The organism is Mycobacterium sp. E3198, from assembly GCF_001667015.1.
In the GTDB taxonomy this organism is placed as follows: Bacteria; Actinomycetota; Actinomycetes; order Mycobacteriales; family Mycobacteriaceae; genus Mycobacterium.
This window is the reverse complement of the sequence record NZ_LZIS01000123.1, coordinates 1-57671: the sequence shown is the minus strand read 5'-3', so window position 1 is coordinate 57671 and position 57671 is coordinate 1. Positions and strand designations below refer to the sequence as shown.

At 69.3% G+C, this 57671-nt stretch carries 48 protein-coding genes and 1 riboswitch; of the genes, 28 read left to right on the top strand and 20 right to left on the bottom strand.

The window, feature by feature from the left end:
* The first annotated feature begins 65 nt into the window (after positions 1-65).
* From A5673_RS14055 to A5673_RS14040, 4 genes are all read left to right on the top strand, one after another.
* A complete protein-coding gene (locus A5673_RS14055; protein ID WP_068233054.1) occupies positions 66-1022 on the top strand; it encodes a LysR family transcriptional regulator in 957 nt (318 codons plus the stop codon).
* 92 nt (positions 1023-1114) lie between these two features.
* Positions 1115-2521: an MmgE/PrpD family protein gene (locus A5673_RS14050; RefSeq protein WP_068233051.1), complete on the top strand. Its 1407-nt coding sequence runs from the start codon at positions 1115-1117 to the stop codon at positions 2519-2521.
* A 56-nt stretch (positions 2522-2577) separates the two neighbouring features.
* Complete coding sequence (locus A5673_RS14045; RefSeq protein WP_068233049.1) at positions 2578-3342, top strand: DUF2127 domain-containing protein; 765 nt, start codon at positions 2578-2580, stop codon at positions 3340-3342.
* Positions 3343-3355: 13 nt separating this feature from the next.
* Entirely contained in the window at positions 3356-4201 is an 846-nt protein-coding gene (locus A5673_RS14040; RefSeq protein WP_068233046.1) for an SDR family oxidoreductase, read from the top strand.
* A gap of 329 nt (positions 4202-4530) precedes the next feature.
* Here A5673_RS14040 and A5673_RS14035 read toward each other — a convergent pair whose 3' ends face one another.
* The gene (locus A5673_RS14035) at positions 4531-5130 is read right to left on the bottom strand and encodes a CGNR zinc finger domain-containing protein (RefSeq protein WP_068233043.1); all 600 of its coding nucleotides are present in this window, start codon (positions 5128-5130) and stop codon (positions 4531-4533) included.
* A 91-nt stretch (positions 5131-5221) separates the two neighbouring features.
* Between A5673_RS14035 and A5673_RS14030 the strand changes: the two genes are divergently transcribed.
* Positions 5222-5914: an SDR family oxidoreductase gene (locus tag A5673_RS14030; RefSeq protein ID WP_068233040.1), complete on the top strand. Its 693-nt coding sequence runs from the start codon at positions 5222-5224 to the stop codon at positions 5912-5914.
* A gap of 242 nt (positions 5915-6156) precedes the next feature.
* Complete coding sequence (locus A5673_RS14025; protein ID WP_068233037.1) at positions 6157-6609, top strand: SRPBCC family protein; 453 nt, start codon at positions 6157-6159, stop codon at positions 6607-6609.
* 21 nt (positions 6610-6630) lie between these two features.
* Here A5673_RS14025 and A5673_RS14020 read toward each other — a convergent pair whose 3' ends face one another.
* The 3 genes from A5673_RS14020 to A5673_RS14005 all read right to left on the bottom strand — a co-directional run bounded on the left by A5673_RS14020 (position 6631) and on the right by A5673_RS14005 (position 9819).
* On the bottom strand, positions 6631-7377 hold the full coding sequence (locus A5673_RS14020) for a methyltransferase domain-containing protein (RefSeq protein WP_068233033.1): 747 nt from the start codon (positions 7375-7377) through the stop codon (positions 6631-6633).
* A 52-nt stretch (positions 7378-7429) separates the two neighbouring features.
* The gene (locus A5673_RS14015; RefSeq protein ID WP_068233029.1) at positions 7430-8815 is read right to left on the bottom strand and encodes an adenylate/guanylate cyclase domain-containing protein; all 1386 of its coding nucleotides are present in this window, start codon (positions 8813-8815) and stop codon (positions 7430-7432) included.
* A gap of 410 nt (positions 8816-9225) precedes the next feature.
* Complete coding sequence (locus A5673_RS14005) at positions 9226-9819, bottom strand: TetR/AcrR family transcriptional regulator (RefSeq protein WP_068233022.1); 594 nt, start codon at positions 9817-9819, stop codon at positions 9226-9228.
* A 109-nt stretch (positions 9820-9928) separates the two neighbouring features.
* Between A5673_RS14005 and A5673_RS14000 the strand changes: the two genes are divergently transcribed.
* Complete coding sequence (locus A5673_RS14000; protein ID WP_068233019.1) at positions 9929-10864, top strand: oxygenase MpaB family protein; 936 nt, start codon at positions 9929-9931, stop codon at positions 10862-10864.
* On the opposite strand, the gene A5673_RS30335 is transcribed toward A5673_RS14000, so the two are convergent.
* Positions 10861-10983, bottom strand: a complete 123-nt coding sequence (locus A5673_RS30335; RefSeq protein ID WP_255396646.1) for a hypothetical protein — start codon at positions 10981-10983, stop codon at positions 10861-10863. The two genes, A5673_RS14000 and A5673_RS30335, sit on opposite strands and share 4 nt — an antisense overlap.
* A gap of 180 nt (positions 10984-11163) precedes the next feature.
* On the opposite strand from A5673_RS30335, the gene A5673_RS13995 reads away from it, so the two are divergent.
* The 3 genes from A5673_RS13995 (at position 11164) to A5673_RS13985 (ending at position 14576) form a co-directional block, all read left to right on the top strand.
* Positions 11164-11949 (top strand): SDR family oxidoreductase, encoded by a 786-nt coding sequence (locus tag A5673_RS13995; RefSeq protein ID WP_068233016.1) that lies wholly within the window; start codon positions 11164-11166, stop codon positions 11947-11949.
* Between the two features lie 107 nt (positions 11950-12056).
* Entirely contained in the window at positions 12057-13151 is a 1095-nt protein-coding gene (locus A5673_RS13990; RefSeq protein ID WP_068233012.1) for an AMP-binding protein, read from the top strand.
* Positions 13152-13187: 36 nt separating this feature from the next.
* A complete protein-coding gene (locus tag A5673_RS13985) occupies positions 13188-14576 on the top strand; it encodes an aldehyde dehydrogenase family protein (RefSeq protein WP_068233009.1) in 1389 nt (462 codons plus the stop codon).
* Here the strand turns inward: A5673_RS13985 and A5673_RS13980 are convergent.
* The gene (locus A5673_RS13980; protein ID WP_068233006.1) at positions 14573-15304 is read right to left on the bottom strand and encodes a cutinase family protein; all 732 of its coding nucleotides are present in this window, start codon (positions 15302-15304) and stop codon (positions 14573-14575) included. The genes A5673_RS13985 and A5673_RS13980 overlap by 4 nt on opposite strands.
* A gap of 248 nt (positions 15305-15552) precedes the next feature.
* Here A5673_RS13980 and A5673_RS13975 point away from each other — a divergent pair, with 248 nt between their 5' ends.
* Positions 15553-16446, top strand: coding sequence for an SDR family NAD(P)-dependent oxidoreductase (locus A5673_RS13975; RefSeq protein WP_082958727.1), 894 nt, complete (start codon positions 15553-15555; stop codon positions 16444-16446).
* On the top strand, positions 16443-18020 hold the full coding sequence (locus tag A5673_RS13970) for an AMP-binding protein (RefSeq protein WP_068233001.1): 1578 nt from the start codon (positions 16443-16445) through the stop codon (positions 18018-18020). Before A5673_RS13975 ends, A5673_RS13970 begins: the two co-directional genes overlap by 4 nt.
* Here A5673_RS13970 and A5673_RS13965 read toward each other — a convergent pair.
* The 3 genes from A5673_RS13965 to A5673_RS13955 all read right to left on the bottom strand — a co-directional run bounded on the left by A5673_RS13965 (position 18009) and on the right by A5673_RS13955 (position 23946).
* Positions 18009-22856, bottom strand: a complete 4848-nt coding sequence (locus A5673_RS13965; RefSeq protein ID WP_068232998.1) for a cation-translocating P-type ATPase — start codon at positions 22854-22856, stop codon at positions 18009-18011. The genes A5673_RS13970 and A5673_RS13965 overlap by 12 nt on opposite strands.
* Before the next feature lie 372 nt (positions 22857-23228).
* Positions 23229-23453: a hypothetical protein gene (locus A5673_RS13960; RefSeq protein ID WP_066971295.1), complete on the bottom strand. Its 225-nt coding sequence runs from the start codon at positions 23451-23453 to the stop codon at positions 23229-23231.
* Between the two features lie 130 nt (positions 23454-23583).
* Positions 23584-23946, bottom strand: a complete 363-nt coding sequence (locus A5673_RS13955; RefSeq protein WP_068232995.1) for a nuclear transport factor 2 family protein — start codon at positions 23944-23946, stop codon at positions 23584-23586.
* Positions 23947-24023: 77 nt separating this feature from the next.
* Here A5673_RS13955 and A5673_RS13950 point away from each other — a divergent pair, with 77 nt between their 5' ends.
* The gene (locus tag A5673_RS13950; RefSeq protein ID WP_068232992.1) at positions 24024-24872 is read left to right on the top strand and encodes a rhomboid family intramembrane serine protease; all 849 of its coding nucleotides are present in this window, start codon (positions 24024-24026) and stop codon (positions 24870-24872) included.
* The gene (locus A5673_RS13945) at positions 24869-25330 is read left to right on the top strand and encodes an SRPBCC family protein (RefSeq protein ID WP_068232989.1); all 462 of its coding nucleotides are present in this window, start codon (positions 24869-24871) and stop codon (positions 25328-25330) included. Before A5673_RS13950 ends, A5673_RS13945 begins: the two co-directional genes overlap by 4 nt.
* 59 nt (positions 25331-25389) lie before the next feature.
* Here the strand turns inward: A5673_RS13945 and A5673_RS13940 are convergent, their stop codons facing one another.
* The 5 genes from A5673_RS13940 to A5673_RS13920 are packed head-to-tail and all read right to left on the bottom strand — an operon-like array spanning position 25390 to position 31328.
* Positions 25390-26532, bottom strand: coding sequence for an NDMA-dependent alcohol dehydrogenase (locus A5673_RS13940; protein WP_068232986.1), 1143 nt, complete (start codon positions 26530-26532; stop codon positions 25390-25392).
* 37 nt (positions 26533-26569) lie between these two features.
* Complete coding sequence (locus A5673_RS13935; RefSeq protein WP_082958721.1) at positions 26570-27352, bottom strand: SDR family NAD(P)-dependent oxidoreductase; 783 nt, start codon at positions 27350-27352, stop codon at positions 26570-26572.
* Positions 27353-27354: 2 nt separating this feature from the next.
* Complete coding sequence (locus tag A5673_RS13930; protein ID WP_369806484.1) at positions 27355-28950, bottom strand: AMP-binding protein; 1596 nt, start codon at positions 28948-28950, stop codon at positions 27355-27357.
* Positions 28951-28962: 12 nt separating this feature from the next.
* A complete protein-coding gene (locus tag A5673_RS13925) occupies positions 28963-29709 on the bottom strand; it encodes a GntR family transcriptional regulator (RefSeq protein WP_068232981.1) in 747 nt (248 codons plus the stop codon).
* A complete protein-coding gene (locus A5673_RS13920) occupies positions 29709-31328 on the bottom strand; it encodes an SMP-30/gluconolactonase/LRE family protein (RefSeq protein ID WP_068232978.1) in 1620 nt (539 codons plus the stop codon). The genes A5673_RS13925 and A5673_RS13920 overlap by 1 nt, the downstream gene beginning before the upstream one ends.
* A gap of 211 nt (positions 31329-31539) precedes the next feature.
* On the opposite strand from A5673_RS13920, the gene A5673_RS13915 reads away from it, so the two are divergent.
* The 8 genes from A5673_RS13915 to A5673_RS13880 all read left to right on the top strand — a co-directional run bounded on the left by A5673_RS13915 (position 31540) and on the right by A5673_RS13880 (position 43067).
* Positions 31540-32394 (top strand): SDR family NAD(P)-dependent oxidoreductase, encoded by an 855-nt coding sequence (locus A5673_RS13915; protein ID WP_068232975.1) that lies wholly within the window; start codon positions 31540-31542, stop codon positions 32392-32394.
* Positions 32395-32399: 5 nt separating this feature from the next.
* Complete coding sequence (locus A5673_RS13910) at positions 32400-33746, top strand: SRPBCC family protein (RefSeq protein ID WP_068233095.1); 1347 nt, start codon at positions 32400-32402, stop codon at positions 33744-33746.
* Complete coding sequence (locus tag A5673_RS13905; protein WP_068232972.1) at positions 33743-35590, top strand: NAD(P)/FAD-dependent oxidoreductase; 1848 nt, start codon at positions 33743-33745, stop codon at positions 35588-35590. The genes A5673_RS13910 and A5673_RS13905 overlap by 4 nt, the downstream gene beginning before the upstream one ends.
* The gene (locus A5673_RS13900; RefSeq protein ID WP_068232970.1) at positions 35591-36526 is read left to right on the top strand and encodes an SDR family NAD(P)-dependent oxidoreductase; all 936 of its coding nucleotides are present in this window, start codon (positions 35591-35593) and stop codon (positions 36524-36526) included.
* A gap of 19 nt (positions 36527-36545) precedes the next feature.
* A complete protein-coding gene (locus A5673_RS13895) occupies positions 36546-37703 on the top strand; it encodes a CaiB/BaiF CoA-transferase family protein (protein WP_068233092.1) in 1158 nt (385 codons plus the stop codon).
* Positions 37704-37705: 2 nt separating this feature from the next.
* A complete protein-coding gene (locus A5673_RS13890; protein ID WP_068232967.1) occupies positions 37706-39412 on the top strand; it encodes a thiamine pyrophosphate-binding protein in 1707 nt (568 codons plus the stop codon).
* Positions 39413-39426: 14 nt separating this feature from the next.
* Complete coding sequence (locus A5673_RS13885) at positions 39427-40848, top strand: aldehyde dehydrogenase family protein (protein WP_068232964.1); 1422 nt, start codon at positions 39427-39429, stop codon at positions 40846-40848.
* Between the two features lie 221 nt (positions 40849-41069).
* On the top strand, positions 41070-43067 hold the full coding sequence (locus A5673_RS13880) for an acyltransferase family protein (protein WP_068232961.1): 1998 nt from the start codon (positions 41070-41072) through the stop codon (positions 43065-43067).
* 3 nt (positions 43068-43070) lie between these two features.
* Here A5673_RS13880 and A5673_RS13875 read toward each other — a convergent pair whose 3' ends face one another.
* Entirely contained in the window at positions 43071-43730 is a 660-nt protein-coding gene (locus tag A5673_RS13875) for an O-methyltransferase (RefSeq protein ID WP_068232958.1), read from the bottom strand.
* Positions 43731-43857: 127 nt separating this feature from the next.
* Positions 43858-44044, top strand: a riboswitch (M-box (ykoK) riboswitch).
* Between the two features lie 264 nt (positions 44045-44308).
* Here A5673_RS13875 and A5673_RS13870 point away from each other — a divergent pair.
* Both A5673_RS13870 and A5673_RS13865 read left to right on the top strand, forming a co-directional pair.
* Positions 44309-44491, top strand: a complete 183-nt coding sequence (locus A5673_RS13870) for a hypothetical protein (protein WP_068233089.1) — start codon at positions 44309-44311, stop codon at positions 44489-44491.
* Positions 44488-46221: an NRAMP family divalent metal transporter gene (locus A5673_RS13865; protein WP_068232955.1), complete on the top strand. Its 1734-nt coding sequence runs from the start codon at positions 44488-44490 to the stop codon at positions 46219-46221. Before A5673_RS13870 ends, A5673_RS13865 begins: the two co-directional genes overlap by 4 nt.
* A 10-nt stretch (positions 46222-46231) precedes the next feature.
* Here A5673_RS13865 and A5673_RS13860 read toward each other — a convergent pair whose 3' ends face one another.
* Positions 46232-47176, bottom strand: a complete 945-nt coding sequence (locus A5673_RS13860) for an NADP-dependent oxidoreductase (RefSeq protein WP_068232952.1) — start codon at positions 47174-47176, stop codon at positions 46232-46234.
* 147 nt (positions 47177-47323) lie between these two features.
* Here A5673_RS13860 and A5673_RS13855 point away from each other — a divergent pair, with 147 nt between their 5' ends.
* A complete protein-coding gene (locus A5673_RS13855; RefSeq protein WP_068232949.1) occupies positions 47324-47944 on the top strand; it encodes a hypothetical protein in 621 nt (206 codons plus the stop codon).
* A gap of 9 nt (positions 47945-47953) precedes the next feature.
* Here A5673_RS13855 and A5673_RS13850 read toward each other — a convergent pair whose 3' ends face one another.
* Positions 47954-48709, bottom strand: a complete 756-nt coding sequence (locus A5673_RS13850) for a L,D-transpeptidase family protein (protein WP_068232947.1) — start codon at positions 48707-48709, stop codon at positions 47954-47956.
* 656 nt (positions 48710-49365) lie between these two features.
* On the opposite strand from A5673_RS13850, the gene A5673_RS13845 reads away from it, so the two are divergent.
* Entirely contained in the window at positions 49366-50307 is a 942-nt protein-coding gene (locus A5673_RS13845) for a LysR family transcriptional regulator (protein WP_068232944.1), read from the top strand.
* Here the strand turns inward: A5673_RS13845 and oxc are convergent.
* Positions 50291-52015 carry an oxalyl-CoA decarboxylase gene (oxc, locus tag A5673_RS13840; RefSeq protein WP_156748198.1) on the bottom strand — a complete coding sequence of 575 codons (1725 nt, stop codon included), beginning with the start codon at positions 52013-52015 and terminating at the stop codon, positions 50291-50293. The two genes, A5673_RS13845 and oxc, sit on opposite strands and share 17 nt — an antisense overlap.
* Positions 52016-52234: 219 nt before the next feature.
* Between oxc and A5673_RS13835 the strand changes: the two genes are divergently transcribed.
* Positions 52235-53794 (top strand): FadD7 family fatty acid--CoA ligase, encoded by a 1560-nt coding sequence (locus A5673_RS13835; RefSeq protein WP_068232939.1) that lies wholly within the window; start codon positions 52235-52237, stop codon positions 53792-53794.
* On the opposite strand, the gene A5673_RS13830 is transcribed toward A5673_RS13835, so the two are convergent.
* A complete protein-coding gene (locus tag A5673_RS13830; RefSeq protein ID WP_068232936.1) occupies positions 53791-55938 on the bottom strand; it encodes an elongation factor G-like protein EF-G2 in 2148 nt (715 codons plus the stop codon). The two genes, A5673_RS13835 and A5673_RS13830, sit on opposite strands and share 4 nt — an antisense overlap.
* A gap of 135 nt (positions 55939-56073) precedes the next feature.
* Positions 56074-56496 carry a TIGR03668 family PPOX class F420-dependent oxidoreductase gene (locus A5673_RS13825; RefSeq protein ID WP_068232933.1) on the bottom strand — a complete coding sequence of 141 codons (423 nt, stop codon included), beginning with the start codon at positions 56494-56496 and terminating at the stop codon, positions 56074-56076.
* A 220-nt stretch (positions 56497-56716) separates the two neighbouring features.
* Between A5673_RS13825 and A5673_RS13820 the strand changes: the two genes are divergently transcribed.
* Positions 56717-57671: S1C family serine protease (locus A5673_RS13820; protein WP_231971089.1), on the top strand; the 955-nt coding region annotated here is incomplete at its 3' end.

Below are 57671 nucleotides of genomic sequence, written 5' to 3'. Positions count from 1 at the left end.
GACGGGCTTTCGACCAGTGCTAAGTCACGCTTCCTACCGCAGGTAGAGCCACTTAAGCTCATCTCATGGAACTACGGCAGCTGGGCTACTTCGTGGCGGTTGCCGAGGAGTTGCACTTCGGTCGGGCCGCCAAGCGGAAGCATATTTCGGGACCGGCTCTCTCCCAACAGATCATCGCCCTCGAACGCGAGTTGGGGGCCGAGCTGTTCGCGCGCGACCGGCGCAGCGTCCGGCTGACGGAAGCCGGACGCACCCTGCTGCCGGACGCGCGGAGAATATTGGCCCTGGCCGACGACGCCAAGCGTCGACTGCAGCTGGCGGCGGCCGAGAGCGCACCGGTGCGGCTGGGTTATGTCAGCTGGCTGCCCGACGACATCACCAGCTTGCTTGGACCCGAGGTGGCGTTGCGAGTCGACGAATGGGTGCTGCCGTCGCACGCGCAGGCCGACCGCGTGGCGGAGGGCACGCTTGATATCGCGCTGGCGTGGGTGACCGCCGAGCAGGTCAAGCAACGCGGGTTGACGGCGCACCTGCTGCGTGCAGAACCCCTGCAGGCCGTGCTTCCCGGCGTCGGATCACCGGAACCGATTGCCGCGCAACGGGTCAAAGCCCTCGTCGACGCCGACGAGTCGGCATGGTCGTCGTGGAATCGGTTCGCTGAGGAGTTCGCGGCCCACACGGGTGCGCGGATAGTCAGGATCGACGACGGCGGCGTCACCGGTGACGCCTTCTACGCCCACGTGCGCAGGATCGGCGCCCCCGTGCTGGCTTCACCGAAGCGACATACCGCAGTCATTCCACCCAGCCTGGGCCAGCGGCCCGTCGCCGACCCGATACCCCTGTGGACATGGTCGTTGTTGCACCGCCATGACGATGATCGGGCCGGTGTGCGTGGGCTGGTGGACGCGCTGCTGACGACAGCGCGCGGCCGCGGATGGCTCGCCCCTCCCACCGACCGGTGGTGGGCTCCAGCCGACGACCCGCACCGCGACGCCCTCACCTCGGGCGCCGAACTGCGGTAGGAATTCCGGACGAGCACTGGTAAGAGATCGATCCTGGACTTCCATGTCGTTGCGGCGCTTCAGTGGAGGTAACGACGGGAGAACGAAACCCCATGGCACATAACTATGTTGTCGACGAGCTTGCCGGCTTCGTCGTCGGCGCCCGGCAGGACGACCTGAGCGGACAACCGCGAGCCTTGCTGAAACGCAACGTGCTGGACAGCGTCGCCTGCGCCGTCGGCTCGCTGGACGGTGAGCTGATCGCCACGATTCGCGAACACGCCGACCAGTTCAGCGGCGTCCCCACCGCGACGCTCGTCGGGGGTGGCCGGGCCTCAGTCGATCAGGCGGCGTTCTTCAACGCGGTCCTGGTGCGCTACCCAGATCTGCTCGACACCTATCTGACGGTTGGGGGACTGTGCCATCCCGCCGACAACTTCGGTGCGATCCTGGCGGTGGCCGAGCACGTCAACGCCGCCGGTGCGGATTTCCTGCTGGCGCTCGCGGTCGCCTACGAGATCCAGTGCCGGTTCAGCGCCCAGGTTCCCGTGATGGCGCGCGGGCTCAATCACGCACTGCAACTGTCGATGTCGGTCGCGGCGGGATCGGCCAGACTGTTGGGGCTCGACGCCGAGCAAACCGCCAACGCGATTGCCGCTGCCACCGCTGACAACGTGTCACTCGCGGCCGTGCATGCCGAACCGGTCTCGAACTGGAAGGGCATCTCGCCGGCGATCACCGGCATGCGAGCGGTGTACACGACGATGTTGGCCGGCCGGGGTGTCACCGGGCCCAGGGCGCTGTTCGAAGGCCCGCACGGCCTGGTGCAACTCTTCGATCAGCCGATTGACTTCCACACCGCAGACCGGACGCTCGCCTGCGTCGAGCAGACCTACCTCAAGCAGTATTGCTCACTTATCCACGGGCAGGCCATCATTGACGCGGTCTTGGCGATCCGCGGCGACAACGGGCTGCGCGGCGAAGACGTCGAGCGGGTGAGGCTCGAGGTGTTCCAGGGCGCCTATGACTTCGCCGGCGGGGGAGCGTACGGCGGGAAGGACCACCCGCTGACCAAGGAGCAGGCCGACTACAACCTGAAATACCTGAGCGCGGTGGCGCTGCTCGACGGGGGCGTCGGTCCCGGACAGATCGAGTCGGAACGCCTGTTGCGCGGCGACGTTCAGGACCTGCTGGCCCGGGTCGACGTCAAGGCCGCGCCCGACCTGACCGCGGCCTACCCCCAACGCACCGCGGCCCGCGTGCACGTGCTCACGCGCGATGGGCGGGAATTCAGCCGCGAGCAGAGCGATTACGAGGGATCGCCCACCCGGCCCATGTCCTGGGAGCGCGTCGTCGACAAGTTCCGATGGCTGGCCGAACCCTTCTGCACAGAAGCGCTGTGCGACGACATCGTCGCCGCGATCGACCACCTGGACGAGATACCCGCCGCCGAGTTGGCCGCCCTGCTCGGCGCGGTCAGCCCCACCGCCCGGCGGCCGCGCCGCACGCCGCGCTTTTGACGGCCCGCTTCGCGCGCCCCCTTGCATCGGTCGCTATCGGCATTCAATGATCTGCCATGGCCAAAGATCGCGACAAGAACCGATGGGAACTGGTCACCTGCGCCGTGGCGGGCCACGTGACCTACGCGCCGGACGAGGAAGCGCTCGCCGACCGGCTCAGCGGCACCACCGGGCTGGGCGAGGTCTGGCGCTGCCTGCGGTGCGCCGAATTCACCGTCGGTGAACCACACGGGCGGGGTCGCGCCGAGGACGCGCCGATGATCATGCGGGGCAAGGCCTTACGCCAGGCCATCATCATCCGCGCGCTCGCGGTGGAACGGCTGTTTCGCGCGGTGGTGATCGCGCTGGCGGCGTACGCCGTGTGGAAATTCCGCGGCGCGCGCGGAGCCATCCAGGCCACCCTGGACCGCGACCTGCCGATCTTTCGCGCGGCGGGCTTCAAGGTCGATCAGATGACGATCGTGCACGAGCTGGAGAAGGCGCTCGCCGCCAAGCCGTCCACGCTGGCCCTGCTGACCGCGATGCTGGTCGTCTACGCGCTGATCGAGGTCATCGAGGGCGTCGGCCTCTGGTTGCTGAAGCGCTGGGGTGAGTACTTTGCGGTGATCGCGACCTCGGTCTTTTTGCCATTGGAAATCCACGACCTGGCCAAGGGCATCACGATGACTCGTGTGGTCACCCTCACCATCAACGTGGCCGCCGTGATCTACCTGCTGGTATCCAAACGGCTGTTCGGCCTGCGGGGTGGCCGCAAGGCCTACGACGAGGAGCGCCACGGCGAGCAGCTCCTCGACGTCGAGCGCGCCGCGGCCGCTACGTAGAACGGAGAGCCGGATGGGTACGTACGCGATCAGCGGATCCGCGTCAGGGATGGGCCGCGAAACCGCGCAGCGGCTGCGGTCCGAGGGACACACCGTGATCGGCGTCGACGTCAAAGACGCCGACGTCGTCGCCGACCTGTCGACGCCGCAGGGCCGCACCGCGGCCGCCGACGGCGTGCTGGCGGCCTGCGGTGGCAGCATCGACGGCGCCGTGCTGGCCGCCGGGCTGGGCCCGAGCCCAGGGCGGGATCGCCCCCGCCTGATCGCTCAGGTCAACTATTTCGGCGTGGTCGAACTGCTGACCGCCCTGCGCCCCGCACTGGCGGCGGCCGACGGCGCCAAAGTCGTCGTCGTCTCCAGCAATTCCACGACGACGGTGCCGGCGGTGCCCCGGCGGACCGTGCGAGCGCTGCTGGCGCACGACGCCGACAAGGCGCTGCGGTCCGTGCGGCCCTTCGGCCCGGCCGCGCCGACGATGATGTACGCGGCCTCGAAGATCGCCGTCGCCCGCTGGGTGCGGCGGCGCGCGGTGCTGCCCGAGTGGGCCGGTTGCGGGGTGCGGCTCAACGCCATCGCCCCGGGCGCCATCATGACCCCGTTGCTCGAGGAGCAGCTGGCCGACCCGAGACAGGCCAAGGCCGTCAGGTCCTTCCCGGTCCCGGTTGGCGGCTTCGGCGACGCCCGGCAGCTGGCCGACTGGATGTGCTTCATGCTGTCGGACTCCGCCGATTTTCTTTGCGGCAGCGTCATATTCGTCGATGGCGGGACCGACGCATACTTTCGCGCCGACGACTGGCCGAAGCCGGTTCCGGTGCGCCGGCTGGTCGGCTATCTTCGCCGGTTCAAGCGCAAGGTGTGACGCGCCAGACACCGCAGCACCGATGTGGGTGACGCCACAAGATGCCGTTTCGTGACGTTTACCGCGGCGCGGCGCGCCCGTAAAACGGCCGGGGTGCAATTCAATGAGTCGGCGAACTGGCCGAACGGACAAGGGATTTTCAACCGTGTCAACACTGCAGGACCGAACCGGTCCGCGCCCAACCAACCGCGACGTGGTCGCCCCGATCGCGGCACGTGCGTGCGACGCCCTACAGGCCGTGCTCAAAGGCGCTCGACGCCAAGGCGCTTCGGCGCCCCGGATCATGCCCAGGGGCGTCGAGCGCTGCTGACGGCCCGCGCGGCCGGACGCTACCCGCGCGCCGGGCGCCGGGCCGTGCCGTCGCGTTCGCGCCGCCGGGCCCGGGAAGCCCGCAGGTTGGCGGCGTTACCGCACGTCTTCACGTCATGCCACACCCCGCTGTTGTTCTTCGAGCGGTCGTAGAACGTCGACGCGCAGTGTGGGTTGTGGCATCGCTTGATCCGCCGCCAGGTGCCGTCCTGCTGGCTGAGCAAAACCTCTCCCCACAGCGCCGACGCCAGCCAGCGCCACCCCGCGCCGGCGGGCTCGAGCCGCACCTCGCCCGTAGCCGACAGCCGTAGGGACGCCGCGATCGGAACCGAGCCGCGCCCCGTCGGCGGTTCCCCGGCGACCAGCCGGGCGATCGTCTCGCGCAGCGCCCGAAGCTTGGACAGGTCCGCGTCATTCAGCGGCGGTGGCTGCGCTTCCAGCCCGCGCGCGGCTGACCACGCCCGCACCGCGCCGGCCACCCAGCCGTCCGCGAGCGCGCCGTCGGACAACAGGTCCGGCCCGTATCCCTCGATGCCCGCCGTGTTGAGGAAGTCCTGCACGAGGGCGAGGCCGCCGGGGGCGGGGGCGAGCTGGTACCGCTGTGACGCAGACCGTGGCATAGACATAATCAAAATCTACTTGATTATGTCGCTACCGTCAACTACGGTGACAGATGCAAAGCAGTTTCACTTACGTCAAGGAGTCATCATCATGGTCAACATCAAGGGGTCGACGGTCGTCGTCACCGGCGGACAGCGCGGGCTCGGCAAGGCCATCGTGGCCGAGTTGCTGCGCCGGGGCGCGACCAAGGTCTACGCCACGGCGCGGTCGCCCAAGCCCAGCGAGGACCCGCGGGTGGTCAGCATAGCGCTGGACGTCACGAACCCGGATTCGGTTGCCGCGCTGGCCGTTACGGCGACCGACGCGGACATTGTGATCAACAATGCCGGCATCATCGGTGCGCACAGTCTGCTCGGCAGCGACATCGAGGAGGTGCGGGCGGTGTTCGAGACGAACTACTTCGGCGCGCTGCGGATCGCCAAGGCGTTCGCGCCGATCCTGGCCGACAACGGCGGCGGGGCGCTGGTCGACATCGCGTCGATCCTGTCCTGGGTGGCCGGCTTCGGCGGCTACGGCGATTCGAAGGCGGCGTTGTGGGCGGCGACCAACTCGTTGCGCATCGAGCTGGAAAAGCAGGGCACCCAGGTCACCGGCGTTCACCTGAGCTTCACCGAGACCGAGATGACCTCCGGTTTCGACGTGCCCAAGAACGACCCGCGTGAGGTGGCGCGGCAGATCGCCGACGGCATCGAGCGGGGCGACGCCGAGGTGCTGGCCGATGACGACACCCGATACATGAAGGCGGCGTTGTCCGGACCGGTCGAGGCGCTCCGGGCGGGGTAACGGGACCGGCTGACGTCAAATGGCCTGTCCGAAGGCAGATCCCCGTCTTCTGACGGTGGGTCAAGCAGGCCGTGGGGGCCTCACCCAAAAATGGGCTTGCTGCACTTCGGACAGGCCACCGGGTGAACCCGGCACCACCACCATCGCAGCCGGCCTGGCGGGGCTTCGACGGTCGAAGGTCCCCAACGGGCTCGCCGAAAGTCACATCCGCACCGCCCCGGCGCGCGTGTTTGGATAGCGGCATGGAACCGGAACGCATCGTGAGCGCCACCCGTGTGATCTCGGCTAGCGCCGAGCGGATTTTCGAACTGATCGCCGATCCCGCACAGCAGCCGAGCTGGGACGGCAACAACAACCTCGCCTCGTCGGCTCCGGGGCAGCGCGTCCGGCAGGTGGGTGACGTCTTCAAGACGACGCTGACCAACGGCGCCGTGCGGGAGAACCACGTGGTGGAGTTCATCGAGGGCAGCACGATCGCGTGGCGACCGGCGGAACCGAAAAAGCTGCCGCCAGGCCACCTCTGGCGCTGGGAACTCCACCCGATCAACGCCACCCTCACCAGCGTGACGCACACCTACGACTGGACGGCGCTGACCGACAGCACCCGCTTCGAGAGGGCCGGCTCGACGACACCCGAGATGCTGCGCGAGTCGATCGACCGGCTCGCCACGCTCGCCCAGGCGAGCGCGGGCTGATTTGGCCCCGCCCGAGCGGACTCAGCCGTTCTTGCCGCGCACCCACTGAAAGGTGCCGTAGTTCTTGACGCGCACGCTGGCGAACCCGTTGCTTTCCAGGATGTCGCCGATTTCGTCGTCGTCGAACACATGCGCCCCGACGTTCGGCAGTTTTTCCCACAACCGGGCGGCCCGCCCGACGGTGGGAACCATGATGGCCAGCCGCCCGCCCGGGCGCAGCACCCGCGCCATCTCGGCGAGGGCGGCCGCGGGATCCGGAACCAGCTGCAGCACGGCGGTTGAGATCACAGCGTCAACGGTGTTGTCGCGCAGCGGAAGTCGTTGCGCGTCGGCCCTGATGAAGCCAACCTGCGGGCCCGCCTCGTTGCGCACCGCGCGGGCGAGCATGGGCTCGGAGATGTCGACACCCAGGGCCAGCCCCTCGGGGCCGGCGGCGCGTGCCAGCGACGCGGTGACGTTGCCCGGACCCGAGCCGACGTCCAGCGCGACGCCGCCCTGCGGGATGTTCAGCCACTCGAGGGGCAACGCCCACGCGCTGATCAGCCGGCGCGACAGGGCCTGGGCGTTGTCATACAACATCGACCCGATCGGTGAGGCCCATGCCGCCTGGATCGGGCCGGTGTTCTTGGGGACGGTGTCCGCCTCGGCTGATGCCGCGCCGAGCAGATCCAGGTAGCCCTTGCTGACGTCCGGATCCGCCGGCGGGTCGGCAAGCAGCTCGAGCGCTCGACGCAGCGCGGGCGGCAGCGAGACGTGCACGTCGGTCACGCGTACTCCTTCGGTCAAATAGCTTGCGGCGAGCCGGGACCCAGCCTAGCCGCTACCGCCTGACGGCGGCGCGCTCGCGCAGCAGGGCGTGCAGGCGCCAGTGACCCGGAACGCCCTTGAGCGCGCTGTCGCCGCGGTCGGCGAACCGGTGGTGCGAGCCGGTGACGATGTCGCGCACGGTCGAGGAGACCAGCACCTCGCTGGCTTCGGCGAGCGCCGCCACCCGCGCACCGATGTGCACGGCCATGCCCGCAATGTCGTTCTTCAAGGCGCCGCGCACCTCGACTTCGCCGGCGTGAATGCCCACCCGCACCTCGATGCCCAGCACCCGCACCGCATCGACGATGTCGTCGGCGCAGGCGAGCGCGGCGCTCGGGCTGGAGAACGTGGCGACGAATCCGTCGCCCGCGGTGTTGACTTCCTTCCCACCGAACCGCTGCAGCTCGTGGCGAATGATGGTGTCGTGGTTGTCCAGCAGGTCGCGCCACCGGCCGTCGCCGAGTTCCGCCGCCCGCTCGGTCGAGCCGACGATGTCTGTGAACACGATTGTGGTCAGCAGGCGTTCGGCATCGGAACCACCCCGCATGCCGGTGATGAACTCTTCGATCTCGTCGAGCATCGGCCCGGTGTTGCCCACCCAGTACAGGGTGTCTGCGCCCGGTAGCTCCACGAAGCGCGACCCGGTGATGTTCTCGGCGAGGTACCGGCCGTTCGCGATCGGCGTGAAGTCGGACTCGGCGCGGTGCAGGATCAGCGTCGGTGCGGCGATCCTCGGCAGCGTGTCGCGGACGTCGGCGTGCCGGATGCTGAGGATCATGGCGCGCGCCATGCTGGGCGAGGCGGCGCGGTTGCCCGCGGCGTCCCACCAGGCGCGGAAGGCATCGTCGCGGGCGACGCTGGGAGCGATCATGCCGAGCATGTCGAAGCCCTGGTCGACCGCGTCCGGGTCGATCGCGACGGTCGTGTACGGGTCGAGGTCCTCGACCTTGGCGCCCATCGGATAGTCGGGGGCGTACAGGGTGCGGGCCGCGCCGTTGATGATGACCAGGCTGCTCACCCGTTCGGGGTACTCGGCCGCGAGCGTGAGCCCGGTCATCGAGGTGAAGCTCGGGGCCACGACCGTGGCCCGCTCGCATCCGACGGCGTTCATGACCGAGACGACGTCCTTCGCCCAGAACGTCGGCCCGATCACGTCGGTCGAGGGGACGCGGGAGGACAGCCCGATGCCGCGCTGATCCAGCCGGATCACCCGGGCGAACGACGCCAGTCGCCGGTGAAAGCGGTACATCGACGGCTCGGCGTCGACGGAGTCGATCGGAATCGACGGCCCGGGCAGCAGCACCAGGTCGATCGGTCCATCGCCGAACACCTGGTAGGCGATGTCCGTCTCACCGCAACTGGCGTATCGGGTGCGTGGTGTGCCAGAAAACCCAGCCACGGCTATCAGGCTAATTCAGGGCACCGACAAGTCGAACCCGCATCGACGGCGGCCGTGTCACCTTTTGACGCATGTTGAGTAGCGGCCCAAGAACTAGTGTCGTAGCCTCCACTAATGAAAAACGTGATCGCGGGACTTGCGGCATCGGCAATGGTCGGTGGACTCGTGAGCGTGGGCGTCGGGCTCGCGCCTTCGGCATCCGCGGGATGCCAGACCACGGCCCCTTTCGAGTCGTACTGTGACTTTCCGATCCAGCCCAACGGGACCTGGCAGCGCTGTCACGAGGCACCCGGAGACACGATCGATGACGGCCGTGTCGTGACCCAAGGGCCGCCGCGGGAGGAATGTTACAACGTGAACCCCAGCCTGCCCTGGCCTGCTCAGGACGTCGGGCCGCACTTCCACCTCGACTAAGCGCCGATGATCGGGATGAGGTACCGGGCCGCGTAGTCCCGCACCGCCGCTTCGTTTGAGGTGTCGAGTCGGTCGGTGGGAAAGACGATGATGCCGAGGGCGACGCGCAGCAGGATGTCGGCGATATTGGCCAGGTCGGGTTCTGCCACGTCGGCCCCGCACCGCCGCAGGGTGTGGGCGATCCCGTCGGCGAACTGGCCGATCGGAAAGGCCCGCGATCGGGAAAACATCCCCAAGAGTTCGGGCTCGCTTTCGGCGATCCGGGAGTACAGGGGCGAGTCCTGGACCAGGCGCACGCCGAGCGTGAAGGCCTCGATCACGGCCTGTCGCGGGTCACAGCCCGCGGTCGCCTGGTCGAGCGTTCTGAAGAAGAGTTCCGCTTCGCGGCGCACCACCTGCTCGAACAGGTCGTCCTTGGTCGGGAAACGCCGGTAGATGGTGCTGCGGCTGACGCCGGCCCGGGCGGCCACGTCCTCGATGTTCGCCCGACGCACGCCGTAGGTCTCGAAGACCGCCCGCGCGGTATCCAGGATCGTGCGCTCGAGATCGGTCATCTCGCCGAGGTCGCCGGCAAGGCTGTGGTTCGGCATGGTTCACGACCTTCGCGGCAGGTTCGGCACGACGATTTGACACAAAGATACGCGTTTGTTTCTCTGGTTCACAACGTGTGGATGCGCGCGGCGGCGGCGAGGGGACCAGATGACAGCGCAATGGGCTGAACGGGATTTCGACACGGGCGTTCGCGAGGCTGTCCCCATGCCGGTCGACGACGCGATGGCCCAGGCGGTGCCCCGCCTGGGGCCCGAGTCGTTGATCTGGAAGTTCTACGGCGACCACCGCACCCAATTCTTCGGATTCCAGCGCACGGCCGGTGTGGAGAACTGCATCGAGCAGCTCGCCCAGGGCGTGCTGGACCACTCGGTGATCTTCAGCGACACGTTGGGCCGGGCCAAGCGAACCGCGCCGCCGCTGATGAAGACCGTCTACTCCGACGACCCGCACGAGTGGGGGCGCAAGGTCCGGGATTTCCACAAGCCGATCAAGGGCACCGTCAGCGACGGCTCGCGGTATCACGCGCTCAACCCGGAGCTGTTCTATTGGGCGCACGCCACGTTCGTCGACCAGGTCATCTACACGACCGACACGTTCATCCGCCGGCTGTCGCGGGCGGAAAAGGAACGAATCTTCAACGAGGGCAAGGTCTGGTACGGCCTCTACGGCGTCAGCGACCGGGGGCAGCCGCAGACCTACGACGAGTTCGTCGCCTACTGGGACGAGATGCTCGAGCGGTTCGTCCCGCACAAGACCGTCCTGTACGGCACCGGCTACATCCGCAAAGGCATACCGGGCCCGCGCTGGATTCCCAAGCCGCTGTGGAACATCCTCTCGGCGCCGCTCAACGCCTACACCCGCCTGGTGCTGGTCGGGACGCTCCCGCAGCAGATGCGCGAGGTGTGCGAGCTGGAATGGGATGCGAAGAAAGAGAAGCGATTCCAGCGGTTCACCGCCGTGGTGCGTGCGCTCAATCCGCTCATCAACCGGCTGCCGGTGGCGTTCATTTACCTGCCCTGGGCGGCCACGGCGTGGCGCCGCGCGGGCGTCGACCCGCGCCGCCTGCACAACCACGCGGCTTAGCCGAGGCGCAGCAGCCGTTCGGCGTTGCCGTCGTCGTGGCGTACCCACGTCGTGGGCGCCGCCGTGCTGCCCGGCACGCAGCTGGAGCTGACCGTTCCGGCTCGACAGGTCGAGCGCATTGCCGGGTCCGCCCCACGAGCGCGGTGACGTGCAGTTCTACGCGGTGTGGCCCACGCGCGTCGACGAAGATCCGGCGCACCGCTAGCTTCGCCGGGTCGTCCGCACCGACGTCGGCTCTACCCAGCGGTCCGCGAAAGGACGAAGGTGAGACAGTACTGATTGGACGGAGGGGAGCGGCAATGCGGATGACGGGCAATACGGTGCTGGTGACCGGGGGCGGCAGCGGAATCGGCCGCGGCCTCGCCGAGGCGCTCCACCGGCTCGGCAACACGGTGGTCATCGCGGGCCGGCGGCGGGAGCCGCTGCGGGACGTCGCCGACGCCAACCCGGGCATCCGGACGCTGTCGCTGGATCAGGGCGATCCCGCCGACATCCGCCGGTTCGCCACCGAGGTGACCGACCACTATCCGGACCTCAACGTCCTCATCAACAACGCCGGCGTCCAGCGCTTCGAGGACCTCACCACGACCGGCCCCAGCGTGGCGGAGCTGACCGTCGCGATCAACCTGCTGGGCCCGATCCGGCTCACGGCGGCGCTGCTGCCGTCGCTGCTGAAGAAGCCGCGGGCGGCGATCCTCAACGTCACGTCGGGCCTGGCGTTCGTGCCCAGCGCCGTCACGCCGACGTATTGCGCGACCAAGGCGGCGCTGCATTCCTACACCGAGTCGCTGCGCTTCCAGCTGCGCGGGACCGCGGTGCAGGTGATCGAAATCGTGCCCCCGCACGTGCAGACGGGGCTGCAGCGCGGGCGGGGCTTCGACGCCAGCGACCCCAGGGCGATGCCGTTGGACGAGTACATCGCGGAGACGATCGGTCTGTTGGAGGCGCAACCGGAGGCCGACGAGATCATCGTGGAGCGGGTCAAGCCCCTGCGGTTCGCCGAACGCGACGGCCGCTACGGCGAGGTCTACCACGCCTTCAACGACGCCGTCGCCGAGGCGGTCAGGCAGGCGCGCGGCGGCTGAAACCGGTTGGCCACGAAGCGTTTCCCGCGGTGTGGGGCAACGTTCACCGCGCGTGCGCCCGGCGCCCCGCGCGCGGCCCTGCCGAGCCGGCTCCTGTGACAGGATCGGTGGCTATGGGCGATTTTTCGCTGCTCGAGGTTCCCCGGTCGGTTCCGATCCAAGACCCCGAGGCCTATCTGGCCGCCGCGATGGCCTGGCACTTCGGCGAGCACACCGGTTCGCCGTTCTGGCTGCGGACCGCCCGGACGCTGGACTTCGACCCGCTGACCGATGTCAAGAGCTTCGCGGATCTGCGCTTGTTCCCCAACCTCGTCAACGAATTGCGCGAGGTGCCGGTGGAGGATCTCGTGCCGCGCGGCTACGGGTCACCCCCGCCGGTGCCCCAGATATTCGAATCCGGCGGCACCACCGGGGCTCCGAAACGGACCGCGCAGCTGCCGGACTGGATCGCGCAGGTGGTGCAGTGGCAGACCGAGGACTTCGCCACGGGCGGCTTTGTCCGCGGCCACGGCTTTTTGTGCCTGATGCCCGGCGGCCCGCACGGGGTCGGTTACTTCTCCCGCTTGGTGTCCGGGCGGCTGGGCGCCGTCTTCCACGCGATCGACCTCGACCCCCGCTGGGTGAAGAAACTCGCCGCGCGCAACGCGGCCGCCGAAGTGGCCGCCTATGTCGACCACGTCATCGAGCAGGCCGTGTTCGTGCTGGCGACGCAGAACGTCGCCAACCTCCATACGACCCCCCCGCTGCTCGAGGCCATCGCCCGCAACGATCGCGTGGTGGACCTGGTGAACGACAAGATCCGCTACCTGCTGCTCAGCGGTGCGCATGTGGACGCCGACACGCTCGACCTGCTTCGCGACATCTTCCCGAACACGACGATCACCATGGCCTTCGGCAGCACCATGGTGCTCTCGCAAGCGGTCACCCGAACCGCCGACGACGGCTCGTTCGTGTTCGACCCGCGCACACCGTACGTCGTGTTCTGGGTCGTCGATCCCGACACCGGAGAACGCGTGCCCTACGGGCAGCCGGGCCAGGTGGTGATGAACCACATCAGCAGGGGCATGTTCATCCCGAACAACCTGGAACGGGATCTGGCCATCCGAATGCCCGGCCCGGCGGGTCAGCTCAGCGACTCCGTCAGCGCGGTGCGGCCGGTCACCACCTTCGAGGGCGAGGCCGTCATCGAGGGCGTGTACTGACCGATGGGGCCCGAACCAGCCTTCCCCGCAGCGGATTTGGTGCGCATCGACGCCCTCGGTCCGGGCGGCGACTATCGCACCCGCAACCGCGAAATCATCACCAGCACCGCCGGCGTTGCCGTTGCCGAGCTGAGCATCGTTCCCCCGCTGTATGTTTCGCGCACCATCACCGCTCAGCGCAGGATCCGGCCGCTGCCCGTCGGGGAGCGCGAAGCGGCGCTGGGCAAAGCGGCCGAGCTCTTCGCCACCGCCGCCATCGGCGGGCTCGATTTCGAGGACTATGTTCGGCTGGCCAGCGGCATCTCCGGCCTGCCGATCGCGGTGACCCGCGCCGGGGCCCGCGGCGTGGCCGACGCCGTCGCCACCGCCTTCGATGCCGTGCGAGCGGCCCGACCGGTGGGCGCCGCGCTCGACTGGCGCGAGGTGCCCACAGGTGGCGGCGCGGTGTGGGCCCGCCGCGGAGAGGTGTTCGCCGTGCACGCGGCCGGGAATGGCCCCGGCGTACACGGCCTGTGGCCCCAGGCGCTGGCGCTGGGGTACCGCGTGGCGGTCCGCCCCTCGCGCCGCGAGCCCCTGACCGCGCACCGACTGGTGAACGCCCTGCGGCAGTCGGGGTTTCGGCCCGAAGACGCCGCCTATCTGCCCACCGACCACGGCGGAGCCGACGAAATCGTCCGGTCGGCCGACGTCGCCATGGTCTACGGCGGCCAGGACGTGGTGGACAAGTACGCCGGCGAGCCCGCGGTGGTGGTGAACGGACCCGGGCGCACCAAGATCCTGATCACCGCCGATCGGGATTGGCGCGACCACCTCGACCTGGTCGTCGACTCGATCGCCAACCTGGGCGGCATGGCCTGCGTGAACGCCACCGCGGTGCTCTACGAGGGCGACCCCGCCCCGTTGGCCCGGGCGATCGCCGAGCGGCTCGCGACGATCCCGCCGCTGCCCAGCGACGACGAGCGCGCGATCCTGCCCACCCAACCTCTGGAGCAGGCGCGGGCGGTGGCGAACTACCTGGCGGCCAAGGCCGCCGGAACGACGCCGCTGCTCGGCGCCGATCAGGTGGTCGCGGAGGTCGGGGACGGGTACGCCGCGCTGCGCCCGGCCGTGCACCTACTGGCCGAACCCGGCTCCGGCCGGCCCACCGACAAGCTCAACGCCGAGTTGCCGTTTCCGTGCGTGTGGGTGTCGCCCTGGTCCCGGGCCGCCGGCGTCGAGCCGCTGCGGCACTCCCTGGTCGTCACGGCCATCACCGGCGACGACCGCCTACTCGACGACCTGGTCGACGAACCGACGATCGCCAACGTCTACCGTGACCCGTCCCCGACCTTCTACGCGGCCCCCGAAATCCCGCACCACGGCTTCCTGGCGGATCACCTGATGCGCAACAAGGGCTCCGCCGGGATTAGCGGCTGGGCGACCTAGCTGCCAAAGCCTCCGCCGGGGGCCCCGACCGTCGTGGCGCCGCCGGCGCCCAGGCGGCCGGCCGCGAACGCCGCACCTTTGTCGATCATCGACCCGTCGGACGCGTAGGTGTTATGCGCGGCGAAGTCCATGCCGTCCGAGCACACCGGGTCCTGGGGCGCGCACACCTTGATGGTCTTGGGCTGATACAGCGGACCAATGGCGACCGGGGGCTCATTGAGGAAGTTCATCGCGCGTACGTTGGGCATGCCGAAGAGGACGACGGACGAAACGTGGTCGGCCACCGCGGGATCCAGCGGCTTGGGCACCGTGGCGGGGTCGACCCCGTCCGGCACGGCGGCCGAGGTGACGAAGCCCATCACGGCCGCGCCCTGCGAGTAGCCGCCGAGCACCATCTTGGTGTTCGGGCAGTCGTGCGCCATCGACACGACGTGCGCGCCGGCGTCCCTGATGCCGTCGAGGCCGGTGTCCCACTCATTGCTGGCGGGGTAGTTGACCGGATACACGTCGAGCGACTTTCCGCCAACGCGCGAGCGCAGGTCATCGACGAACGCCTGCCCGGTCGGCCCGACGCCCGGGGGCTCACCCGTGCCCCGGGCGAACACCACCTGGACGTCCGGGCATTGGGCGGAGGCGAAGGGGATGGCAGGCGCGAGGACCGAGGCGCTGAGCCCGGCCGCCGCGACCGCCGCGGAACCAAGGAAACGAGGGAGTTGACGTGCGATCATGCCGCAATTGTGCCCATGGAAACCGTTGCCTAAACAGTGTTTTTTCTGGCAATTGTTTCAGAGTCGTAAATTGGCTCGTCGGTTCGCTCGGAGACGGCCGGCACCGGACGATAAACGCGGGCCCAGGGGGCGGTCCGGTAGCCCGGTGTGGTCTGCTAGCTGTAGCCCGAGTCGGGGCGCGCGGTCAAGCCAGAGCCGCACCCTCGGCGCGCAATTCTCAAGTGAATGCGGCAGCGAACGTGAACGTGATGGCACAGCCCTTCCAGCGAGCCCTGGCAGCGGTCACCGACCGAGTGGCCAATCCGGCGCGGGTCTCGGACCCCGACAAGCTGCGCGAGACCGTCTCCGGCAAGACGGTATTGGTGACGGGCGCGTCCTACGGAATCGGCGAAGCGACGGCCCGTGCGATGGCCGCGGCCGGGGCGACGGTGCTCGGCGTCGCCCGGTCGGCGGAAAAATTGGAGGATCTTGCGGCGGCGATCAACGCGGGCGGCGGCCGGGCCGTCGCCTATCCGACCGACCTCACCGACGAGGCGGCCGTCAGCGCGCTGACGAAGCAGATCACCGAGGACCACGGCCCGGTCGACATCGTGGTGAGCAACGCCGGCAAGTCGTTGCGCCGGTCGCTGCACGACCAGTACGACCGCCCGCACGACTTTCAGCGCACCATCGACATCAACTACCTGGGACCGATCCGGCTGCTGCTGGGCGTGCTACCGGCGATGCGGGAGCGCGGCGCCGGACACATCGTGAACGTCTCGAGCGTCGGGGTGCGCCTCGTCCCCGGGCCGCAGTGGGGCGCTTACCAGGCGTCCAAGGGCGCGTTCGACCGCTGGCTGCGCAGCGTGGCGCCGGAATTACACGTCGACGGTGTGGACGTCACGTCGGTTTACTTCGCGCTGGTCCGCACCCGGATGATCGCACCCACTCCGATCCTGGGCCGGCTGCCCGGCATGTCCCCGGATGAGGCCGCCGATGCCATCGCCAAGGCGGTCATCGAGCGGCCCCGCACCAACGAACCGCCCTGGGTGTGGCCCGCCGAGCTGGCGTCGGTGCTGCTGGCCGGGCCCGCCGAACGCGCGGCCCGGTTGTGGCACCGTCGCTTCTTCGCCGATTCCGATGCGCGGGAGGGCCGCTCGTGACGGCGTCCCAGGACGGCGTGATCGCGACGGCGGCGCGGGCGTTGCTGCGGTCCGGACTGCTGGGCCCGCCCTCCCCGGCCGCGGTGGTGCGGGTGATCCGCGAGGCGCGGCGGGGCGGCACGAATCCCTACACGCTGCTGGGCGTCACGGCGGCGCGGTGGCCGGACCGGGCGGCCATCGTCGACGACGACGGCGCCCTCACCTACCGGGACCTGCACCGGGAGGCCGAAGCGCTCGCCCGCGTGCTGTCCGACGGCGGCGAGGGACCCGGTAGCGCGGTCGGCGTCATGTGCCGCAACGGGCGGGGGTTCGTCAAGGCGTTCTTCGCGATTGCGCTCGTCGGCGCCGACGTCGTGCTCGTGAACACGGACTTCCGCACCGACGCGCTGGCCGCCGCGCTGAGCACACACCGGATCACCACGATCGTCGCCGACGACGAGTTCGCCGAGCGGGCGCACGCCGCCCAGGCAGATGTCACCCTCGTCGATCCCGCCACGGTCGATGCGCCCGACGAGGGTCCGCGGCCGCCAGTGGCCGCGCCCGGGCGGATCGTTCTGCTGACGTCGGGCACGACCGGCAAGCCCAAGGGAGTGCCCCGCACCCCGCAGCTGCGTTCGGCGGTGGGTGTCTGGGTGACGATCCTCGATCGCACCGGGCTGCGCACCGGTTCGCGAATCTCGGTGGCGATGCCGATGTTTCACGGGCTGGGCCTCGGCATGCTGATGCTGACGGTGGCCCTGGGCGGAACCGTGCTGACGCATCGCGACTTCGACGCCGAGGCTGCGCTGGCGCAGGCGTCGCTACACCGCGCCGACGCGTTCACCGCGGTGCCGGTGGTGCTCGCGCGCATCCTTGACCTGCCGCAGCGGGTGCGGGCCCGAAACCCGTTGCCCTACCTGCGCGTCGCGCTGTCCAGCGGAGACCGGTTGGACCCCACCCTGGGGCAGCGGTTCATGGACGCCTACGGCGAGATCCTCTACAACGGCTACGGCTCCACCGAAGTCGGCATCGGCGCCCTGGCAACGCCGGCCGACCTGCGGGAGGCGCCCGAGACCGTCGGAAAACCGGTCGCCGGCTGCCCGGTGCGCATCTTCGACAAGAACGACCGACCCGTCGGGCCGCGCGTCACCGGACGCATCTTCGTCGGCGGCGAGCTGGCGAGCGAGGGCTACACGGAGGGCTCGGGGGAGGCCAAGGCCGTCGTCGAGAACATGACGAGCACCGGGGACATGGGCTATTTCGACAACGCCGGACGACTTTTCATCGTCGGCCGCGAGGACGACATGATCATCTCGGGGGGCGAGAACGTCTACCCGCGCGCGGTGGAGAACGCGCTCGCCGAGCACCCCGACGTCGCCGACAACGCGGTTATCGGCGTTCCCGACGAGCGGTTCGGTCATCGACTGGCCGCCTTCGTCGTCGCGCGGCCCGGACGCGGCATCGACCCGTCGGCGTTGCGGGACTACCTGAAGGGCAGGGTGTCCCGCTTCGAACAGCCCCGGGACATCAACATCGTCGACAGCATTCCGCGCAACCCGGCCGGCAAGGTGGTGCGCAAGGAGTTATCCACCTGAGCCGGCCCAGGCCTCGAGCTGCTTGGGTTCGAGCGCGGCGACCCTCTTGGCCAGCCAATTGGGCGCCAGCACCGACACGGCGGTGGTGCCGGCCGTCGCACCGATCACGCCGGACCAGGCGACGGGCCCCAGCGGCGTGCAGCCGAAGAACTGGCTGACGCCGGGGGTCTGGACGATGGCCACCAGGACGCCGGCGCTGCCCAGCGCCGTGGCGATGACCAGCGGGCTGTGGCGGCGCGTCAGCAGCGTCTGCGCGAGCTGCGTGGTGACCAGTGCGGTCAGACCCATGGTCGCCGTGCGGCGTTCGGTGCCCGGGGTCCAGCGGCCGATGGCCCATGCTGCCGTCGCGCCGGCGGCGGTGACGGCGCCGCGGGTGACGATCTGGCGCATGAGCGGAGCGTCGAGCGACGGCGAGGGCTCGGACAGCGCCGCGAGCTGGAAGGCGCGCTGCAATTCCTCGGCGTCGCGGTCGACGCCGTCCTCGTCCTCTTCGGGCTGCGGGTACTGCGGGGTGACGGCTACCGCGAGCGCGGGAAACATGTCGGTCAGCAGGTTCACCAACAGCAGCTGACGCGTGCCCACCGGCGCGCGACCGGTCCCCAGCGCGGTGCCGATGATGGTGAAGAGCACCTCACCCACGTTGCCGCCGACCAGAATGCTGACCGCGTCTTTCACGCCGCCCCACATCCCGCGGCCTTCGACCAGCGCGTCGATCAGCACGCCAAGGTCGTTGTCGGTCAAGACGATATCGGCGGCGCCCCGCGCGGCCGACGAACCGCGGCCGCTCACCCCGATGCCCACGTCGGCTATCCGGATCGCGGCGGCATCGTTGGCCCCGTCGCCGACCATCGCGACCGCCTGCCCGCTGTGCTGCAACGCCGCGACGATCTGCACCTTCTGCTCCGGGCTGACGCGCGCGAAGACTCCGACGTCGGCGGCGAGCTTGGCCCGGGCGTCCTCGTCGAGGGCGGTGAGCTCGGCGCCGTTGACCTCTCGCGCGTCCGACGGCAGGCCGAGCTGGCGGGCGATCGCGCGGGCCGTCACCGGGTGGTCGCCGGTGATCAGCACCACCCTGCGACCGGCCTCGACCAGCGTCTCGATCAGGGGCCGCGCCGACGCCCGCGCGGTGTCCGCCAATCCGACGTAGCCGACCAATTCCAACTCGTGCGCGGCGGCGTCGACGTTATCGGCGTCGGTGTCCTCCTCGGTGGTCCCGCCGTCCCAGCGGCGCTGTGCCACGGCCAGCACCCGCAGGCCTTGCTCGGCCAGGCGCATCACCAGCGACTCCGCGTGGTCGGAATCGGCGTCCGCATCGGCGAACCGGCAACGCGGCAGGATCTGCTCGGGCGCCCCCTTGACCATCAGCATCGGCCCGGCCGAGTTAGCGCTGCCGATCGAGGCGGAGTAGCCGCGACTGGATTCGAACGGCACCTCCGCGATCACTGTCCATTCCGAATCGACTTGGCTGTCAAGAGAATTGGCGGCCGTGAGGATGGCCTCGTCGGTGGCGTGGGCGTGGCCCTGCCCGTTGTGGGGCTGGGTGCACGCCCGCGCGGCGATGCGCAGCACCTCGGCGCCCTGCGGGTCGCCGGCTTCGGGGAGCGGGCCCTGCGCGCTGGTCTCGCGTGGCACAGCGGAAACGACGCGCAGGCGGTTCTCGGTGAGCGTGCCGGTCTTGTCGAAACACACCGTCTGGACCCGGCCGAGCGCTTCGATGGCGCGCGGCGTGCGGACCAGCGCCCCCCGCCGTGACAACCGCTGGGCGGCGGCGAGCTGGGCCAGGGTGGCCACCAACGGCAGGCCCTCGGGAACGGCGGCCACGGCGATGGCGACGCCGTCGGCGACCGCTTGCCGCAGCGAACCACGGTGCGCCAGCGCCAAACCCGTCACGGCGGCGCCGCCGGCCAGGGTCAACGGAAGCACCTTGCTGGTCAGCTCCCGCAACCGGGCCTGCACGCCCGCGGCCGATTCGACATCGGCGATCGCCGTCAGCGCGCGCTGAGCGGCGGTGGCGGCGTCGGTCGCGACGACGATCGCCCGCGCGCGCCCGGCCACGATGGTGCTGCCCTCGAACAGCATGCTTGCCCGGTCGGACTCGGCGGCGGCGACGGGCTCGACCTGCTTGTCGACCGGCAGCGATTCGCCGGTGAGGAAGGACTCGTCGACCTCCAGGTCCTCGGCCACCAGCAGTCGCGCGTCCGCCGGTACCACTTCCGGCGCGGCGAGGTCGATGATTTCGCCCGGGCGCAGCGATTTCGCGCTCACCGTGACGGTGCGTTCGGTCGTGCGAGCCGCCTCGAGCCGGCGGTGCGCCGTCGCCACGGTCGGGAGCACGACGCGGCGCGCGTGCTTTTCCTGCTCGGCGAACAGTTCGGCGACGGCCGCCTCGGCGCGCAACCGTTGCACCCCGCCGGCGATCGCGTTGGCGGTCATCACGCCGGCCACCAGCAGCGCGTCGACGTTGCTGCCGACGATGGCCGACGCCGCCGCCCCCACGGCCAGGATCGGCGTCAACGGATCGGCGAGCTCGGCCCGCGTCGCCGACAGCAGCCGGCCCACCCGGGTCGCCGGACCCCGCAGCGGGGCGACGACCGGGTTGTAGGACAAATCGTCGAGAACCTGTCGCCAGGGCGCGATTCCGGGCTCGACGGCAAGCGGTCGCGTGCGGCTGGTCAGGCGGGAGTAGACGATCTCGGGATCCAGGGCGTGCCACGCCGTCAGCGGCTGCGGCGTGGGGTCGGCCAGGCGCAACACCCTGCCGGCCGAGAAGGTGCCCTGCACCAACGCGGCCGCGGCCGCCGCGTTGACCGGGTTGAGCCAGCGCTGCAGCGCGAGCGGGTTGGCCGAGGCGGGATCACCGGTGACCAGCAGCAGGCCGGCCAGGGTGCTGCCGCCCTTGGCAAGGCGCACCGCGGATTCCGTCGCCTCCCGGGCCACCGGCAGCGCCGACAAGATCCGGACCGCGGCCGCCAGATCGGTGCCGGTGATGATGTCCGCGGTCCACGGCGTCGCCGCCTGCGGATCGTCGAGGGCCACCCCGACGTCGGCGATGGCCAGCGCCGCCAGCGTGTCCGTCGACGCGAAGTCCCGGTGCAGCGCGGTGATGAGCAATACCGGCCCGCGATCCGTCCGCAAGTCGCGCACCAGCTGCAGCAGCGGGGTGCCCGGCGGGTGAGTCACCGCGACGCTGGCGGTCAGGTCTTCGGTCCCGGCGACGTGGCGCAACACCACCCGGGCCCCGGTCCGGGCGGCGGTCTGCAGCAGCGGGATGGCGAACGGGTCGACCTCCCAGCCCACGTCGACGCTGCCGACGCGTTCGCCATCGACCACCAGGTCGGCGTGCTCGAGCCCCTGGGCGGGCGTCGCCGAGGGGCCCTGGGCGCGGATCCAGTGCAACCGTGCGCCGGTGGCCGGCAGCTCGTCCGGGTCCGGTTCGGGCGCCTCCTCCCCGTGCAGCAGCGCGTCGGCGACCTCGTAGACCCGGTCCTCGTCCCAACCCGGGATGTCGCCCTGGGCCTGCAACACAGCGCGGTTGTCGCCCCGCAGCGCCGCTCCGTCGATGACGACCACCTTCACGCGATCCATCCGGCGCAACGCGCCGGGGTCGAGGACCAGTTGTCCGGCGTTGGCCAGCCCGCGGCCCAACACGGCGGCGAACGCCTGCCGGCCGGCGTGCGCCGCTCGCGGCACGCCGGCCAGCAGCGCGCCTGCCGCGTCCTCGGTGCCGCCGCCGGCCAGCAGCGCGCCGGCCGCGGCGATCAGCGAGGCGTTCGCCGCCTGGTCGACGTACTCCTCCACGGGGCCGGCCATCGAGCCCTTCGCGGTGTCGATGGCCGCGTCGATGGCCCCGCCGACCACCACGTGGGAAACCTCGCCCGCCGCGGCCGCGGCCCAATTGTGCCGGGGCGCCTGCGTTTTGGGGCCCGCCGAGGAGATGACCGGAACCACCGGGGCCTGCGGCCGCTTGGGGGAGGCCAGCTCGGGCTCCCGCTCCCGCCATCGCTGCCGGTGAGCCGACGCTTCGGAGATCTGCAGGCTGCGTTGGGCCAGATCGATCAGGGGCGTGCCCACGGCATGGGTCAGCCCGTTGGCCAGGGCGGTCGAGGCGCTGAGCGCGATGTCGGTGCCGACGCGACCGAGCCGCGACTCCAGCACGGCGACCACGCGTGGCTGGTGATTGAGCAGGGCGGCCGCGGCGCGGGCGCTGCGCGGCGCGACGGGCAGCCGACCCAGCCAGCCGGTGACCGCCGCACCGATCGCCGCGACGTCCATCGCCGCCGCGGTCAACGGGACCAGGATCGCCAACGGGTTACCCGGGTCGGCGAACGGCGCGGTCCGTGGTGCCCCCGACCTCGGGCCCGTCAAGTTCAGGTCGGCGGCGACGTGGCACACCGCGTCGCGCACCTCGTCGAGCACCGCGTCGCTGTCGGCCTCGCTCTCGAGTTCGACCACGAGCCGGCCGAGTGCGCCCTCGACGTGGGCGGCGGCCACGCCGGGAATGCGGCGAACCGGTTCCTCGACCACCGCCGCATGCTCGTGCCAGCGCGGAAAGGGCAGCAACGGATCGAGGTCGAAATGCACCCGGCGCCCGCTCTGCCAGCGCACCGGCGGGCTGACGTCGCCGCGGGAGCCGTCGGATTCGGAGCCCACGCCGATCGCCCGGCCCGTGGTGTGAACCATCGACTGGACCACCGGGCCGGCCAGTTCCACCACCGGGCTGGCGAGCATCTGCACCGCCCCCGCCGCGCCGGCCGCGGAGGAGACGCCGGCCCGCACCACCTGCGCGGCCCCGCCGGTCACGCCAGCGACGACGCTGGCCACGCCCGGAATCTTCATTCCGTCACCCTCCACATACGTCTACCGCGCCTAATGATCCTGGCGCGTCACGGGCCTGTCCACAGCTGGGCTGCGCGGACGGCACACGGTGACGCCGACGAGCGCGGCGCGCCGGGATTCGCTCGGTTACCAGGGGGTGCAAATCGCTTCCTTGCGGAAAGGTTACCGGCTTGGGGCACCGCCAAACCTGGGCGAAAACTCGCGCGTCGAGAGGCAGGCTACTGACAGGCGTCACGGTGGGTACGTCGTGGCCGCCGAACTGGGTTGGCGGAACGACGATTTCGAATACCGCCAGTTATTCGGGCGCCCAGAAACACGAATGCGCGGTAGCCGTCGACCGGCTACGCGCGCAGAAGCGGTGCGGGAATTCCGCTACAAGATCCGGTGGTTCGCCCGGCCCACCTGGTAGCCCGCCGGGAAAGACTTCTCGATGACCTGCAGCTGGTGGTCCACCCTGGACTCGAGTTCGAGAACCACGCAGCTGTCGCCGATGGTTTTCGATTCGAGGACGATGTACCGCTGGCCACAATCGGTGATCGGGTCGCCCGAGTGCAATTTCTCGACCGGCACCGACTCCGGTGTTCCGTCCGCCTCCATCCATGACACGTTAGGTCAATTCCGGGACCGAGGGAAGGAACACTTCGCGCGTCGAACGTCGAGTTGTTTGAAGAATCGACCGCTTGAAACCGCCGCCGAAATCCCCGACAACAAGTCGACGCTCGACCGCCTAACTCGGGGCGGCCCCGGGCTGCTTGAAGAACACGCTGACGTGAGAGATCAGGCCGTCGCCGCCCTGCTCGAAAAGGATGCATTCGGGCCACGTCGCGGCCACGCCGTCGATCTCGAACGCCTCGGTCAGCTCCGCGTAGGACACCCGGGAGTCGACGTGCGAGACCCGCTGCACCTGCAGCCGGTGGCCCTGCAGCGTGGTGCACACCTTGCGCAAGTAGGCGACGTAGTGTTGCTTGCCCTCGACGACGTCGCAGAACGGGCCCTCACGGACCAAGCCCTCGTCGGCGATCGTTGCGGCCAGGCCGTCCCAATCGTGTGCGGCCAGGCAGTCCAGGTAGCGCTCGACAACTCCAGTCACGTCGGTGACTCCACGAAAAACACAGTAAGGCACCGTCGGGGCCCGCGAAATACGGTGAACCGGGTGAGAATGATCCGATGAGCGGACCCAGCGCGCCGGAGTCGCCGGCCGAGGCCCCGAGTTGCTACCGGCATCCCGGACGCCGCACCTACCTCCGCTGCAACCGCTGCGAACGCTACATCTGCGCGGACTGCATGCGCAGCGCCGCGGTCGGTCACCAGTGTGTGGAATGCGTGCAGGAGGGGGCCCGAACCATCCGGCAACCGCGGACGCGTTTCGGCGGGCGGCAGCGATCGGGCGCGCCGGTGGTCACCTACGCACTCATCGCCGTGAACGTGGCGGTGTTCATCGCGCAGCTGGCGGTGGGGAATTTGGAGAAGCAGCTCTCCCTGTGGTCGCCGGCCGTCGCGGACGGCCAGCTGTACCGCCTGGTGACCTCGGCGTTCCTGCACTACGGCGCGATGCATCTGCTGCTGAACATGTGGGCGCTGTACGTCGTGGGACCGGCGCTCGAAAGCTGGCTGGGCCGACTGCGATTCGGGGCGCTGTACGCGCTGAGCGGGCTGGGCGGCTCGGTCCTGGTCTACCTGCTGACGACGAACTCCGCGACGGCGGGCGCGTCGGGCGCGATCTTCGGCCTTTTCGGCGCCACGTTCGTGGTCGGGAAGCGGCTGGCCCTCGACGTCCGCTGGGTCGTCGTGGTCATCGCGATCAACCTGGTCTTCACGTTCGTCGCCCCCGCGATCAGCTGGCAGGGGCACCTGGGCGGGCTCGTTACCGGTGTCGTGGTCGCCGCGGCCTATGTCTACCCGCCGAAGCAAGTGCGCAGCCTGGTCCAGGCCGCGGCGAGCGTGCTGGTGCTGGGCGTGCTGGTCGCGTTGGTCTGGTGGCGCACAGGCGTTCTCGTCGCGGAGTTGTACCAATGAGCTGGTGGGTCAGCCACACCGAAAAGACGCTGAGCGAACTCGTGCCCGCGCCGCCGGACGACGTCCGCGATTTCTACGTCGACCTGGACAACATCAAGCTCGTGCACCCGCTGATCGTGTCCGTGCAGGCCACCTCGCGCACCGAAACGCCGGATGGTTACCTGCAGGGCTACCGGGTGGTGGACCGGATCCCGTTGGGGCCGTTCACCATGCGGATCACCTACCGGGCGCGGCTGCACGTCCGCGCCGACGGCGACGTGACCACGGAGGCCGACCAGTCACCGGGGGTGCGCTTGCGCGGGACGGTGAGCTTCGCGCCGAGCGACGGTGGCACCCGGGTCACCGAGCGGATACGGATCGCCGCACCGCGGCCGCTGGCCGGGGTCACCGCGCGCGAGGCGGTCAAGGCGCACGTCGAGATGCTGGCGGGCATCCGCCGCCACTTCGAAACCCGCTGATAGCGGGTCCTGATGGTGGCGACCCGTTTCACCCGGCGACGCCGCGCTCACGATCGCCACTACGCGCCGCCGAACTCGATGATGCCGCGAATGTTGCGGCCGTCCCGCAGGTCCGTGAACGCCTCGTTGATGTCGTCGAGCCGGTAGTGGCGGGTGACCAGCTCATCGAGCTTCAACGCGCCGGCCTGATACAACGACAGCAGCATAGGCACGCTGGTGCGGGGATTCATCCCGCCGTACAGCGCCCCCCTGAGTTGTTTGGCCGACAGCGTCATCTCCTGCAGCACCAACGGAACCGGCGGCTCGGTGAACGGGGTGATGCCGGTGAGCACGCAGATCCCGCCCTTGCGCAGCAGCGACATCGCCAACGGGATCAGCTCCGCGCGCACGACGCCGGGGCAGACGACCACCCGGTCGGCCATGACGCCCGCGGTGATCTCGTTGACCAACGGCATCGCCTCCTCGGCGGAGGCGACGGTATGCGTGGCACCGAAGAACTTCGCCGAATCCCGCTTGGATTCAACGGGATCGACGGCCACGACATATTTCGCGCCGACGGCGCGCGCACCCTGCAGGGCGTTCATCCCAACGCCACCGGTGCCGATCACGACGACGGTGTCGCCGGGCTCGGTGCCCGCCGATATCGTCGCCGATCCCCAGCCGGTGCTGACACCGCACGACACGAGGGAGGCGGCGTGGAACGGAGTCGCGTCGTCGATCTTGATGACCGACCGCTCAGACAGCACCGCATATTCGGCGAACGTGCCGAGTTGCCCATAAGCCAACAGGTTTTCGTCACCCAGGTGCCGGCGGCACGTGCCGTCGGTCGGCATCTCCTTGGTGAACAGGCTCGCACCGATATCGCAGATGTAGCTCTGACCGTTCACGCAAAACCGGCAATTGCCGCACGCGGGAATGAACGACAGCGCCACGCGGTCCCCGGGCCGCACCGTCGTCACGCCAGGCCCGACCTCTTCGACGACGCCCGCACCCTCGTGGCCCCCGAGGAGCGGAAACCAGTCCGGTGCCGGCTGACCGCTCGCGGCCAGCGCCTCCGGCGTCGGCACCACATCACCGGTGAACAGGTGATCGTCGGAGTGACAGACTCCGGCGACGGCCATCCGCACCAGGACCTCGCCGCCCCGGGGCGGGTCGAGCTCGATGTCGTGAATCTCCCACTCCCTGCCGACCCCGCGGATCACAGCGGCGCGACACTTCATTGCGACCTCCTCGACGGGTTCATGGCGCGATCCACTGCGACGCCAGCGCGAACTCCGACAGATACTTCGTCGAGCTCCAGCCGCCGTCGACGACGATCGTTTGCCCATTGATGAAACTTCCGCCCGGCGAGCACAAGAACGCGACGGTGCTGGCGATGTCGTCGATCGTGCCCAACCGCTGATGCGGGGTCATCTCGGTGTTGATCTTGCGGAATCGCTCGTCCGCCAGGCGCTTCTCGACCATGGGCGTCATCGTCACACCGGGAGCGACGGCGTTGCAGCGGATGCCCGACGCCCCGTACTGGCAGGCGATGTGCGTGGTCAAGGCGGTCAGGCCGCCCTTGGCGGCGGAATAGGCGCCGCCGCGCAGCCCGCCGATGACGGCGAAGGTGGACGTGATGTTGACAATTCCCGAGCCGGGCCGCAGATGGGGCAGCACGTCACGCGCGAGTCGAAACGGCGCCCGCAGCATCAAACCCAGGAAGTAGTCCAGGGTTTCGTCATCGGTTTCGTGCAGCGGCTTGGGGCTGCCGACGCCGGCGTTGTTGATCAAGAAGTCGATGTGGCCCCACCGAGAGACCGCGAGATCCACGATGCGTTGCGGCGCGTCGTCGTGGGTCAGGTCGACCGCGAGCGTCGCGACGCGATCCGGATCGCCGACGGCCGCTTCCAGTTCGGCCAGGCGGCCCTCGTCGCGGCCCGCGCCGACGATCGCCATGCCCTGCTCGGCAAGCCTTTTGGCGCAGCCCAGGCCGATGCCGCTGCTGGCCCCCGTGACGATTGCAACCTGCATCTCACCCATCCTTAGTCGGCGGCGCTCAGCGCGGCTCGGATCTGATGCTTGAGTATCTTCCCGGCGTCGTTTTTCGGGAGCGCCTCCCAGATGACGACCTGTTCCGGCGCTTTGAATTTCGCGACGCCCCTGCTCTCGAGGTGCGAAAGCAGGCTCGCGACGTCCGGTCTCGCCGCGCCCGCGGGCACGATCACCGCGCAGGCCCTTTCCCCGGTGCGTTCGTCGGGCAGCCCGACGACGGCGATCTCCGCGATGCCCGGGTGCGCGGCGAGCAGGTCCTCGACTTCCTTGGCGGAGATGTTCTCGCCGTTGCGGATGATGACGTCCTTGGCCCGCCCGGTCACCACGAGGTACTGGTCATCGACCCAGCGTCCGAGGTCTCCGGTGCGGAAGAACCCCGCCGCATCGAACGCGTCGGCGTCGTCCTCGGAATGCCGGTAGCCCAGCAGCATCTGCGGGCCCCGCACGCAGATTTCCCCGTCGCCGGGCGGCGCGGCTTCATGCGCGGTGAGCCTGATCTCGGCGATGCCGGGCCTCCCGTCGGTCGCTGCGGCCTGCTGGGCTTCGTCGCGTCGGGGTGCGCCGACCGTCGCCACGGGCACCTCCGTGCAGCCGTACACCCGGGTGACCACCGCTTGGGTGAAATACTCGGTGGCGCGGCGGATCAGCGAGGGCGATACGGCGGCGCCGCCGCAGATGAACACCCTCAGGTCGGGCAGTCGCGTGCCGGCGTGCTCGGCGGCCGACAACAGCTGCTGCAGGAACGGCGTGGCCCCGGCCATGTGGGTGCACCGCTCGGCATTCATCAGCGCCACGGCCGCGGCGGGATCCCAGCGGTCCATCAGCACCGCGGTGGCGCCCAGCAGCAGCGGGCATTCGAAGGCATAGATCGAGCCGCCGATGTGGGCGATCGGCGATCCGACCAGGAACGCGTCGCCCGAACCGATGTCCCAGCTGTCACGGATCTGACAGATCAGCGCGTGCATCGAATTATGGCTGTGCAGCACGCCTTTGGGGCGGCCGGTGGTGCCGGAGGTGTAGAGGACCATCCGCACGGCGTCCGGGTTCAGGGACGGCAACGCCGCGGGGCCCCGCTGATGCCTTACCAGGGCCGGGTAGGGCGTGTGGGGACCGGGTTCGCCGCGCAGCACCACCACTTCGGGGGCCGGGCGCATCGCGGCGGTGACGCGCTGCAGCATCGCCGCGTAGTCGTGCCCGCCGAACCGGTGCGGGATGAAGACCATTGCGGTTTCGGCGTCTTCGAGGATCACACGCAGGTCATGGTCGCGCAGCGACGGCAGGATCGGGTTCACCACCATCCCGGCCAGCGTCGCGGCCAGGTAGATCACGGCGGTCTCGTGCCAGTTCGGCAGCATGAACGACACGACACTGCCGACGGGCATCCGCGCCAGCAGGGCGGCCGCGAGCCCGGTGGCCTCGCGATAGAGCGTGGCGCAGTCCAGCCGAGTGTCCCGGTCCACCAACACCGTTCGCCGTGGTGCGGCCTCCGCCGCCGCGCGCAACGAATCGGCCAGCGTGGTGTGCACCCACAACCCCCGCCGGTAGGCATCGGCCGCGAGCACTGCGTCGCGGTGCGCCGGGGCGATCACCGCTTCACCTCAGTCCGCATCGTTCACGCGGCGCATGGTCATCGCATACCGAAAGCTCGACGAGAGGTGAGTGTTGATCGTCACCTGAGCGACCTCCCCGTCGGAGGTCTTGTACGTGCGGCGCATCTGCAGCGCCGCCGTGCCCGCCTCGACTCCGAGACCGTCGGCCAGCTCGCGCGGGAGCAGCACCGCGGCGATTTCCTGGCGCAACTCGGCGATGCTCACGCCGAACAGGTCCTCGATCAGCGGAAAAATCGGCCCGGTGTGGCGTTGTAGCAGCCTGCCGACCGCGGCGAACGTGCGGTTGATGTAGTACTCCGTTCGGCACAGGGGCACCGGCGCCCCGTCGGCCCGCCGGTAGCCCCGCACCGTCAGCCACTGAGTGCCGACCTGCAGCCCGGTCCGCGCGGCCAGTTCGTCATCGGTCGTCACCATCTCGTTGGACTCGATGGTCAACTGCGCACCGGAGGCGAACGCGAGCAGGTCGTCGATCGACATCGTCTCCTGCGCATAGGAACTGGACGCCGGCCGGGGCACCACGCGGGTGCCCGCGCGGGGCCGCGACGCGACGAGGTTGTCCTCGCGCAGCCGGCGCAGCGCTTCGCGGACCGTGTACCGGCTGACCGCGAATCGCTCGCACAGTTGGTGTTCGGTCGGTAGCTGCGAGCCCACCGGATACACGCCGTCGACGATCTCCTTGCGCAGCGTGCGCGCGATCTGTAAGTAGCGATGCTCGCTGGAGAGGGCTTGCGACATCAGCGGCCGTCCCGGGACCGGCGCACTGCCAGGACGCTGCCGTCACCATCGGCCGAGACATAGAGAGTCCCATCGGCGGCGGCGACGCCGGCGAACGGGCCCTGCGGACCGGAAAACGGCGGCATGCCTTTCAGCGGTTTGGGCACCACGCCCGGCGGCGGGCCGACCGGTAGGCCCGATGCGACGGTCTGCCGGATCCCGCCGTCCATATCGAACGCGATCAACTCCTTCGCGCCGGCATCGACGACGTAGAGGACGCCGTCGCGCACGCAAATGCCCTGGGGGCGTTGCAGGTCGGCGACCGCGGTGTCGACCCGCGACCCGGCCACCCTGACCACCCGTCCGGCGGCGGCCTCCGCCACCAGGCAGGCCCCATCCGGGCCCACCGCGACACCGACGGGATCGCGCAGACCGGTCGCCAGCACTTCGATGCCCCCCGCGCGCAGCGACAGCAGCCGGCCCGTACCCAACTCAGCGAAGACCACGCCGCTCGGACTCAGGGCGACGCCATAGAGCTGGTCGAAACCGTCGGCCAGCACGTCGGTTTCGCTCGCCTCCGGCCGGTAACGGGCGACCTGGCCGCCGGACGTCGTGACGACGAACTCGCCGGGTCCGCTCGATACGACTCCCCGCAGGAAGCCGGGATAGCCGGGGCTGAACAGCATTCCCACCGTGTGCAGGGAGCCATCGGGCAGGACGGTGTAGAAGTAGGTGCCGTCGGCGATGTACAGCCGGCCGTCGTGGCCCACCGCCAGGTCCAGCGGCCAGTTGAGGCCGCCCGGAAGCACGGATCGCGTTGTGCCGTTTGGCGTTACCTCGGTGATCTCGCCGGTGAAGTTGGATACGAACAGCCGGTCGCCGACGAAGGTGCAGTTGTCCAGCCCGGGATTGAGTTGGGCGAGCAGACGCTGTTCGCCGTTGCGGGGATCGATGCGCAGCACCTGCCCGCTGGCCACCTGCGTCGAGACGATGTGGCCGTGTGCGTCGAACTTGACCGAGTCGGGGACGCCGAGATCGCTTGCGACACACTGCGGCTCGCCGCCGTCGGGGTCCACGCGCCAGATTTCGTTGGCCCCCATCACCGGGAAGTAGAGCAGCCCATCCGGCCCGACCTCCATCGCGTTCGGCGACGGCACGCTTTCCAGGAGCACCCGCGGCGGTCCACCCGCCAAGTCGAACTCCAGCAGCCGCCCGCCCTCGCGGCATTCCCCGACGAACAACCGGCCCCGATGGAAGGTGATGCCGTTGGCCGACGGCACGTCGTTGCGCAGCACTCGCGTTCGACCGCCGGTGTCACGCACGCTGACCCGGCCGTCCATCACCTCGGTGGCATAGAGGTTGCCGCCGGGGTCGAACGCGACGTCGTCCGGCGCGACGATGTCGCCGCCCTTGGGGCTGGCGGTTGTCAACTCCCCGGTGCGGTGATCGAGCGCGCTGATCTGGCTGCCGGTCACCTGGGCGATGTAAATGCGACCGTCCGGGCCGGTGCGCAGGCCATTGGCGCCGAACAACCGGCTGGGCGCGGTGATCCGGTCGATCTCCCACCCTTCGGCCGCCTCGAGTGGCTGCGCCACCGGATAGCGCGAGGGCTGCGTGGAGTTGGCCCGTGCAATGGACATGCGCTGCCGAGGTCCTTCCGTCCGCCGATTGAGCTGGACGTTATCAATTCCTTCTAGTCCAGACAATAGGCATTAACCGGCCTCACCTCGGCCTTGACAGCCGGCTCCACCGATGGGAATAGTGTTCTCCAAAGGACAGAACGCGATATTTTGTCCAGACAAACTAGCGGGTCGCGGCGGCCGGCAGTGTCTGGGGCAGGGAAAGCAGGGCATGGACGATCGCGAGGACTTCCTGGGGCTCCGCGGTCGCATCGTGGTGGTTTCCGGCGCCGGCGGCGGCGGCATCGGCACGACCGTCACCGCCATGACGGCCCGCGCGGGCGCCACCGTGATCGCGGTGAGCCGGTCGAAGGAAAACCTCGACGAGCACGTCGCCCCGCTGGCACAACAGGGCCTGGCAATCGTGCCCGTCGCGGCGGACGCGTCGACGGAGGAAGGCATCGCCGCGGTCATCGACCAGGCGCGGCGCGCCGACGGCAGCCTGTACGGGTTGGTCAACGTCGCGGGCGGCGCGGAGCCGTCGACGTGGATGCCGTCGACCCGGGTGGCGCGCAGCGATTGGCGCAAGATCTTCACCGACAACCTCGAGACGGCGTTTTTCATGAGCCAGGCCGTCGCCGCCGAACTGGTCGAGCAACAGCTGCCGGGATCGATCGTGTCGATCTCCTCGATCAGCGGCATGAACACCGCGCCGTTTCACATCGCCTACGGCACCGCGAAGGCGGCCATCGCCGCGATGACGCGCACCATGGCGCTCGAGCTGGCGCTGGCGGGTATTCGGGTGAATGCCGTGGCGCCGGGCGTCACCGAGACCGCGGCGTCGCGCACCTACGTCGACGACGACCCGGATCGGGACAGGCGGGCGATCGCGATGGGCCGCCGCGGGCGGCCCGAGGAGCAGGCCGGCGCCATCCTGTTCCTGCTCTCGGAGTTGTCCAGCTACGTGACCGGCCAGACGCTGCTGGTCGACGGCGGACTCGACCTGAGATGGAGCCACCTCGCCGGCGACAACACCTCCCTGTTCCTCAAAGACGAATCCTTCCGCGCGGCCATGAGGAGGATGTGAAATCCATGACGGCCGAGGAACTCTCGAGGCCGATGACGATCGGCGTCGAGGCCTACATCAGCGAGGATTACGCGCGCGCCGAGCGCGACAGGCTGTGGCGAAAAGTCTGGCAACAGGTCGGCCGCGTCGAAGAGCTGCCCGAGGTGGGCAGTTACCTGACCTACGACATTCTCGACGACTCGATCATCGTCGTGCGCAGCGCCGACAACGAATTTCGTGCCCACCACAACGTCTGCATGCATCGCGGCCGGCGGCTGATCGACACACCCGAGGGCGCGAAGAACGCCCGCGGGCGCGCCCGCAAGTCGTTCGTCTGCGGTTTCCACGGCTGGACCTACGGGCTGGACGGGGCGTGCACACACATCCGCGAACAGCAGGACTGGCAGGAAGCGCTGACTCCCGCCAACACCCACCTGCGACCGGTGAAGGTCGACACGTGGGGCGGGTGGTTGTGGATCAACATGGATCCCGACTGCGAGCCGCTGGCCGACTACCTGTTTCCCGCCGCGAAGATCCTCGACCCGTTCGGGCTGGAAAACATGCGCTGCAAATGGCGCAAATGGCTGTCCTTCGACTGCAACTGGAAGGTCGCGCTGGAGGCGTTCAACGAGACCTACCACGTCTATACGACCCATCCGGAGTTCAACAAGTTCGGCGAATTCAAGGGCTGGGCCAAGGCGCAGGGCAAGCACAGCAACATCGGCTACGACGCGCCAGATGACATGGAGGCCACCAAGTCCAAGATCCGACTGGGCACCGGCGACCCGCGTATCTCGACGGCGGAGATGCAGGTCTACACCATGGAGGAGACCAACACCTCCACCACCGAAACGCTGGTGAACGCCGCCAAGCGGCTGGTCGACGAGCTGCCCGAGGGGACCCCGGCAGACAAGGTCCTCGAGCACTGGCTGGCGTCCGCGCGCCGCGACGACGAGGCCCGCGGCGTGATCTGGCCGACGATCCCGCCCGACATCCTCGGGCAGGCGGGCACCGCGTGGCAGATCTTCCCGAACTTTCAGATCGGTCAGGGTCTGACGGTTGCGTTGTGCTACGGCGCGCGACCCCATCCCAGCTACCACCCCGACAAGTGCATCTTCGAGGTATCGGTGTTCGAGCTCTACCCCAAAGGCGAAGAGCCGCAGACGGAGTGGGAGTACACGCCGGTCGGCGACCCGCGGTGGCGCTCGGTCTTGCCGCAGGACTTCTCCAACATGGCGGCGGTCCAGCAGGGCATGAAATCGCTTGGCTTCCCCGGCACCAAGCCCAACCCGTACCGGGAGCGCAGCACCGTCAACCTGCACTACCAACTGTCGAAGTACATGGGCACCGGTGAGCCGAAAGAGATTTCATGACGAGCTTCGACGGCTGTGGGCCAACCGACGTCCCACAAGACATCGACATCGACGCGCTCCGCGAGAAGTATCTGCACGAGCGCGACAAGCGGTTGCGGCCCGAAGGATCCACGCAGTATCTGGAACTCACCGGTGATTTCGCCGAGTTCTCGGAGGTCGACCCGCACACGCCGGTGACTCCGCGCACGCCGATCACCGAGGACATCCAGGTGGCGGTCCTCGGCGGCGGCATCGCCGGCCTGCTGGCGGGCGCCTACCTGAAGAAGGCCGGCGTCGACGACGTGCACTTCATCGAGATGGGCGGGGACTTCGGCGGCGTCTGGTATTGGAACCGCTTCCCCGGAATCCAGTGCGACAACGACGCGTACTGCTACATCCCGATGCTCGAAGAGCTCGACTTCATGCCGAGCAAGAAGTTCGCCGACGGCGCGGAGATCTACGAGCACTGCCGCCGCATCGCCAAGCATTTCGGACTGTACGACGGCGCGATCTTCTCCACCCAGGTGCGCACGGTGCGCTGGGACGACTCGATCAAACGCTGGCGGCTGCGGACGAATCGCGGCGACGACATCCGCGCCCGCTTCGTGGTGATGACGCAGGGCTCCTACAACCGGCCGAAGTTGCCCGGCGTCCCCGGCCTCAAGGACTTCAAGGGCCACGTCTTCCACTCGGCGCGCTGGGACTACGACTACACCGGCGGGGACGCCGGCGGCGGGCTGCACAAGCTGCACGACAAGCGGGTTGCGCTGGTCGGTACGGGTGCGACGGGCGTGCAACTGGTTCCGCACCTGGGCCGAGACGCCCAGCACCTCTTCGTGTTTCAGCGGACGCCGTCATCGGTGGACGAGCGGGGCAACGAGCCCACGGATCCGGAATGGGCGGAGTCGCTGCGGCCCGGATGGCAGTCGGAGCGCAAGCGCAACTTCCATCGGTGGTCGCCGTTCGAGGGCGTGGTGTTCGATGCGGCGGACCAGGTTTGCGACTTCTGGACCGAGCTGGGACGTAACATGACCGCGCGGATCGCCGCCAGCGACGACCCCGCCTCGCTGGGCATCGAGCAGATCATGGCGATCCGCGAGGAGGAAGACTACAAAATCATGGAGCGGCTGCGCCGCCGCATCGCCGAGATCGTCGAGGACCCCGCCACCGCCGAAGCGCTCAAGCCGTATTACCGCTTCCTCTGCAAGCGGCCGTGCTCGAGCGACGAGTACCTGCCGACCTTCAACAATCCCAACGTCACGCTGATCGACGTGTCGGAGTCCAAGGGCGTGGAAAGGCTCACGGAGAACGGCATCGTCGCGGGCGGCGTCGAGTACGAGGTCGATTGCGTGATCTTCGCCAGCGGCTTCGAGATCTCCACCGAGATCAGCCGCCGCTACGCGATGGAAGCGATCGAGGGCCGCGAGGGGCTGTCGCTCTTCGATCACTGGCGCGACAGCTACCAGACGCTGCACGGCATGACCACGCGCGGCTTTCCCAACCAGTTTCACACCGGCTTCCTCCAGGGAGGCGTTTCCGCCAACACCACGGCGATGTTCGAGCAGCAGGCCGAACACATCGCCTACATCATTTCCGAAGCGATCAAGCGCGGCGCGACGACGGTCGAACCAAGCCAGCAGGGTCAGGACAAGTGGGTCGCAACCATCCGGGATCTCGCGATCGACAATTCCGCGTTCGAAGTGACCTGCACGCCGGGCTATTACAACAACGAAGGCGGTGGCGGGGGAGAGGGCATCCGCTCGTTCCTCGGGGAGCCCTACTCGCCCGGCTTCTACGCGTTCGACGACCTGCTGAGGCAATGGCGCGACAAGGGTGATCTGGATGGCCTGGTCCTGGGAACCTAGATGTCGGACCTGAGATTCGACGGACGCGTCGCCGTCATCACCGGAAGCGGCAGGGGACTGGGCCGCTCCTACGCCATGCTGCTGGCGTCGCGCGGCGCGAAGGTCGTCGTCAACGATCCCGGGGGCGGCCTGTCCGGGGACAGCACCGATGCCGGCCCGGCCGACGAGGTGGTGCGCGAGATCGTCGCCGCCGGTGGGCAAGCCGTCGCGAACACGGACTCGGTGGCCACCGCGGACGGCGGCAAGGCGATCATCGACGCGGCCCTCGATACCTACGGTCGCGTCGACGTCCTCATCCACAACGCCGGCAACGTCCGCCGCGGCTCGCTGAAAGAGCTGAGCTACGAGGATTTCGACGCCGTGCTCGACGTCCACCTGCGCGGCGCGTTCCACGTGGTGCGGCCCGCGTTCCCGGCGATGTGCGACGCGGGCTACGGGCGCATCGTGCTGACGTCGTCCATCGGCGGCCTGTACGGAAACCAGGACGTGGCCAACTACGCCGCCGCGAAGGCCGGCGTGATCGGCCTGTCCCACGTCGCGGCCCTCGAAGGCGCGGCCGACGGCGTGCGGTGCAACGTGATCGTGCCGGCGGCGGTGACCAGGATGGCCGCCGGCATCGACACGTCGGCCTACCCGCCGATGGGCCCGGAACTCGTTGCGCCCGTGGTGGGTTGGCTCGCGCACGAGAGCTGCTCGGTGACCGGGGAGGTGTTCGTCGCCCTGGCGGGCCGGGTGGCGCGGGCGGTCGTCGCCGAGAGTCCCGGCGTGCATCGGCCGGCCTGGACGGTCGAGGACGTCGGCGAGCACCTCGATGCGATCCGAAACATCGAGGCGCCGTTGGTGTTTCCCGCCGTTCCCGACGGCCACCAGCAACACATCCGCTACAGTTTCGAGCTCGCGCGGCGCTCCAGCGACCGGGGCGTGCTGCATGGGTAGCCGGGCGGGCGCGGGACCGCTGGCGGGTGTGCGGGTCGTCGACCTCACCGCAATGGTGATGGGGCCGTATTGCACGCAGATCATGGCCGACATGGGCGCCGACGTGATCAAGGTCGAACCGCCCCAGGGCGACAACACCCGGTACATCTCGGTCGGCCCCGCACCGGGCATGAGCGGGGTGTTCGTCAACGTCAACCGCGGCAAGCGCAGCGTCGTGCTGGACCTGCACACCGACGCCGGAACGCAAGCGCTACGCGCGCTCATCGAGACCGCGGACGTGTTCATCCACTCGATGCGGGCCAAGGCGATCGCCAAGCTCGGCTTCGCCTACGACGACGTCGTCGCGATCAACCCGGCGATCGTCTACACCAATTGCTACGGGTACTCCCGGCGCGGACCCGAACGGGACCGGCCCGCATACGACGACACCATCCAGGCCGAATGTGGGCTGCCCGCGGTGCAACAGCAATTGACCGGCGAGGCCGACTACGTCGGAACGATCATGGCCGACAAGGTCGCCGGGTTGACGGCGCTGTATGCCACCACCATGGCCTTGTATCACCGCGAGCGCACCGGCGAGGGGCAAGAGGTCGAGGTCGCCATGTTCGAAACCATGGCCTCGTTCATCCTCGTCGAACACGCCAACGGCGCCCTGTTCGACCCGCCCCTGGGGCCGGCCGTCTATCCGCGAACAGTGGCGCCCAACCGGCGTCCGTATCGCACCAGTGACGGCTACATCGCCGCGCTGATCTACAACGACAAGCACTGGGACGCCTTCATCAACGCCGTGCGACCACCGTGGGCCAGCGAACTGTATTCGACCCTGGAACAGCGGGCGCGGGAGATCGACACGATCTATGGATTGGTCGCGGAGACGATGAAGCAACGCTCGACGAGCGAGTGGCTGGAGCTGTTCGGCGAACTCGAGATACCGGCCGCGCCGCTGAACACGCCCGGCGCACTGTTCGACGACCCCCATCTGAACGCGGTCGGCATGTTCCAGACCGTGGACACCCCGCACGGGCCGGTCCGCTTCCCGGGCGTACCCACCTGGTTCTCCCGGACACCCGGTCGCGTCGCCGGACCGGCGCCGGAACTCGGCGCCGACACCGCACAAGTGCTCGAAGAGCTCGGCGCGAGCCTGGTGCCCCCGGCTCGCGACGGAAAGGAATTGTGACCATGGCCGTGCCCGTCTACCAGCGCATCCTCGACCTGTTCGAGGCCGAGGGTGTCAACACGTTGTTCGGCATCCCGGACCCGAACTTCGTGCACATGTTCGCCGCGGCCGACGCTCGCGGGTGGTCGGTGGTCGCACCGCACCACGAACTGAGCGCGGGATTCATGGCCGAGGCGGCGTCGCGAATGACGGGTAGGCCCGGCCTCTGCATCGGCACGCTCGGCCCCGGCATGGCGAACATGGCCGGTGCGATCCAATGCGCGCTCGTGGAGAACTCGCCGGTGATCTTCCTGGGTGGCCAGCGCGCCCGCATCACCGAGCGCCGGGTCCGGCGCGGGCGCATCCAATTCGTCCAGCAGGAGCCCCTTGTCGCGCCGTCGGTCAAGTACAGCGCCTCCATCGAGTACGCCGACCAGACCGACGAGATCATCCACGAGGCGATCCGCCGGGCCTTGTCCGGCACTCCGGGCCCGGCCTACATCGAGTACCCGTCGCACGTCATCCTCTCCGAGCTGGACGTGCCGGATCCGTTGCCGCCCAACCGGTACCGGCTCGTCAACCAGACCGCGGGCGAACGCGAGGTCGCCGAAGCGGCGAAGCTGATCCGGGCGGCGGAGAGCCCGATCCTGCTGGTCGGACACGGGGTCCACACCTCGCGCACCGGTGCGGCGGTGCGGGAGCTGGCCGACCTCATGGCCTGCCCGGTGATCCAGACCTCCGGCGGCACATCGTTCATCGAGGGTCTCGAGGACCGCACCTTCGCCTACGGGTTCTCGCCGGCGGCCGTGGAGGCGGTGGTGCAGTCCGATCTGTGCGTCGCGCTCGGCACGGAGCTCGGCGAGCCGAGCCACTACGGCAGGACCCGCCACTGGGCGGCGAACGACGCGAAGCGGAAATGGGTTCTGGTCGAACAGGATCCGGTGGCCGTCGGCGTGAACCGCCCCATTGACGTCCCGCTGGTCGGTGACCTCCGCGGTGTGGTGCCCCAGCTGGTGGAAGCGCTCCGGGATAGCCCGAGAAAACCTTCGCCCGATCTGGACCGCTGGATCTCCGACGACGCGGCGGAGCTGGCGCAGCTCGCCCAGAACGCGCCGACGGGCCGGACACCGATACACCCGGCGCGCTTCGTCGTCGAGGCGACCAAAGCGTTCCCGAAGGACGGCATCATGGTCCGCGACGGCGGCGCCACCGTGATCTTCGGTTGGACCTACTCGCAGGCCAAACCGCGCGACGTCATCTGGAACCAGAACTTCGGCCATCTGGGCACCGGCCTGCCGTACGCGATCGGGGCGTCGGTCGCCGAGGGCGGCAAGCGCCCGGTGATGCTGCTGACCAGCGACTCGGCGTTCTTGTTTCATATCGCCGAGTTGGAAACCGCGGCGCGACAAAAGCTTCCGCTGGTGTGCGTGGTGGGCGTCGACCACCAGTGGGGCCTCGAGGTGGGCGTCTACAAGCGCACCTTCCCCCAGCCGTCGCCGCAGCCCGGCGTGCACTGGAGCAAGGACGTCCGCCTCGACAAGGTCGCCGAGGGCTTCGGCTGTCACGGCGAGTACGTCGAGAAGGAGGACGAGATCGGCCCCGCGATCCAGCGCGGCTATGCGAGCGGCAAGACCGCCGTCGTCCACGTCTGCATCGATCCGAAGGCCAATTCCGAGGAGATGCCCAAGTACGACGAATTCCGCACCTGGTATGCCGAAGGCACGCAATAGGGAAGGATGATGTGATGCGCGAATACCTGAAGTTCTACATCGACGGCCGCTGGGTCGACCCGGTGCGGCCCAACACCTTCGACGTCGAAAACCCGGCGACCGAGCAGGCCTCCGGCAAGATCTCGCTCGGCTCGGCGGCCGACGTCGACGTGGCGGTTCAGGCCGCCCGCCGCGCCTTCACCGGCTGGTCGCAGAGCAGCCGCGAACAGCGCCTCGATCTGCTGGAGGCCATCCTCGCCGAATACGGGAAACGGGCGGGCGATCTCGCCGACGCCGTCACCGAGGAAATGGGCGCGCCCCCCTCGCTGGCCGCGGGCCCGCAGGTCCAACTCGGCCTCGGCCACCTGGTGACCGCGATCGACGTGCTGAAGAACTTCGAATTCTCCGAACAGCACGGGGCGACCCTTATCTCCAAGGAGCCGATCGGCGTCTGCGGGCTGATCACGCCGTGGAACTGGCCGCTGAACCAGATCGCGGTCAAGGTGTACCCCGCGCTGGCGACGGGCTGCACGATGATCCTGAAGCCGTCCGAGGTGGCGCCCTTCTCGGCCTACATCTTCACCGAGATCCTGGACGCCGCGGGCGTGCCGGCCGGGGTGTACAACCTGGTCAACGGCGACGGCCCCGGCGTCGGCGTCGCCTTGGCGAGCCATCCCGACATCGACATGGTGTCGTTCACCGGATCCACCCGCGCCGGGGTCGAGGTCGCCCGCAACGCCGCCCCGACGGTGAAACGGGTGACGCAGGAACTCGGCGGCAAGAGCCCCAACATCGTCCTCGACGACGCGGGCTTTGCCGACAGCGTGCGCGCCGGCGTGGTCAACATGATGCCGAATTCCGGGCAGAGCTGTAACGCGCCGTCGCGCATGCTGGTCCCGAATTCCCGGATGGCAGAGGCGATCGGCATCGCCCGTGGGGTCGCCGAGCACGTGAAGGTGGGCGACCCGCAAGACAAGACCGCGATCGGTCCGGTGGCATCGAGGGCGCAATTCGAGAAGATTCAGGGCCTGATCCAGCAGGGCATCGACGAGGGCGCGACCGTGGTCGCCGGCGGCCCGGGCCGGCCGGCGGGGCTGGACACGGGGTACTACGTCAAGCCGACGGTCTTCGCCGACGTCACCAACGACATGACGATCGCGCGCGAGGAGATCTTCGGTCCGGTGCTGTGCATCCTCGGCTACGACGACATCGACCAGGCCGTCGAGATCGCCAACGACACCGACTACGGCCTGGCCGGTTACGTCTCCGGGGCGGACGTCGACAAGGCCCGGGAGGTCGCTCGCAAGATCCGCGCCGGCTGGGTCACGATCAACCACGCCTTCGACATGAACTCGGCGTTCGGCGGCTACAAGCACAGCGGCAACGGCCGGGAGTGGAGCGAGTTCGGGTTCCACGAGTACCTAGAGGTCAAGAGCACTTTGGGCTACGCGCCCTAAAAGGCCGCTCCTTGCGCAGTCCACCCTCGCGTGTCTTCTGCTGAATCCGGCTGCGTCGCAATTAGGCTTGCTCCGATCACGAGGAGGGGCAGCGACGTATCGGCATCAACTTTGGCGCCGGGCGACAGGTCGGTCAGGGCGCGTTAACGGCGGACGCTGAGCCGGGCGGGAGGCACCCCGCGCCGGCGCGTTCTGCTCGGCGGCCACGGTGGGTAGCCCCGGTGCGCCGCGCCGGTCGGCTTGCAATCTGGGATCAACCCGACCGGCGCAGCGGCATTCCGGCGCTGGACGGGCTGCGCGCGATCGCGGTCGCGCTGGTGCTCGTCGGGCACGGCGGCATTCCCGGCGTGGGCGGCGGCTTCATCGGCGTCGACATCTTCTTCGTCCTCAGCGGGTTCCTCATCACCTCGCTGCTGTTGGACGAGCTCCGGCGCACCGGTCGCATTGAGCTGACCGGCTTTTGGATCAGGCGCGCGCGCCGGCTGCTGCCGGCGTTGCTGCTGATGGTGCTCAGTGTCGGCGCGGCCCGCGAGCTGCTCCCCAGCCAGTCGCTCACCGGGTTGCGCGACGACGCGATCGCGGCCTTCCTCTGGGTGGCCAATTGGCGCTTCGTGGCCCAGAAGACGGACTATTTCACCCAGGGCGCCCCGCCGTCGCCGCTTCAGCACACCTGGTCGCTGGGGGTGGAGGAGCAGTATTACTTCGTCTGGCCGGTCCTGCTGATCGGGGTGACGCTGCTGCTGGCCGCGCGCGCGAGGCGCTACTTCCGGCGCGCCACCGTCGGCGACGTACGGTTCGCCACCTTCCTGATCGCCACCGTCGGGGCGCTGGCGTCCGCGGCGCTCGCCATCGTCCTTGCCTCCGACGGCACGCGGGACCGGATCTATTTCGGCACCGACACCCGCGCCCAGGCGCTGTTGACCGGCTCGGCGGCGGCCGCCCTGCTGGTGCGGGATTGGCCATCGATGAACCGCGGGTGGTGCCTGGTCCGCACCCGGTGGGGGCGGCGGATGGCACGCATTCTGCCGCTGCTCGGGCTGGCCGGTCTGGCCGCGGCGACCCACTACGCGACCGGCGCGGCGGGCGAGTTTCGCCACGGCTTGCTGATCGGGGTTGCCGTCGCGTCCGTCCTCGTGGTCGCCCCGGTGGCCATGGAGCAGCGCGGAGCGATCGCCCGCATCCTCGCCCTGCGGCCCCTGGTGTGGCTGGGCACCATCTCCTACGGCGTCTACCTGTGGCACTGGCCAATCTTTTTGGCGCTCAACGGCGAACGCACCGGATGGTCGGGCCTGCCGCTGTTCGCCGCCCGGTGCGCCGCCACCGTGGTGGTCGCCGCCGCATCCTGGTGGCTGATCGAACAACCGATCCGGCGCTGGCGGCCCGCGCGGGTGCCACTGTTGCCGCTGGCCGCGGCGACCGTGGCCAGCGCCGCCGCAATGACACTGCTGCTGATCCCGGTGGGCACCGGGCCCGGCCTGCGCGAGGGCCTGCCGCCGGGTGTGTCGGCCGTCGCCGCGGTCTCTCCCTCGCCGCCCACCGGCGCCCGCCCGGCGCCCCGCGATCCGCACCGGCCGTTCACGGTTTCGGTGTTCGGCGATTCGATCGGCTGGACGTGGATGCACTACCTCCCGCCCACACCCGGGTTCGCCTTCCTCGACCACACCGTCATCGGCTGCAGCCTGGTGCGCGGCACGCCGTACCGGTACATCGGCCAAACCCTTGAGCAGAGGCCGGAATGCGACGGCTGGCCCATCAGGTGGTCGGCGCAGATAGGCCAGGACCAGCCGGACGTCGCGCTGCTGATCGTCGGCCGCTGGGAGACGGTCGATCGCGTCAACGAAGGCCAGTGGACGCACATCGGCGACCCCACCTTCGACGCCTACCTCAACGGCGAGCTCGAGCGGGCGCTGAACATCGTGGGCTCCACCGGCGCGCGAGTGGTGGTTGCCGCGCTGCCCTACAGCCGGGGCGGCGAAAAGCCGGACGGTCGCCTGTATCCCGAGGATCAACCCGACCGCGTCAACCTGTGGAACACCATGCTGCGCAAAACCGTTGCCCACCATCCGGGAGTCCAGATCCTCGACCTGAACAAAAAGCTGTGCCCCGACGGCGTTTACACCGCCAAGGTCGACGGCATCAAGGTGCGCAGCGACGGCGTTCACCTCACCCCGGAGGGGGTGAAATGGCTCACGCCATGGCTCGAGGAATCCCTGCGATAGCCCTTAATCGCCCGTGCGGCAGCTGATTTCCATGCTGTCACTCTCCCGAACGGCGAAGTTGAAGCTGACATACCCGTTGACCGGCTCGCGCACCCGGTCGAGGTAGGGCCGCATGTCCGCGGCGCTGGCGTTGTCGGCGACGATCAGCGCGCCCGCTGTGAGGCGCGGTTCGAGCAGCTCGAGCAGCGGCAGGTAGAGGTCCTTCCACCCGTCGAGCAGGACGAACTCGACGGGTCCGTCGAGGTCGGCCAGCGTGGTCAGCGCATCGCCCTCGAGGATGGTGATCACGTCATCCAAGCCGGTCTCGACGAACGTCTTTCTGGCCGCGGCGATCTTGGGGGCGCTGAGCTCGGTGGTCACCACTCGGCCGGTGCCGTTGTCGCGCACCGCCGACGCCAGATGCACGGCGGAGATTCCGAAGGACATGCCGAATTCGACCACCGTCGCCGGCCGGGTGGCGCGCACCAGGGCGTAGAGCAGGCGACCGGCTTCCGGCGTCACGGGGATGTAGAACTCGCTCATGGCGTCGGCGCGCTCCTGCGCGCTCATCGGCCGGTCGAAATCGCCAACCCGCTCCCGCAACCGCGACATCTGGTCTTTCGTTTCGGCGTACATCCGGTCGAGTACGGTCGCGACGCTGGGTGCCTGCAAGGTATTGGCCATGCCGTCGAGGGTAGGCCTCGGCGGGCGGGCCGAAGGACCGCCCCGGTGGGCCGGTTAACGCAAACCCACGTCAAGGTTGCGTAAACGCGTTTGACGAGCACGAGGGCCGCCGTGCAAGATGGACGAGCAAGCACCTCGGTAGGTGAGGCGTCTGCATGGATACAGGCCACTGACCCCGAACGTCGAGAGACGCCCCGGGTCAGGACAGCTCTTCCCGGACCCAAGGGTTGAGCCCAAGTGGCTTCCGGATCGTGACCATCGGCCACCTCCGGATACGCCGTGCAGTGCCGAAGCTCCGACGAGAGGGGTGCGGCCGGCGGTCTGCCGCCGTCCATTCGCGCCTCTCCCGTTCAGGTGAACGCGACGACACCCGCGTGTGTCCCGGCCGTGAGGAGGTGAGGGCGAGATGAGTCCCGGCGATAGTCCCTACCCGAATTCCGTCTTGTCCCGATCCGGTTCCGGCATTCCTTCTGCCGCCTGACTTCTCGGGTGCCCGTGAAACCCCGCGCGTGGCAACGCGTTGCGGGGTCGCTGCGGATGCCGCCACGAGCCGATCGGACTTGCGTCAGGAGAAGATCATGGCTTTTGTTGTTACACAGCGTCTTTCCAACGCGACCCGGCAGTTTGCGGCCAGGCTGGGCGCGCGTGCCGCCCTGACCCCGCAGGAGCGCGCCAACCTGTACGTCTCGCGGATGCCGATCGCGGTGGTGACCGCCTCGCTCGGCGGTCATCCGTCGGACCGGCCGGCCGGTCACCGGTGACCAGCTCGATCCCGACCCGCGGCGGTACCGACCAGGCGGTGCTCGATTCCGCCCACACCGGCGACATCGTCGGCGCTTTCGGCCGCATCCGGCGTGACGGCACCGGCGCGCACGGGGCCGCCGCGGGAGGTTGGGCGCGCCTGCGCACGCTGCTCGTCATCACCGGGCCCGGCCTGATCGTCATGGTGGGCGACAACGACGCCGGCGGCGTGGCGACCTACGCGCAGGCGGGGCAGAACTACGGGATGGGCCTGTTGTGGACGCTGGCGCTGCTGATCCCGGTGTTGTACGTGAACCAGGAAATGGTGCTGCGGCTCGGCGCGGTCACCCGCGTCGGTCACGCGCGGTTGATCTTCGAGCGCTTCGGCAGGTTCTGGGGCGCTTTCAGCGTCGGTGATCTGCTGATCCTCAACGCCCTGACCATCGTGACCGAATTCATCGGCGTATCACTGGCACTCGGCTTTCTGGGCTGCCCCAAGGCGATCGCCATCCCCGCCGCCGCGGTGTTGCTGTTCGCGGTGGTGGCCGGGGGCTCGTTCCGCCGCTGGGAAGGGCTGATGTTCCTGCTGATCGCGGTGAACGTGCTGATCATCCCGATGGTGCTGATGGTGCACCCCACGCTCAAGGAAACGGCCGGCGGCCTGGTGCCGCAGTTCCCGGGTGGCCTGAATTCCACCGTCCTGCTGTTGGTCGTCGCGATCGTGGGCACCACCGTCGCGCCGTGGCAGCTGTTCTTTCAGCAGTCCAATGTTGTGGACAAGCGGATCACGGCCCGCTGGATCCCCTACGCGCGAGCCGATTTGGTGATCGGCATCGTCGTCGTGATGGCCGGGGCGACGGCCTTGATGGCGGTGACGGCGTTCGGGTTCGCCGGCACCGCCGGCGCGGGTGGGTTCACCGACGCCGGGGCGGTCGCCTCGGGGCTGGCGCGGCACCTCGACAGCACGGTCGGGGTGCTCTTCGCGATCATCCTGCTGGACGCCTCGCTGATCGGGGCCAACGCGATCGGGCTGGCCACCACCTACGCCATCGGGGATGCGCTGGGCAGGCGGCACTCGCTGCACTGGAAGATCAGCGAGGCCCCGCTGTTCTACGGCGGCTACGCGGCACTGCTGGCCGTGTCCGCCGCCGTCGCGTTCAGCCCCGACCACATCCTCGGCCTGGTGACCCAGGGCGTGCAGGCCCTCGCGGGCGTCCTGCTGCCCTCGGCGACCGTGTTCCTGGTCTTGCTGTGCAACGACCGCGCGGTGCTCGGCCCGTGGGTAAACACGGTGCGGCAGAACGTCGTCGCGTGGACCGTCGTGTGGTGTCTGGTGTTGCTGTCGCTGGCGCTGACGGCGACGACCTTCTTTCCGGGCCTCTCCACGACCACCATCGAGGCCGGCCTGGCCGTTGGCGCGGTGACCGGCATTGTGGGCGGCGCCGCCACCATCGTCGCCGGCCGGCGCTACCGCGACCGGCGCGACGCCGAGGCGATCGTGGGGGCGCTGGGCGGCGGCCTGGACCCCGGGGAGGTCGACGAACTCGACGACACCCCGTCGCTGACCCCCGCGGAACGGCGCGCCGTGCGTCGGCAGGACCGGTCGAGGTGGCAGACCCCCGGCCTCGCCACGCTTGCCCGGCCGTACCTCTCGCCGGCCCGTCGGGCGGGACTGCTGACCCTGCGCGGTTATCTGGTGGTGGCGGTGGTATTCGTGATCGTCAAGATCGTGCAGGCCGGGATGGCCTGACGCGCGAGAACTACGGCGAACCGTTCGGCAGCAGAACGATTTTGCCGCGGGTATGCCGCTTCTCGAGTTCTTCGTAGGCGTCGGCGACCCGGTCGAGCGGATAGGTGGCGGCGACCTCGAAATCGAGGGCGCCCGCGACAATCAGGTCGGCCATCTCGGCGAGCACCTCCGTGGTCGACGCCTCGGCGCTGCCTTCGGTCTTGGCGCCGACCTCGCCGGCCTTCTGGAACGCGATGATCGTGTCGATCCGCTCGGGCGGCACACCGAGATCCACGGCGAGTTGGACGTACTCGGGGCCAAACAGGTCGACGAACGCGTCGATTCCGTTCGGCGCGGCCTCGCGAAGCCGATCGGCCAGCCCGTCCCCGTATGCGACCGGGGTGACGCCGTGGGCACGCAGCCAGTCGAAGTTGGCGGGCCCCGCGATGCCGAGCACCCGCGCCTTGCGCAGGACCAACAGCTGCACAACCAGGCCGCCCACCCCGCCCGCGGCGGCCGAAACGGCGACGGTCTCGCCCTGTTGCGGGTCGACCGCGCGGACGGCGGCGTACGCCGTCACTCCGACCACGTAGAGCGAACCCGCTGTCTCCCAACGCATTTCGGGCGCCTTACGAATCAGCTGAGCCACCGGGACGGTGGTGTGCGTGGCGTGGCTCGATCGGCGGAAGCTGAACCCCAGTACCTCATCGCCCACCGAGAACTCCGTCACTTTCGGTCCGGTGGCGGTCACGACTCCCGCGAGGTCGCTGCCCTCACCGGAAGGAAAGGTGGCGGGGAACATGTCGTGTAGCGCGCCGGTTCGGATGGCGGCCTCGCCCGGATTGATCCCGGCGGCGCGGACCTCGACGAGCACCTCGCCCGGGCCTGGCGCCGGCATCTCCACGTCCGCCACGTACAGGACGTCACGGCCCCCGTAACGATCGAACCGTACGGCACGCGCCACCCCAGCCGCCATAGCGCTCTCCTCACCCCAATGGCTCTCGCCCGCGCCAGCATAGGCCGCGAACCTGGGGCTTCGGGTTCCCTGGCGCGCCCTTGTTCCCGCCGACATTTCGCAGTAGCGTCAGTCGGCCGAACTGTGGATCGACGCGGGAGGAACGCCATGGAACTCGCCAGGATCGCCGCCGGCTGGGGGGTCGCCACCATAGTGGTCGGCACCGTGGTCACCGGGTGCGCCACCGACGAAAAAACCTCGACGCCCCCGTCCTCGACGACATCGGGTGCCGCCACGTCGTCGAGCGTCTCGAGCACGGTCACGGCCCCTTCGCCGGGCCGGCCCGCCGATTACAGTTCGTTGCTGATCAAGCCGAGCGACATCGGCGGTGACTTCAAATCCCCCCAGCCCCCCGTCCTGAATCCGAACAACGCGACCGGTGTCGCACAGCTTTTCGCCAACCCCGACAACAGCCGCCGGATCGGCGACACCATCCTGATCGTCGCCGATCCCGCGGTGGCGCCAACAGCTATTGACAAGACCAAGGCCAACTATGCGGGAAAGGTCAGCGGCACGTGGCAGCCGGTCGACGTCGGCTCCAACGGCTTCATGATCTCCGGCAACTCGCCGGACAACTCCCAAGCGGTGACGGTGTTGCTGTTCAGCGAGGGCAAGGCCATCGTCAACATCGAATTCGACAGCGCCCCCAACGATCCGATCGATCCGGCCATCGCGCTCGATGTCGGGCGCAAGCAGGACGCCGCGATCAAGAGCGGGTTGCCCGGCTAGGTCCCGCGATCAGGCGACGACCTCGATGGGGTCACCGACGTTGACCTGGTTGAAATACCAGGCGGCGTTGTCCGGGCTCAGGTTGATGCATCCGTGGCTGACATTGGCGTGACCCTGCGAGTCCACCGACCATGGGGCCGAGTGCACATACACGCCGCTCCAGGTGACCCGGACCGCGTACGACGCCGTGATCTTGTAGCCCTCCGGGGAACTCAGCGGGATGCCGATCGTCCGCGAGTCCATCACCACGGTGCGCTCCTTCTCCAGGGCGGTGAAGTTCCCGATCGGCGTCGGGCGACTGGGCTTGCCCATCGACGCCGGCATCGTGCGCAGCACCTCGCCGTTTCGGCTGACGGTGAAGGTGTGCCCGGAGATGCTGGCCACACCGAGTAGTTCGTCACCGGTGTCGAAGCCCGTCGTCAGGGCTTGCACACCCGCCGAGACATGGGTGTGGGCGGGCCAGTAGTGGTTGGGCACCCACCGGACGACGTCATTCTGGACCCACTCGAAGTGTCCCGGTGTGTTGCTCGGCGACGAGACGTGGATGGTCCGTTCGGCGGCAACGCGATCGGTGACCGGCGCGGTGAACGTGACGACCAACGGGTGGGCCACGCCCACCACCGCCCCGTTAGCGGGCGAAACTGAGGCAACCCCGGGGACCGGCTCGGGCAGGGGGACGGACGCAACGGCGCGTGCGGCGCTCCCCAGCGCGCCCATGCCGACGATCGCTACCATAACGATCAGATAACGAAACACTCGGTGCATGGCGCCTACCCTTTGCGATGGCTCAACTGACACAACGATATTCTACTGGCTGTCGGCTCATTGCGGTTTTCAGCAAACAACGGCGGGTTCGCTGGGTCGCCCGGATACCGGTGAGATCACCGGATGAGCGCGAGCAGAGCAAGGGCAGCCGCGGTACGGGGCGGACGTGACCGCAAACGATCGTCACACGCGCCGAGGGCGGATACGGCCGCCCTGGTCCTCATCGACGCGCAGCGCTGCTGCATAGACACGCCCGGCATGCCCGGCGCGGTCCCGTTGCCGGAAGGCCGCCGGGCCGACGCGCACGTCCTCGGGCGGTATCTGCCGGATGGATCGAAACGTTGACCTGGCGCCGGTTCACAGATTGTCGCCGAGCCCTCAGCCAGATCCGCTGACCTAGGGTGCGGCCGGGCACGTGTTGTACAAACCGCGGTAGGGCGCCGGCTACGGCACCGCCCTCGAGCATCTTCCGCGCGAAAGTGGCAGCGATACTTTGGTTTTCGTGGGCTGCAACTTTCCCAACTGGCCTCGAACCCGATCTACGAGGTATCCGGCTTGTCCCGGTGTCCGAGTCCATCTTTGGCCTGTATGAGCGCGGCGTCGCGGAGTGCCGTGCCGATTGGCCGGGGCGTTAGGGGCGCGTTAGCCTCAGCGAGATGCTTTTCCGTCAACTGGAGTACTTCGTTGCGGTCGCCCAGGAGCGCCACTTCGCCCGGGCGGCCGAGAAGTGCTACGTCTCGCAACCCGCCCTGTCCGCCGCCATCGCCAAGCTCGAACGGGAGCTGAACGTCACGCTGATCAATCGCGGACACAGCTTCGAGGGCCTCACGCCCGAAGGGGAGCGGTTGGTGGTGTGGGCCAAACGGATTCTCGCCGAACACGATGCCTTCAAGGCCGAGGTGCACGCCGTGCGGTCCGGCATCACGGGAACGCTTCGGCTGGGCACGGTGCCGACCGCCTCGACGACGGCGTCGCTGGTACTGTCCGCGTTCTGCTCGGCGCATCCGCTGGCGAAAGTGCAGATCCTGTCCCGGCTGGCCGCCACCGAACTGTATCGGCGCGTGCGCGAGTTCGAGCTCGACGCCGCCATCGTGCACACCGCCACCGACGACGCTCACGACGTGCACCTGGTGCCGCTCTATCAGGAACACTATGTGCTGCTGTCGACGGCGAGCATGTTGCCCGCCGGGGCATCGACGCTGACGTGGCCTGAGGCCGCGCAGCTGCCCCTGGCGCTGCTCAGCGCCGACATGCGCGATCGCCAGATCATCGACGAAGCCTTCGCAGGCCACGCGATCACGGTGACTCCGCAGGTCGAAACCGACTCGGTCGCTTCGTTATTGGCGCAGGTGGCCACGGGCAACTGGGCATGCATCGTGCCGCACACCTGGCTGTGGACGTCGCCGCTGGGCACCGAAATCGGCGAGATCCGCGCGGTCGAGATGGTCGAACCGGTGCTCACGGCCGAGATCGCGCTGGCCACCAACGCTTCCGGCCCCGGCTCGCCCGTCGCGCGCGCGCTCACCGCATGCGCTCAGGAGCTGGCGCTGGGCGAGTTCTTCGACGCGCAGCTGCTGGGAATCACGCGCCGACGTTGACCGGGGGTGCGGCCGCGCTGGCCGGGTTGAGGCTTGCCAGGTGGCCGCTTTCCACGCCGGCCGCCGGGTCGAGCTCGCAGTCGATGACCGACGGCCCGCCGGAACCGATCGCCTCGGCCAGCGCCGCGCGCAGCTCCGCGGGTGTGGTGACGTGATATCCCTTGCCGCCGAACGCCTCCGCGATCAGCTCGTGACGCGCCCGGGCGTTCAGCACGGTGGGCGCCGGGTCCGGCCCTGCGGCGGCCGAGCCGGCCGGCGCCTCGTCGCCGCGGTAGACGCCGCCGTTGTTGAGGATGACGACCGTCACCGGCAGCCGGTATCGGCAGATCGTCTCGACCTCCATCCCGGAGAACCCGAACGCGCTGTCACCCTCGACCGCGACCACCGGCTTGCCGGTCTCCACCGCGGCGGCGATGGCGTATCCCATGCCAATCCCCATCACGCCCCAGGTGCCGGTGTCGAGCCGGTGCCTCGGCAACTCCATGTCGAGGACGTTGCGGGCCAGATCCAGCGCGTTGGCGCCCTCGTTCACCACGTAAACGTCCGGGTTGTCCTGCAACACAGCCCGAATCGCGCCCAGCGCGTTGTAAAACCGCATGGGGCTGGGGTCCTCGGCCAGCCGCTCGCGCATCTTGGCCTCGTTGCGGGCCCGGCGCTCGCCCAACTCGTCGGCCCATTCCGCCGGCGCAACAATCGGGCGCGCGGCCACCGCGTCGCACAGCGCCGACAGCACCGAGCCGACGTCACCCGCCAGCGGCGCCGCGATCGGCCGGTTGCTGTCGAATTCCCCCGCCGCGATGTCGATCTGCACGAACTTGGCGTCGGCCGACCATTGCGGCGACTCCCCGTGGCCCAGTAGCCAATTCAGCCGGGCGCCCACCAGCACGACCGCGTCCGCGCGGGCGATCGCCAGCGAGCGCGCGGCCCCGGCCGACTGCGGGTGCGAGTCGGGCAGCAGCCCCTTGGCCATCGACATCGGCAGGAACGGAATCCCGGTGGTCTGCACGAACTTCCGGATCAGCTCGTCGGCCTGCGCGTAGGCGGCGCCCTTGCCGAGCACGATCAGCGGCCGCCGCGCCTGCCGGAGGACCTCCAGCGCGCGATCGACGGCTTCCGGCGCCGGCAGCTGCCGGGGCGCGGCGTCGACGACCCGCCAGATGGTGTCGGCGGCGGCGGAGGCGTCCATGGCCTGCCCGAGGATCTCGGCGGGGATGTCTAGGTAGACCCCGCCCGGACGCCCGGAGGTCGCGGCGCGGACGGCGCGCGCCACGGCCCGGCCGATGTCCTCGATCCGGCCTACCCGATAGGCCGCCTTCGCGAAAGGCCTTGCGGCGGCGAGCTGATCGAGCTCCTGGTAGTCACCGCGCTGCAGGTCCACCATCGCCCGGTTGCTGGAGCCCGAGATTTGGACCATCGGAAAGCAGTTCGCGGTGGCGTTCGCCAGCGCGGGCAGGCCGTTGAGGAATCCCGGCCCGGATATCGTGAGGCACACCCCCGGCCGGCGGTTGAGAAACCCGGCGGCGGCGGCCGCGTTGCCGGCCGAGGTCTCCTGCCGAAAGCCGATGTAGCGGATCCCCGACGCCTGCGCGGTGCGGGCGAGGTCGGTGATGGGGATGCCGACGATGCCGTAGATGGTGTCGACGTCGTTGGCCTGCAGCGCATCGACGACGAGATGGAAGCCGTCGGTCAAGCGGGTCGCGGTGGACATGGTGGCGACTCCTCGGGTGGTATATGCCGTATCTGCCTCGACCATCACTGTGGTGCCGGTGCGCGCGGCTGTCCAAGACTAAGCCGCTATGCAGCGATTCACGCCGTCTATCGATAGCCCCCGCTTATCGATAGTGAGCGGATCGGTATTGGACGGACCCGAGGGCGTCACGGCATGGTGCCAGCAGGAGCATTCACAAGCAACGAAAGGGGTTGGGCGATGAGGACGAGCGATCACGTTGCCACCGACCTGATCGAGGTGGCGGCCGGCCGACGGCCGGACGCGCCGGCGCTCGTCGTCACCCCCGAGCGCCTGGCGGTGAGTTACCGCGACCTGGTGCGGCTGGTCGACGACCTGGCCGGGCAGCTGACGCGGAATGGGCTGCGGGCCGGTGATCGCGTCGCGCTGCGCGCGGGCAGCAACGCCGAGTTCGTCGTCGGCCTGCTGGCGGCGTTGCGGGCCGAGTTGGTCGCGGTCCCGTTGGACCCGGCCTTGCCGGTCGGCGACCAGCGCGCCCGAAGCGAGGCGGTGGGCGCGCGGGCGGTGCTGGTCGACGGCATGGCCCTTGGGGCAGGTGAGGCCGAGCGGGAACCGGGTTTGCGCCGGTGGCCGATCGCGGTGACCGTCGGCGGCCAGGGCACGCCGACGGTGCACCTCGACGCCGCGACGCCGCCGGAGCGGGACGTCGCGACGCCCGAAGGGCTGCGCGACGACGACGCCATGATCATGTTCACCGGCGGGACCACCGGAGTGCCGAAGATGGTCCCGTGGACGCACGACAACATCGCCAACTCGGTGCGCGCGATCATCGCCGGCTACGGCCTGGGTCCCCAGGACGCGACGGTGGCGGTGATGCCGCTCTACCACGGTCACGGGCTGATCGCGGCGTTGCTGTCCACCCTGGCGTCCGGGGGCACGGCGCTCCTCCCGGCCCGCGGGCGGTTCTCGGCGCACACCTTCTGGGACGACATCGATGCCGTCGGGGCCACCTGGTACACCGCCGTGCCGACGATCCATCAGATCCTGTTGGAGCGCAGCAGGACTGAGCGGCCGGGCAGCGACCGGCCGGCGCTCCGGTTCATCCGCAGCTGCAGCGCCCCTCTCACCCCGGAAACGGCCCAGTCGCTGCACGAGACGTTTTCGGCGCCGGTGGTGTGCGCGTTCGGCATGACCGAGGCGACCCACCAGGTGGCGACGACGGGCATCGACCAAACCGAAAACCCGGCCGCCACAGGCGGTCTCGTCGGCGCGTCGACCGGGCCGGAGATCCGGATCGCGGGGCCGGACGGTCAGCCGCTGCCGGCCGAGGCCGTCGGCGAGGTCTGGTTGCGCGGGCCCACCGTGGTGCGCGGCTACCTCGGCGACCCGGCGATCACCGCCGCCAACTTCACCGACGGGTGGCTGCGCACGGGCGACCTGGGCTCGCTGTCGGCGGCCGGGGACCTGATCATCCGGGGCCGGATCAAGGAACTGATCAACCGGGGCGGCGAGAAGATCTCGCCGGAACGCGTCGAGGGCGTGCTGGCCACCCACCCCAACGTCCTGGAGGTGGCCGTGTACGGGCTGCCGGACAAGATGTACGGGGAGACGGTCGCCGCGGTGATCGTTCCGCGGGAGTCGCCCGCCCCCACCCCGGCCGAGCTCGCGGTGTTTTGCCGCGAACGCCTCGCGGCCTACGAGGTGCCCGCCACCTTCAAAGCGGCCGGCGAGCTGCCGCATACCGCGAAAGGCTCGCTGGACCGCCGCGCCGTGGCCGACCGATTCGGTCGCGGAGCCTAGGCCGTGGTCTTCACGCGGGCGGCCGCGGTCTCCGGCATGGGTTCGTAGCGGGCGAACGAGCGGGTGAACGACGCCGCCCCGTGCGACAGGGATCGCAGGTCGATCGCGTAGCGGGTCAGCTCGACCTGAGGCACCTCCGCCTTGACCACCGTGCGTTCGTGGCCGGCCGTGTCGCTGCCGAGCACCCGGCCGCGGCGCCCCGACAGGTCGCCCATCACCGCGCCGACGTAATCGTCGGGCACCAGCACCGAGACCTCGTCGATGGGCTCCAGCAGCGCCACCCGTGTCGCGGCCGCCGCCTCGCGCAGGGCCAGCGCGCCCGCGGCCTGGAACGCGAAGTCCGACGAGTCCACGCTGTGGGCCTTGCCGTCGAACAGCGTGACGCGGATGTCGACGACCGGGTAACCGGCGTGCACGCCCTTTTCCATCTGCGCGCGCACGCCCTTCTCCACGCTCGGAATGAACTGGCGCGGCACCGCCCCGCCCACCACCTTGTCGACGAACTCGAATCCCGAACCCTCCGGCAGCGGCTCCACCTCGATGTCGCAGACCGCGTACTGGCCGTGTCCGCCCGACTGCTTGACGTGGCGGCCGTGCCCTTTCGCCTTGCCGCCGAACGTTTCTCGCAGCGGGACGCGCAGGTCGACCGTGTCCACGGTGACGCCATACCGGTTGGCCAGCGCGTCGAGCACGACACCGGCGTGGGCCTCGCCCATGCACCACAGCACGATCTGGTGCGTTTCCTGGTTCTGCTCGATCCGCAGCGTCGGATCCTCGGCGGCCAGCCGCCCCAGCCCGACCGACAGCTTGTCTTCGTCGGTCTTGGCATGCGCTTCAATGGCCACCGGCAGCAGCGGCTCGGGCATCGTCCACGGCCGCAGGACCAGCGGCTCGGCCTTGTCCGACAGGGTGTCGCCGGTCTCGGCGCGGCTGAGCTTGCCGATGGCGCAGATGTCGCCCGCCACCACGGCGGCAGCGGGGCGCTGCTGCTTGCCGAGCGGGAAGGACAGCACGCCGATGCGTTCGTCCTCGTCGTGATCGGGGTGCGAATGCCCGTTGCCGTTGGCCGCGCCGAAGAACGACGCAAAATGGCCCGACACATGAACCGTCGTGTCGGGCCTGATGGTCCCGGAAAAGACCCGGACCAGGCTCACCCTGCCGACGTAGGGGTCCGACGTCGTCTTCACCACCTCCGCGAGCAACGGCGCGTCGGCGTCGCACGCCAGCGTCGCGTGCGTGGCACCGTTCGGCGTGAAGACTTCCGGTAGCGGGTGTTCCATCGGGGACGGGAATCCCCGCGTGGCGACCTCCAGCAATTCCAGGGTGCCGACGCCGGTGCCGCTGCACACCGGGATCACCGGGAAGAACGAGGCGCGGGCGACGGCTTTCTCTAGGTCGGCGATGAGCACCGACTCGTCGATCGCCTCCCCGCCGAGGTAGCGGTCCATCAGGGACTCGTCCTCGGACTCCTCGATGATCCCCTCGATCAGGGTGCCGCGCGCCTCCTCGATCCGGTCGGCGTCCGACGGATCCGGCTCGAGGATGGTCCGCTGGCCGTCGGTGTACTGGTAACGCCGCTGCGACAGCAGCCCGATCAGGCCGTCGGGCGTCGGCAGGTACAGCGGTAACACCTTGTCGCCGAACGCGTTTTGCGCGGCTGCCAGCGCCTCCTGGTAGTTTGCCCGCGCGTGGTCGAGCTTGGTGATCACGACGGCCCGCGGCATCCCGACCTGGCTGCATTCCTGCCACAGCGACTTGGTCGGCTCGTCGACGCCCTCGTTCGCGGCGATCACGAACAGCGCGCAATCGGCGGCGCGCAGGCCGGCCCGCAACTCGCCGACGAAATCGGCGTAGCCCGGCGTGTCCACCAGGTTGATCTTGATGCCGTCGTGCGACAGGGACGCGACGGCGACGCCCACGGAGCGCTGCTGGCGGATCTCGGCCTCGTCGTAGTCGCAGATCGTGCTGCCCTCGGTGACCGAGCCCGCCCGGGACAGCACACCGCCGGCGACCAGGAGAGCCTCGACCAGGGTCGTCTTGCCGCCGCTCGAGGGACCCACCAGCACCACGTTGCGAACATCGCCCGGACCGTTCGCGGTGGGAGCGGCCCCCGCGCCCTGCGAAGCGTTCGCCTTGTCCGCCATGACTTTCCTCCAGTTCTGCAGCGCGGTGGCGCGGTGTGGTGTGGGCCACAGGCGCTGTAAGCAACTTTTCCCCCAACTGCCGCCCAACACAAGGCCACCGGGCGGCCACAATTGAGGCTGTCGGCGCCGCCCGGATCAGGCGTGCCAGCCCGACCAGCGCCGCACCGTCACCGCGATGACCGGGCCGTCCAACGAAACGGACTGGTACTGAGGGTATTTGGCGCGCAGCAACCGAAGTCCGGTCGCCATCGGCCCGCCGTCGGCGTGAACCGCGGCGACACCGTCGGCCCGGACCCACCACAGCTGCGCCCAGTCGTCGTCGTAGTGGTCGACGAGCAGGCTGACCTGCGGATTGCGCTCGATGTTGACCAGGCGCCGCAGCCGCCGGGTGGTCTTGGGTTTGGCGTCGACGGCGGTGTACACGACGTCGGCGTCGCGCTGCGAATCGCCGACGGCGAACACCACCGGCACCAGGTGCGGCGCGCCGTCGGGAGTGGCCGTGGCCAGTCGGGCTATCGGGGATTGTGTGAATCTGACCTTCGGGTCGAATTCGCCCACGTTGTCAGCTTAAGGGCCGTTGTCGCGACCTCAGCCTCATCGGCATGCTGGGCGACGTCAGGCGGCACCTGAACTATGCGATTACGCCGGCAGCGCAAACCGGGACTGACCACCGTCCCGCTTAGCTATCTGCATTACGGTTATACGGATTGAGTCGTGTCGCCCAGATGCGGAGGCTGGGCCGATTCTGGTTCTGATGGCGAAGCAGGAGGTGACGGGGATGGGCAGATGGCACCACCGCTCAGTCTGGTGGTCATGGTTGGTCAGCGTGCTGACCGTGGTCGCACTGGGCCTGGGCCTGGGCCTGGGCCTGGCCACGGCGCCGGCGTCGGCCGCACCTCCCGGACCGTCCCATGACCGGCCGATGGCGCCGCTCGATCCCTCGGGAATCGTCGGCCAGGTCGGCCCGCAGGTCGTCGACATCAGCACGAAGTTCGGCTACAACAACGCGGTCGGCGCCGGAACCGGGATCGTCATCGACCCGGGCGGCGTCGTGCTAACCAACAACCACGTCATCTCGGGTGCCACCGACATCAGCGCCTTCGCCGTCGGCAACGGCCAGACCTACGCCGTCGACGTGATCGGGTACAACCGGACCGCGGATGTCGCGGTCCTGCAGCTTCGCGGCGGCGGCGGCCTGCCCAGCGCCAACATCGGTGGCCCGGTCGCGATCGGCGAGCCCGTCGTCGCGTTGGGCAACGCCGGCGGCCAGGGCGGAACGCCCAGCGCGGTGGCCGGCAAAGTCGTCGCGCTCAACCAGACCGTCTCGGCCACCGACACGCTGACCGGCGCCGAGGAGAACCTGGGCGGGTTGATCCAGGCCGACGCCGCCATCCGGCCCGGCGACTCGGGTGGGCCCATGGTCAACGGGGCCGGGCAGGTGATCGGCATGAACACCGCCGCCACCGACAGCTACAAGATGTCCGGCGGCCAGGGCTTCGCCATCCCGATCGGTACCGCGATGGGGGTCGCCGGGCAGATCCGGTCCGGCGCCGCGGGACCGCTGCCGACCACGCGTTCGACCCGGGCGCCGTTGCCGCCGTTGTCCGTGACGCCCAGGCCGAGGAACGCCGTCGGGCCGATGTGCACCGTGTTCGACGCGGCGCCGGACCGGATCTGCCCGGCGACCCCCATCGCGGTACCGATCGGGATGGCGAAGCCCTGGCCGCCGGACA

Bases quoted from the DNA above. Each gene is read 5' to 3' on its own strand.
- A5673_RS14055 (WP_068233054.1), top strand. From the start codon at position 66: ATGGAACTACGGCAGCTGGGCTACTTCGTGGCGGTTGCCGAGGAGTTG.
- A5673_RS14050 (WP_068233051.1), top strand. From the start codon at position 1,115: ATGGCACATAACTATGTTGTCGACGAGCTTGCCGGCTTCGTCGTCGGC.
- A5673_RS14045 (WP_068233049.1), top strand. From the start codon at position 2,578: ATGGCCAAAGATCGCGACAAGAACCGATGGGAACTGGTCACCTGCGCC.
- A5673_RS14040 (WP_068233046.1), top strand. From the start codon at position 3,356: ATGGGTACGTACGCGATCAGCGGATCCGCGTCAGGGATGGGCCGCGAA.
- A5673_RS14035 (WP_068233043.1), bottom strand. From the start codon at position 5,130: ATGCCACGGTCTGCGTCACAGCGGTACCAGCTCGCCCCCGCCCCCGGC.
- A5673_RS14030 (WP_068233040.1), top strand. From the start codon at position 5,222: ATGGTCAACATCAAGGGGTCGACGGTCGTCGTCACCGGCGGACAGCGC.
- A5673_RS14025 (WP_068233037.1), top strand. From the start codon at position 6,157: ATGGAACCGGAACGCATCGTGAGCGCCACCCGTGTGATCTCGGCTAGC.
- A5673_RS14005 (WP_068233022.1), bottom strand. From the start codon at position 9,819: ATGCCGAACCACAGCCTTGCCGGCGACCTCGGCGAGATGACCGATCTC.
- A5673_RS14000 (WP_068233019.1), top strand. From the start codon at position 9,929: ATGACAGCGCAATGGGCTGAACGGGATTTCGACACGGGCGTTCGCGAG.
- A5673_RS30335 (WP_255396646.1), bottom strand. From the start codon at position 10,983: ATGCGCTCGACCTGTCGAGCCGGAACGGTCAGCTCCAGCTGCGTGCCG.
- A5673_RS13995 (WP_068233016.1), top strand. From the start codon at position 11,164: ATGCGGATGACGGGCAATACGGTGCTGGTGACCGGGGGCGGCAGCGGA.
- A5673_RS13980 (WP_068233006.1), bottom strand. From the start codon at position 15,304: ATGATCGCACGTCAACTCCCTCGTTTCCTTGGTTCCGCGGCGGTCGCG.
- A5673_RS13975 (WP_082958727.1), top strand. From the start codon at position 15,553: ATGGCACAGCCCTTCCAGCGAGCCCTGGCAGCGGTCACCGACCGAGTG.
- A5673_RS13965 (WP_068232998.1), bottom strand. From the start codon at position 22,856: ATGAAGATTCCGGGCGTGGCCAGCGTCGTCGCTGGCGTGACCGGCGGG.
- A5673_RS13960 (WP_066971295.1), bottom strand. From the start codon at position 23,453: ATGGAGGCGGACGGAACACCGGAGTCGGTGCCGGTCGAGAAATTGCAC.
- A5673_RS13950 (WP_068232992.1), top strand. From the start codon at position 24,024: ATGAGCGGACCCAGCGCGCCGGAGTCGCCGGCCGAGGCCCCGAGTTGC.
- A5673_RS13945 (WP_068232989.1), top strand. From the start codon at position 24,869: ATGAGCTGGTGGGTCAGCCACACCGAAAAGACGCTGAGCGAACTCGTG.
- A5673_RS13935 (WP_082958721.1), bottom strand. From the start codon at position 27,352: ATGGGTGAGATGCAGGTTGCAATCGTCACGGGGGCCAGCAGCGGCATC.
- A5673_RS13925 (WP_068232981.1), bottom strand. From the start codon at position 29,709: ATGTCGCAAGCCCTCTCCAGCGAGCATCGCTACTTACAGATCGCGCGC.
- A5673_RS13920 (WP_068232978.1), bottom strand. From the start codon at position 31,328: ATGTCCATTGCACGGGCCAACTCCACGCAGCCCTCGCGCTATCCGGTG.
- A5673_RS13915 (WP_068232975.1), top strand. From the start codon at position 31,540: ATGGACGATCGCGAGGACTTCCTGGGGCTCCGCGGTCGCATCGTGGTG.
- A5673_RS13910 (WP_068233095.1), top strand. From the start codon at position 32,400: ATGACGGCCGAGGAACTCTCGAGGCCGATGACGATCGGCGTCGAGGCC.
- A5673_RS13905 (WP_068232972.1), top strand. From the start codon at position 33,743: ATGACGAGCTTCGACGGCTGTGGGCCAACCGACGTCCCACAAGACATC.
- A5673_RS13900 (WP_068232970.1), top strand. From the start codon at position 35,591: ATGTCGGACCTGAGATTCGACGGACGCGTCGCCGTCATCACCGGAAGC.
- A5673_RS13890 (WP_068232967.1), top strand. From the start codon at position 37,706: ATGGCCGTGCCCGTCTACCAGCGCATCCTCGACCTGTTCGAGGCCGAG.
- A5673_RS13885 (WP_068232964.1), top strand. From the start codon at position 39,427: ATGCGCGAATACCTGAAGTTCTACATCGACGGCCGCTGGGTCGACCCG.
- A5673_RS13875 (WP_068232958.1), bottom strand. From the start codon at position 43,730: ATGGCCAATACCTTGCAGGCACCCAGCGTCGCGACCGTACTCGACCGG.
- A5673_RS13870 (WP_068233089.1), top strand. From the start codon at position 44,309: ATGGCTTTTGTTGTTACACAGCGTCTTTCCAACGCGACCCGGCAGTTT.
- A5673_RS13860 (WP_068232952.1), bottom strand. From the start codon at position 47,176: ATGGCGGCTGGGGTGGCGCGTGCCGTACGGTTCGATCGTTACGGGGGC.
- A5673_RS13855 (WP_068232949.1), top strand. From the start codon at position 47,324: ATGGAACTCGCCAGGATCGCCGCCGGCTGGGGGGTCGCCACCATAGTG.
- A5673_RS13850 (WP_068232947.1), bottom strand. From the start codon at position 48,709: ATGCACCGAGTGTTTCGTTATCTGATCGTTATGGTAGCGATCGTCGGC.
- A5673_RS13845 (WP_068232944.1), top strand. From the start codon at position 49,366: ATGCTTTTCCGTCAACTGGAGTACTTCGTTGCGGTCGCCCAGGAGCGC.
- oxc (WP_156748198.1), bottom strand. From the start codon at position 52,015: ATGTCCACCGCGACCCGCTTGACCGACGGCTTCCATCTCGTCGTCGAT.
- A5673_RS13835 (WP_068232939.1), top strand. From the start codon at position 52,235: ATGAGGACGAGCGATCACGTTGCCACCGACCTGATCGAGGTGGCGGCC.
- A5673_RS13830 (WP_068232936.1), bottom strand. From the start codon at position 55,938: ATGGCGGACAAGGCGAACGCTTCGCAGGGCGCGGGGGCCGCTCCCACC.